The organism is Arenimonas soli (genome assembly GCF_014643775.1).
GTDB classification, from domain to species: Bacteria; Pseudomonadota; Gammaproteobacteria; order Xanthomonadales; family Xanthomonadaceae; genus Arenimonas; species Arenimonas soli.
Genome location: NZ_BMKC01000001.1, coordinates 451,557 through 504,773, shown reverse-complemented (window position 1 = coordinate 504,773; position 53,217 = coordinate 451,557). Strand labels below are relative to the sequence as shown.

58 protein-coding genes, 1 tRNA gene and 1 pseudogene (2 of these 60 running past the window's edge) are annotated in these 53,217 nt (G+C 68.6%); 27 read left to right on the top strand and 33 right to left on the bottom strand.

The genetic code is table 11. The features are described from left to right. Window positions 1-351: the 5' portion of a DUF47 domain-containing protein gene (locus IEX13_RS02355; RefSeq protein ID WP_188660829.1), read on the bottom strand. It extends 279 nt beyond the left edge of the window; only the first 351 of its 630 coding nucleotides appear in the window; the start codon lies at window positions 349-351; the stop codon falls past the left edge of the window. A gap of 180 nt (window positions 352-531) precedes the next feature. Here IEX13_RS02355 and IEX13_RS02350 point away from each other — a divergent pair, with 180 nt between their 5' ends. Both IEX13_RS02350 and IEX13_RS02345 read left to right on the top strand, forming a co-directional pair. After that, a complete protein-coding gene (locus IEX13_RS02350) occupies window positions 532-1,848 on the top strand; it encodes a hemolysin family protein (RefSeq protein ID WP_188660826.1) in 1,317 nt (438 codons plus the stop codon). A 36-nt stretch (window positions 1,849-1,884) separates the two neighbouring features. Next, on the top strand, window positions 1,885-2,499 hold the full coding sequence (locus tag IEX13_RS02345; RefSeq protein ID WP_188660823.1) for an exopolysaccharide biosynthesis protein: 615 nt from the start codon (window positions 1,885-1,887) through the stop codon (window positions 2,497-2,499). A gap of 3 nt (window positions 2,500-2,502) precedes the next feature. On the opposite strand, the gene IEX13_RS02340 is transcribed toward IEX13_RS02345, so the two are convergent. The 3 genes from IEX13_RS02340 to IEX13_RS02330 form a co-directional block, all read right to left on the bottom strand. After that, window positions 2,503-4,635 carry a putative bifunctional diguanylate cyclase/phosphodiesterase gene (locus IEX13_RS02340; protein ID WP_188660820.1) on the bottom strand — a complete coding sequence of 711 codons (2,133 nt, stop codon included), beginning with the start codon at window positions 4,633-4,635 and terminating at the stop codon, window positions 2,503-2,505. Continuing rightward, window positions 4,632-5,525 (bottom strand): phosphate/phosphite/phosphonate ABC transporter substrate-binding protein, encoded by an 894-nt coding sequence (locus tag IEX13_RS02335; protein ID WP_229668422.1) that lies wholly within the window; start codon window positions 5,523-5,525, stop codon window positions 4,632-4,634. The genes IEX13_RS02340 and IEX13_RS02335 overlap by 4 nt, the downstream gene beginning before the upstream one ends. 99 nt (window positions 5,526-5,624) lie before the next feature. Next, complete coding sequence (locus IEX13_RS02330) at window positions 5,625-6,389, bottom strand: RNA methyltransferase (protein ID WP_188660814.1); 765 nt, start codon at window positions 6,387-6,389, stop codon at window positions 5,625-5,627. Between the two features lie 77 nt (window positions 6,390-6,466). Here IEX13_RS02330 and IEX13_RS02325 point away from each other — a divergent pair, with 77 nt between their 5' ends. After that, entirely contained in the window at window positions 6,467-7,273 is an 807-nt protein-coding gene (locus IEX13_RS02325) for an inositol monophosphatase family protein (RefSeq protein ID WP_188660811.1), read from the top strand. Between the two features lie 576 nt (window positions 7,274-7,849). Here IEX13_RS02325 and IEX13_RS02320 read toward each other — a convergent pair. Together IEX13_RS02320 and IEX13_RS02315 are read right to left on the bottom strand one after the other, a co-directional pair. After that, a complete protein-coding gene (locus IEX13_RS02320) occupies window positions 7,850-9,238 on the bottom strand; it encodes an NAD(P)(+) transhydrogenase (Re/Si-specific) subunit beta (protein WP_188660807.1) in 1,389 nt (462 codons plus the stop codon). Then, window positions 9,235-9,528 carry an NAD(P) transhydrogenase subunit alpha part 2 gene (locus IEX13_RS02315; protein ID WP_188660804.1) on the bottom strand — a complete coding sequence of 98 codons (294 nt, stop codon included), beginning with the start codon at window positions 9,526-9,528 and terminating at the stop codon, window positions 9,235-9,237. Before IEX13_RS02315 ends, IEX13_RS02320 begins: the two co-directional genes overlap by 4 nt. Window positions 9,529-9,668: 140 nt before the next feature. Here IEX13_RS02315 and IEX13_RS02310 point away from each other — a divergent pair, with 140 nt between their 5' ends. Genes IEX13_RS02310 through IEX13_RS02300 form a run of 3 tightly spaced genes read left to right on the top strand, consistent with a single transcriptional unit; the run spans window position 9,669 to window position 11,085 of the window. Continuing rightward, window positions 9,669-10,217 (top strand): RNA polymerase sigma factor, encoded by a 549-nt coding sequence (locus IEX13_RS02310; RefSeq protein ID WP_188660800.1) that lies wholly within the window; start codon window positions 9,669-9,671, stop codon window positions 10,215-10,217. After that, the gene (locus IEX13_RS02305) at window positions 10,214-10,558 is read left to right on the top strand and encodes a hypothetical protein (RefSeq protein ID WP_188660797.1); all 345 of its coding nucleotides are present in this window, start codon (window positions 10,214-10,216) and stop codon (window positions 10,556-10,558) included. Before IEX13_RS02310 ends, IEX13_RS02305 begins: the two co-directional genes overlap by 4 nt. After that, window positions 10,555-11,085, top strand: a complete 531-nt coding sequence (locus tag IEX13_RS02300; RefSeq protein ID WP_188660795.1) for a DUF3106 domain-containing protein — start codon at window positions 10,555-10,557, stop codon at window positions 11,083-11,085. Before IEX13_RS02305 ends, IEX13_RS02300 begins: the two co-directional genes overlap by 4 nt. On the opposite strand, the gene IEX13_RS02295 is transcribed toward IEX13_RS02300, so the two are convergent. Next, on the bottom strand, window positions 11,086-12,186 hold the full coding sequence (locus IEX13_RS02295) for an NAD(P) transhydrogenase subunit alpha (protein WP_188660793.1): 1,101 nt from the start codon (window positions 12,184-12,186) through the stop codon (window positions 11,086-11,088). It lies immediately after the preceding gene. A gap of 64 nt (window positions 12,187-12,250) precedes the next feature. Then, the gene (locus tag IEX13_RS02290) at window positions 12,251-14,449 is read right to left on the bottom strand and encodes a DUF1631 family protein (RefSeq protein ID WP_188660791.1); all 2,199 of its coding nucleotides are present in this window, start codon (window positions 14,447-14,449) and stop codon (window positions 12,251-12,253) included. A 203-nt stretch (window positions 14,450-14,652) separates the two neighbouring features. Between IEX13_RS02290 and IEX13_RS02285 the strand changes: the two genes are divergently transcribed. Genes IEX13_RS02285 through IEX13_RS02275 form a run of 3 tightly spaced genes read left to right on the top strand, consistent with a single transcriptional unit; the run spans window position 14,653 to window position 16,667 of the window. Beyond that, the gene (locus tag IEX13_RS02285; protein WP_188660789.1) at window positions 14,653-15,219 is read left to right on the top strand and encodes a nitroreductase family protein; all 567 of its coding nucleotides are present in this window, start codon (window positions 14,653-14,655) and stop codon (window positions 15,217-15,219) included. Next, a complete protein-coding gene (locus IEX13_RS02280; protein ID WP_188660787.1) occupies window positions 15,207-16,097 on the top strand; it encodes a 5'-3' exonuclease in 891 nt (296 codons plus the stop codon). Before IEX13_RS02285 ends, IEX13_RS02280 begins: the two co-directional genes overlap by 13 nt. 33 nt (window positions 16,098-16,130) lie before the next feature. Next, window positions 16,131-16,667: an NUDIX hydrolase gene (locus IEX13_RS02275; protein WP_188660785.1), complete on the top strand. Its 537-nt coding sequence runs from the start codon at window positions 16,131-16,133 to the stop codon at window positions 16,665-16,667. 21 nt (window positions 16,668-16,688) lie between these two features. On the opposite strand, the gene pip is transcribed toward IEX13_RS02275, so the two are convergent. Next, window positions 16,689-17,630, bottom strand: coding sequence for a prolyl aminopeptidase (gene pip / locus IEX13_RS02270; protein WP_188660783.1), 942 nt, complete (start codon window positions 17,628-17,630; stop codon window positions 16,689-16,691). Between the two features lie 128 nt (window positions 17,631-17,758). Here pip and IEX13_RS02265 point away from each other — a divergent pair, with 128 nt between their 5' ends. The 3 genes from IEX13_RS02265 (at window position 17,759) to dxs (ending at window position 21,484) form a co-directional block, all read left to right on the top strand. Then, window positions 17,759-18,406, top strand: a complete 648-nt coding sequence (locus tag IEX13_RS02265) for an HNH endonuclease (RefSeq protein ID WP_188660781.1) — start codon at window positions 17,759-17,761, stop codon at window positions 18,404-18,406. Between the two features lie 86 nt (window positions 18,407-18,492). Next, a complete protein-coding gene (locus tag IEX13_RS02260) occupies window positions 18,493-19,476 on the top strand; it encodes a hypothetical protein (protein WP_188660778.1) in 984 nt (327 codons plus the stop codon). Window positions 19,477-19,582: 106 nt separating this feature from the next. After that, window positions 19,583-21,484: a 1-deoxy-D-xylulose-5-phosphate synthase gene (gene dxs / locus IEX13_RS02255; protein WP_188660775.1), complete on the top strand. Its 1,902-nt coding sequence runs from the start codon at window positions 19,583-19,585 to the stop codon at window positions 21,482-21,484. Window positions 21,485-21,491: 7 nt separating this feature from the next. Here the strand turns inward: dxs and prmC are convergent, their stop codons facing one another. The 4 genes from prmC to ahpC all read right to left on the bottom strand — a co-directional run bounded on the left by prmC (window position 21,492) and on the right by ahpC (window position 25,275). Further along, window positions 21,492-22,325, bottom strand: coding sequence for a peptide chain release factor N(5)-glutamine methyltransferase (prmC, locus tag IEX13_RS02250; protein WP_188660772.1), 834 nt, complete (start codon window positions 22,323-22,325; stop codon window positions 21,492-21,494). A gap of 1 nt (window position 22,326) precedes the next feature. Next, the gene (locus IEX13_RS02245) at window positions 22,327-22,893 is read right to left on the bottom strand and encodes a Pycsar system effector family protein (RefSeq protein ID WP_188660769.1); all 567 of its coding nucleotides are present in this window, start codon (window positions 22,891-22,893) and stop codon (window positions 22,327-22,329) included. A 79-nt stretch (window positions 22,894-22,972) separates the two neighbouring features. Further along, complete coding sequence (gene ahpF, locus IEX13_RS02240) at window positions 22,973-24,574, bottom strand: alkyl hydroperoxide reductase subunit F (protein ID WP_188660766.1); 1,602 nt, start codon at window positions 24,572-24,574, stop codon at window positions 22,973-22,975. Between the two features lie 137 nt (window positions 24,575-24,711). Next, window positions 24,712-25,275 (bottom strand): alkyl hydroperoxide reductase subunit C, encoded by a 564-nt coding sequence (ahpC, locus tag IEX13_RS02235; RefSeq protein WP_188660764.1) that lies wholly within the window; start codon window positions 25,273-25,275, stop codon window positions 24,712-24,714. A gap of 181 nt (window positions 25,276-25,456) precedes the next feature. Between ahpC and IEX13_RS02230 the strand changes: the two genes are divergently transcribed. From IEX13_RS02230 to IEX13_RS02220, 3 genes are all read left to right on the top strand, one after another. Continuing rightward, window positions 25,457-26,398 carry a LysR substrate-binding domain-containing protein gene (locus IEX13_RS02230; protein WP_188660760.1) on the top strand — a complete coding sequence of 314 codons (942 nt, stop codon included), beginning with the start codon at window positions 25,457-25,459 and terminating at the stop codon, window positions 26,396-26,398. Window positions 26,399-26,491: 93 nt separating this feature from the next. Then, window positions 26,492-26,905 carry a nucleoside diphosphate kinase regulator gene (gene rnk, locus IEX13_RS02225; protein WP_188660758.1) on the top strand — a complete coding sequence of 138 codons (414 nt, stop codon included), beginning with the start codon at window positions 26,492-26,494 and terminating at the stop codon, window positions 26,903-26,905. Window positions 26,906-26,915: 10 nt separating this feature from the next. Continuing rightward, on the top strand, window positions 26,916-27,551 hold the full coding sequence (locus IEX13_RS02220) for a hypothetical protein (RefSeq protein WP_188660755.1): 636 nt from the start codon (window positions 26,916-26,918) through the stop codon (window positions 27,549-27,551). 14 nt (window positions 27,552-27,565) lie between these two features. Here the strand turns inward: IEX13_RS02220 and IEX13_RS02215 are convergent, their stop codons facing one another. Both IEX13_RS02215 and IEX13_RS02210 read right to left on the bottom strand, forming a co-directional pair. Next, on the bottom strand, window positions 27,566-28,213 hold the full coding sequence (locus tag IEX13_RS02215) for a glutathione S-transferase family protein (RefSeq protein WP_188660754.1): 648 nt from the start codon (window positions 28,211-28,213) through the stop codon (window positions 27,566-27,568). A 6-nt stretch (window positions 28,214-28,219) separates the two neighbouring features. Further along, a complete protein-coding gene (locus tag IEX13_RS02210) occupies window positions 28,220-30,409 on the bottom strand; it encodes a sensor domain-containing diguanylate cyclase (protein ID WP_188660751.1) in 2,190 nt (729 codons plus the stop codon). Between the two features lie 135 nt (window positions 30,410-30,544). Here IEX13_RS02210 and IEX13_RS02205 point away from each other — a divergent pair, with 135 nt between their 5' ends. From IEX13_RS02205 to IEX13_RS02190, 4 genes are read left to right on the top strand one after another with little or no spacing between them, the layout of a single operon-like run. Further along, window positions 30,545-32,287, top strand: a complete 1,743-nt coding sequence (locus tag IEX13_RS02205; RefSeq protein ID WP_188660748.1) for a glutamine--tRNA ligase/YqeY domain fusion protein — start codon at window positions 30,545-30,547, stop codon at window positions 32,285-32,287. Further along, a complete protein-coding gene (locus IEX13_RS02200; RefSeq protein ID WP_188660745.1) occupies window positions 32,284-32,838 on the top strand; it encodes a nucleoside deaminase in 555 nt (184 codons plus the stop codon). Before IEX13_RS02205 ends, IEX13_RS02200 begins: the two co-directional genes overlap by 4 nt. Continuing rightward, entirely contained in the window at window positions 32,828-33,874 is a 1,047-nt protein-coding gene (gene rlmM, locus IEX13_RS02195) for a 23S rRNA (cytidine(2498)-2'-O)-methyltransferase RlmM (RefSeq protein WP_229668421.1), read from the top strand. The genes IEX13_RS02200 and rlmM overlap by 11 nt, the downstream gene beginning before the upstream one ends. Next, complete coding sequence (locus IEX13_RS02190; RefSeq protein ID WP_188660739.1) at window positions 33,864-34,184, top strand: EF-hand domain-containing protein; 321 nt, start codon at window positions 33,864-33,866, stop codon at window positions 34,182-34,184. Before rlmM ends, IEX13_RS02190 begins: the two co-directional genes overlap by 11 nt. On the opposite strand, the gene IEX13_RS02185 is transcribed toward IEX13_RS02190, so the two are convergent. From IEX13_RS02185 to rsmD, 9 genes are all read right to left on the bottom strand, one after another. Next, entirely contained in the window at window positions 34,181-34,576 is a 396-nt protein-coding gene (locus IEX13_RS02185; protein ID WP_188660736.1) for an MAPEG family protein, read from the bottom strand. The genes IEX13_RS02190 and IEX13_RS02185 overlap by 4 nt on opposite strands. A 10-nt stretch (window positions 34,577-34,586) precedes the next feature. Further along, window positions 34,587-35,993, bottom strand: a complete 1,407-nt coding sequence (locus tag IEX13_RS02180) for an alkaline phosphatase PhoX (RefSeq protein WP_229668420.1) — start codon at window positions 35,991-35,993, stop codon at window positions 34,587-34,589. Window positions 35,994-36,054: 61 nt separating this feature from the next. After that, window positions 36,055-36,471 carry a DUF4920 domain-containing protein gene (locus tag IEX13_RS02175; protein ID WP_188660733.1) on the bottom strand — a complete coding sequence of 139 codons (417 nt, stop codon included), beginning with the start codon at window positions 36,469-36,471 and terminating at the stop codon, window positions 36,055-36,057. 10 nt (window positions 36,472-36,481) lie between these two features. Then, window positions 36,482-37,372 carry an MBL fold metallo-hydrolase gene (locus IEX13_RS02170; protein ID WP_188660730.1) on the bottom strand — a complete coding sequence of 297 codons (891 nt, stop codon included), beginning with the start codon at window positions 37,370-37,372 and terminating at the stop codon, window positions 36,482-36,484. A gap of 9 nt (window positions 37,373-37,381) precedes the next feature. Continuing rightward, window positions 37,382-39,085, bottom strand: coding sequence for a gamma-glutamyltransferase (gene ggt / locus IEX13_RS02165; RefSeq protein ID WP_188660727.1), 1,704 nt, complete (start codon window positions 39,083-39,085; stop codon window positions 37,382-37,384). Next, window positions 39,082-39,342: a YfhL family 4Fe-4S dicluster ferredoxin gene (locus IEX13_RS02160; RefSeq protein WP_188660724.1), complete on the bottom strand. Its 261-nt coding sequence runs from the start codon at window positions 39,340-39,342 to the stop codon at window positions 39,082-39,084. The genes ggt and IEX13_RS02160 overlap by 4 nt, the downstream gene beginning before the upstream one ends. 67 nt (window positions 39,343-39,409) lie before the next feature. Further along, on the bottom strand, window positions 39,410-39,913 hold the full coding sequence (locus IEX13_RS02155; RefSeq protein ID WP_188660721.1) for a hypothetical protein: 504 nt from the start codon (window positions 39,911-39,913) through the stop codon (window positions 39,410-39,412). Window positions 39,914-39,940: 27 nt separating this feature from the next. Next, on the bottom strand, window positions 39,941-40,441 hold the full coding sequence (gene coaD, locus IEX13_RS02150; RefSeq protein WP_188660718.1) for a pantetheine-phosphate adenylyltransferase: 501 nt from the start codon (window positions 40,439-40,441) through the stop codon (window positions 39,941-39,943). Between the two features lie 42 nt (window positions 40,442-40,483). Beyond that, window positions 40,484-41,056: a 16S rRNA (guanine(966)-N(2))-methyltransferase RsmD gene (gene rsmD, locus IEX13_RS02145; RefSeq protein ID WP_188660715.1), complete on the bottom strand. Its 573-nt coding sequence runs from the start codon at window positions 41,054-41,056 to the stop codon at window positions 40,484-40,486. A gap of 258 nt (window positions 41,057-41,314) precedes the next feature. Between rsmD and ftsY the strand changes: the two are divergent. The 4 genes and pseudogenes from ftsY to IEX13_RS02125 all read left to right on the top strand — a co-directional run. After that, a pseudogene (ftsY, locus tag IEX13_RS02140) lies at window positions 41,315-42,199 on the top strand (signal recognition particle-docking protein FtsY); the annotation flags it as partial. Further along, window positions 42,200-43,345, top strand: coding sequence for an AsmA family protein (locus IEX13_RS02135; protein ID WP_188660712.1), 1,146 nt, complete (start codon window positions 42,200-42,202; stop codon window positions 43,343-43,345). Beyond that, a complete protein-coding gene (gene mutY, locus IEX13_RS02130) occupies window positions 43,342-44,382 on the top strand; it encodes an A/G-specific adenine glycosylase (protein WP_188660709.1) in 1,041 nt (346 codons plus the stop codon). The genes IEX13_RS02135 and mutY overlap by 4 nt, the downstream gene beginning before the upstream one ends. After that, on the top strand, window positions 44,379-44,651 hold the full coding sequence (locus tag IEX13_RS02125) for an oxidative damage protection protein (RefSeq protein WP_188660707.1): 273 nt from the start codon (window positions 44,379-44,381) through the stop codon (window positions 44,649-44,651). Before mutY ends, IEX13_RS02125 begins: the two co-directional genes overlap by 4 nt. 9 nt (window positions 44,652-44,660) lie before the next feature. On the opposite strand, the gene IEX13_RS02120 is transcribed toward IEX13_RS02125, so the two are convergent. Beyond that, entirely contained in the window at window positions 44,661-45,095 is a 435-nt protein-coding gene (locus tag IEX13_RS02120) for a DUF6491 family protein (protein WP_188660703.1), read from the bottom strand. 201 nt (window positions 45,096-45,296) lie between these two features. Here IEX13_RS02120 and IEX13_RS02115 point away from each other — a divergent pair. The 3 genes from IEX13_RS02115 to IEX13_RS02105 all read left to right on the top strand — a co-directional run bounded on the left by IEX13_RS02115 (window position 45,297) and on the right by IEX13_RS02105 (window position 46,654). Further along, a tRNA-Phe gene (locus IEX13_RS02115) sits at window positions 45,297-45,372 on the top strand. Between the two features lie 268 nt (window positions 45,373-45,640). After that, window positions 45,641-46,105, top strand: a complete 465-nt coding sequence (locus tag IEX13_RS02110; protein WP_188660700.1) for a hypothetical protein — start codon at window positions 45,641-45,643, stop codon at window positions 46,103-46,105. A gap of 3 nt (window positions 46,106-46,108) precedes the next feature. Further along, complete coding sequence (locus tag IEX13_RS02105; protein ID WP_188660697.1) at window positions 46,109-46,654, top strand: hypothetical protein; 546 nt, start codon at window positions 46,109-46,111, stop codon at window positions 46,652-46,654. Window positions 46,655-46,713: 59 nt separating this feature from the next. On the opposite strand, the gene IEX13_RS02100 is transcribed toward IEX13_RS02105, so the two are convergent. The 8 genes from IEX13_RS02100 to IEX13_RS02065 all read right to left on the bottom strand — a co-directional run bounded on the left by IEX13_RS02100 (window position 46,714) and on the right by IEX13_RS02065 (window position 52,406). Beyond that, the gene (locus tag IEX13_RS02100; RefSeq protein ID WP_188660694.1) at window positions 46,714-46,893 is read right to left on the bottom strand and encodes a hypothetical protein; all 180 of its coding nucleotides are present in this window, start codon (window positions 46,891-46,893) and stop codon (window positions 46,714-46,716) included. Then, window positions 46,893-47,315, bottom strand: a complete 423-nt coding sequence (locus tag IEX13_RS02095; RefSeq protein WP_188660691.1) for a DUF5681 domain-containing protein — start codon at window positions 47,313-47,315, stop codon at window positions 46,893-46,895. Before IEX13_RS02095 ends, IEX13_RS02100 begins: the two co-directional genes overlap by 1 nt. Continuing rightward, window positions 47,305-47,994, bottom strand: a complete 690-nt coding sequence (locus IEX13_RS02090) for a hypothetical protein (protein ID WP_188660688.1) — start codon at window positions 47,992-47,994, stop codon at window positions 47,305-47,307. The genes IEX13_RS02095 and IEX13_RS02090 overlap by 11 nt, the downstream gene beginning before the upstream one ends. A 125-nt stretch (window positions 47,995-48,119) precedes the next feature. Then, on the bottom strand, window positions 48,120-48,797 hold the full coding sequence (locus IEX13_RS02085) for a metal-sensitive transcriptional regulator (protein ID WP_188660685.1): 678 nt from the start codon (window positions 48,795-48,797) through the stop codon (window positions 48,120-48,122). A 147-nt stretch (window positions 48,798-48,944) separates the two neighbouring features. Then, window positions 48,945-50,180, bottom strand: a complete 1,236-nt coding sequence (locus IEX13_RS02080; RefSeq protein WP_188660682.1) for a helicase RepA family protein — start codon at window positions 50,178-50,180, stop codon at window positions 48,945-48,947. Beyond that, entirely contained in the window at window positions 50,170-50,406 is a 237-nt protein-coding gene (locus IEX13_RS02075) for a hypothetical protein (protein WP_188660679.1), read from the bottom strand. The genes IEX13_RS02080 and IEX13_RS02075 overlap by 11 nt, the downstream gene beginning before the upstream one ends. Before the next feature lie 3 nt (window positions 50,407-50,409). Then, window positions 50,410-50,619: a helix-turn-helix domain-containing protein gene (locus IEX13_RS02070; protein ID WP_188660676.1), complete on the bottom strand. Its 210-nt coding sequence runs from the start codon at window positions 50,617-50,619 to the stop codon at window positions 50,410-50,412. Between the two features lie 476 nt (window positions 50,620-51,095). Beyond that, entirely contained in the window at window positions 51,096-52,406 is a 1,311-nt protein-coding gene (locus IEX13_RS02065; RefSeq protein WP_188660673.1) for a tyrosine-type recombinase/integrase, read from the bottom strand. A 373-nt stretch (window positions 52,407-52,779) separates the two neighbouring features. On the opposite strand from IEX13_RS02065, the gene IEX13_RS02060 reads away from it, so the two are divergent. Then, window positions 52,780-53,217, top strand: the 5' portion of a protein-coding gene (locus IEX13_RS02060) for a DUF1993 domain-containing protein (RefSeq protein ID WP_188660670.1). The gene runs 81 nt beyond the window's last position; only the first 438 of its 519 coding nucleotides appear in the window; its start codon is at window positions 52,780-52,782; its stop codon lies off the right edge, out of view.

Sequence of the window (53,217 nt, the reverse complement as noted above, 5' to 3'; positions counted from 1 at the left end):
CGCCGCCCTCGGGATGAAGTCCACGTCGCCCACCCGCTCCGAGGCCAGGGCATAACGCTCGGCGAACTTCTCGACGACCTTGGGGATCTGGTACAGGGCATTGGACAGCGCCTCGATGTCCTCGCGCTCGAGCGCGGTGACGAAGGTGTTCACCAGCTCCTGGCTGATCTGGGCGTGCAGGTCCTTTTCGCGCTGGCGGGCCGCCTTGAAGCGCTCCAGCGAGCGCTCGGCCGGCGGCGTGGCCAGCAGTTCGCCCAGGGCGCGGGCACTTTCGCGGCCGGCGGCGGCGCTGGACTCGAGCAGGCCGTAGAACTTGTCGCCCTTGCCGAAGATGGTCTGGAGGGAAAACATGGGGATTCCTTGGCCTGGCCGGGACCGTCCCGTGCCTCGGATGGCGCGCATGTTACCGCCATGTGACGGGCGGCCCCAGCTTCCTGCACCCCGATGGCCCGGGGCGCCTGTGGCATATTGTCGGCCATATCCGCGCCAAACCCCCTGCAGGAGCCCCGCGCCGGCCCAGTCCGGCAGCCCATGACCTTCGAACTCGCCCTCGTCCTGTTCCTGATCCTTTGCAACGGCTTCTTCGCCCTGTCGGAGATGTCGGTCGTCACCTCCCGCAAGGCGCGCCTGAAGCAGCAGGCCGAACAAAGCCTGCGCGCCAAGGCGGCGCTCGACCTGGCCGAGCACCCGGAACGCTTCCTGTCCACCGTGCAGGTGGGCATCACTTCGATCGGCATCCTCACCGGCATGTTCGGCGGTGCCAGCATCGGCCGCCAGATCGCCGGGTCCCTGGCCCAACTGGGCCTCGACCCCGGACTGGCGGACGATGTCGGCAAGGGCATCGCGGTCGTGCTGATCACCTACTTCAGCATCATCGTCGGCGAACTCGTGCCCAAGCGCATCGCGCTGCTGGCGCCAGAACGCATCGCGGGCATCGTTGCGATGCCGATGAAGTGGATTTCACTTATCGCCACGCCCTTCGTCTGGCTGCTTTCGCACAGCACGCGGCTGCTGATGAAGGTGCTGCGCCTGGACCGCGGCCAGGCCGACCAGGTGACGGAAGAAGAAATCCGCATGCTGGTGGCCGAAAGCCACGAACAGGGCGTCATCGACGTCGGCGAGCGCAACATGATCAACCGCGTGCTGCGCCTGGGCGACCGCAGCAGCGCCGGCCTGATGACCCCGCGCACGCGCATCATCTGGCTGGACGCGTCGGCAAGCTTCGAGGAAAACCTCGAAGTGATGCGCGAAACGCCCTTCGCCCGCTACCCGGTCTACCGCGGCAGCGACACCGAAGTGCTGGGCATCCTGGAAACCAAATCGCTGACCGGCATGATCGGCCGGGTCGGCAGCAATGCCGAACTGTTCCGCGAACTGCGCCCGGCGCTGTTCGTGTCCGAATCCACCCAGGCCATGAAGCTGCTGGAAATCTTCCGCGAGGAACAGCAGACCCTGGCCCTGGTGGTGGACGAATACGGCGACGTGCAGGGCATGGTGTCGGCCAACGACCTGCTGGCGGCGGTGCTGGGCCGCGTGCAGGACACCGAATCGGCGCCCGAGGAAGCCCTGGTGGTGACCCGCGACGACGGTTCCTACCTGGTCGATGGCCGCGTTTCGACCGAAGAACTGCGCGAACTGCTGTCCCTGAGCCGGCTGCCCGACGAAGACGACGGCGACTACCACACCGCGGCCGGCATGGTGATCGCCAGCTTCGGCCGCATCCCGCACTCGGGCGAACACTTCGACTGGGCCGGCTGGCGCTTCGAGGTGGTCGACCTCGACGGCGCGCGCATCGACAAGCTGCTGGTCGCCCGCCTGCCCGAGCCCGAGCGCGAGGACGGGATTTAGCACGGATAAAGGCGCCCCGCCCCAGACTGCCGTGCCATGACCCCCGCCGAAATCAGTACACGCGCCCTGCTTGACGTCCTTGCCGACGGCAATGGCGACGCCAATGCCGAGCCGATGACCATCGGCGGGGTCCTGGACCAGTTCCGGGCCCGCGCGTTCGGCATCTTCCTGCTGATTTCGGTGCTGCCGGCCTTCGTGCCCCTGCCCGTGGGCGCCGGCGCCATCAGCGGGCCGCTGATCTCGCTGGCCGGGCTGCAGATGCTGGTGCTGATGGCCCACCCCTGGGTGCCGAAGTTCATGTCGCGGCGCCCGCTGTCGCGCGAGGGCATGGCGAAGTTCCGCAACCGCACCTCGCGCCTGCTGCGCTGGCTGGAGAAGATCAGCCGTCCGCGCACCGAAATGATCATTGACCATCCCGCCGCCCGGCTGTTCACCGGCCTGCTGCTGGTCGTGTTGGGCGCACTGCTGGCGCTGCCGATTCCCGCCACCAACTATCCCTTCGGCCTGATATTGCTGATCTACGCCATCGCCCTGATCGAGCGCGACGGCCGCATGATGCTGGTGGCCTGGGCCCTGGGCATCGCGGAAATCGTCGTTCTGGCGCTGTTCTCGGGCCAGGTGGCGACCTGGCTGGCCGACCTGTTCGGCTGAGCCCTACTCGCCCGAGGCTTCGCGGAAGGCGCGGCGCATCTCGTTGGCCGGCATCGGCCGGCCCAGCCAGAACCCCTGGCCCTGGTCGCAGCCGCGTTCGCGCAGCACCGCATACTGGCCTTCGGACTCGATGCCCTCGGCCACCACGGTGATGCCCAGCGAATGCGCCATGGCGATGATCGCCGAGGTCAGGGCCAGGTCGTCCGGGTCGCGCAGCACGTCGGCGACGAAGCTTCGGTCGATCTTCACCCCGTCCACGGGCACCCGGCGCAGGTGGCTCAGGCCCGAGAAGCCGGTGCCGAAATCGTCCAGCCAGACCTTGACGCCGGTGGCGCGCAGTCGCGACAGCAGGGCGCTGGCCTGGGCCTCGTCGCCAAGCACGGCGGTTTCGGTCAGTTCCAGGTGCAGCTGCTGCGGCATCACGCCGGTGGACTGCAGCGCGCTGGCCACCACGTCGGGCAGGTCGCCGGTGCGCAGCTGCCGCGGCGAGATGTTCACCGACACGAAGGGCGGCTCCAGGCCCGGCTGCTGCCAGGTGGCGGCGTCCTGGCAGGCCTGCACCAGCACGTGCCGGCCCAGGGCCTCGATGAGCCCGCTCTGTTCGGCGACCTCGATGAACACGGACGGCGGCACCACGCCCAGGCGTGGATGTTCCCAGCGGCACAGCGCCTCGGCGCCCATCGGGCGGCCGTCGGCCAGGCGGTAGATCGGCTGGTAGTGCAGGCTGAGTTCGCCGCGCTCCCAGGCGCCGCGCAGTTCTTCTTCCAGCTGCACCCGGCGTTCCACCGCCTGGTCCATGGCCTTGGAATAGAAGCGGTAGCAGCCCTTGCCGGCCACCTTGGCCTGGTACATGGCGATGTCGGCGTTCTTGAGCAGTTGCACGGCGCTGGAGGCGTCGAAGGGGAACAGGGTGATGCCCACCGAGGCGCCCAGGAACACCTGCCGCCCCTGCAGCACCAGCGGCCGCTGCACTTCCTCGATCAGTTCCTCGGCCAGGCGCCCGGAGCTGGCGCGGATGTCTTCGGCCAGGAACAGCACGATGAATTCGTCGCCGCCGAAGCGGGCGATTTCGGCGCCCTGCCCGCCCAGGCGTTCAACCGTCATGCGGATGCGCACCGACAGCTGGCCCAGCACTTCGTCGCCGGCTTCGTGGCCCAGCGTGTCATTGACCCGCTTGAAGTCGTCGAGGTCCACGAACAGCAAGGCCAGTTCGCCGCTGCTGGCCTGCAGGGTCATCAGGCGGTCGTCGAGCGCCTCGCGGAAGGCCAGCCGGTTGGAAAGGCCGGTCAGCGAGTCGGTGTAGGCCATGCGACGGATGTCGCGGTCGTGCCTTGCCACGGCTTCGGCCATGCGCCCGAAGCCACGCACCAGGTCGCCCAGTTCGTCCTGCCGCTCCGAGCGCAGCTCGATGTCGCCGTAGCGGCCCTTTTCCATGCGTCCGGCCGCCTCGGCCAGCTGGCTGATCGGCTGCACGATGCGCCGCTGCAGCAGCCACATCGCCAGCAGGGCGATGCCGAACTGCGCCGCCAGCAGCGCCGCGATCCAGGCCAGGTGTTCGCGGTTAGCCTGGTCCAGGCTCTTCTCCAGCGGCCCCAGCACCTCGACCTCGCGGCGCAGGGCGTTGTCGCGCGAAAGGCCGACGCGCACGCCACCGATGCGCTCGCCGCCGATGCGGATCGGGCTGGCGACATCGAGCAGCTTGTCGTTCCACTGGCCGTGCGGGCCTTGCGCCTGCAGGGCTTCGAACGCCATCGGGTCGGACATCGGCTGGCCGAAGGCGGGGATGTCGCCGGAGCCGTCGTGCAGCACCTGGCCTTCGGCGTCGTGGATGATGACGTACACCACGTCCGGCTGGCGCAGCGTGGCACGCGCCAGCTCGCCCAGCTTGGCCAGGTCAAGGTAATACATCGGGTTGGTGGCGGCGTCGGCCAGCTGGCTCGACAGCGTGTGGCCGCGCATCAGCAGGCCCTCGCGGGCCAGTTCGCGCACGGCGCCGGCGCTCAGGTCGCGGGCGTCTGCGTTGCTGCGCTTGGTGTGCAGCCACAGCGCGCCGAACAGACCCGCCACCACCAGCATCACCGCCGCCAGCAGCCAGGTCAGTTCACCGCGCAGCCCCAGCCGGAATGGCAGCCTCATTCCAGGGCCTCGCGCACGGCGCGGGCGCCGCGTCGGAGCTCCTCGAGCGCACGCCGGGTTTCCGGGTCGGCCTCGTAGAATCCGGTGGTGCGGAAGAACTGGCGCAGGGCGTCACGCGCCTGCGGGTCCTCGCTGGCGCCCAGCAGCACCTCCTTCAGGCGGGCGGCGACCTTCGGGTCCATGTCCTCGCTGACCAGCTCCATCGCCCGCGGCACCGGGCCGGTGGTGTGGATGATGACCAGGTCGCGGCGGGAGGCTTCGGACACGCGTTGCAGCGACGACCAGTCCTGGTCGCTGAAGCCCCCGGCATCCACCAGGCGCTTGTGCACCCAGGCGCCGAGGTTGGCGTCGGTATTGGCGAAAACGTAGCCGACCGAATCGTCGTCGCCCTGGTCCAGCGGCGAGACCATCAGGGCCATCGGCAGGTCGCGCTCGAGCAGGGCCATGGCCGGCACCAGGTAGGCGCTGGTGGACGACGGCGACTGGAAGGCGATGGTGTGCCCGCGCAGCTGGGAGAGGTCGGTGATGCCGCTGTCGCGGTGGGTGAAGATGACGCTGCGGTATTCGCGCGATCCACTGCGTTCGGTCAGCAGCAGCGGCCGGGCGCCGGCCCGGTCGGCCAGCAGCAGGCCGGTGCCGGGGGTTTCGGTGACCCAGTCGACCTTGCCGCGGCGCAGGTAGCTCATCATCTGCTGGGGGTCGCGGGCCATCAGCACGCGGCCTTCGGTGATGCCGACGTCCTTCATGCGCGGCACGACGTAGTCAATCAGTGGCTTGAGCTGTTCGTAGTGCCGGCGCGGGTCATCGCTGATCCGCCCGAGCACCAGCACTCCGTCGCCGGCGGTCGCCAGGCCGGAAACGGCCAGGAGCAGCAGTAAGGCCAGGCGCACCACACCACCGGGAACTGCACTGTGGGAAGGGGGCGTCACTGGGTTCTCTTCGGACTCGGGTCGGGGCCCGCCTACTGTATTCGCCCGGCCCCGGCGGCGCTAGGCTTGCCCGCCCCGGGCCAGCCGGGCCATGCGCTGGGCCTCGGACAGGATGCCGCGCAGGATCTTCACCTCCCGGGTGTCCAGCCCGGCCCGCAGGTACAGGCGGCGCAGGCGACCCATGACCATCTCCGGCGGGCGTCCCTTGTGGAAGTCGATGTCGTCCAGGGCCTGCTCGAGGTGGCCGAACAGGCGCTCAAGCTCGTCGGCGGTGGCCGCTGGCTCGGTGTCGGGCGGGGGCATGGGCCGACCCACGGGCAACTGGCCCCCGGCGGCCTCCAGGGTCGCCAGGCGCAGTTCGTAGGACAGGACCTGCACGGCCGCGGCCAGGTTGAGCGAGGCGAAGTCCGGGTCGGTGGGGATGCAGACCGACGCGTGGCAGCGCTGCAGCTCCTCGTTTTCCAGGCCGGTGCGCTCGCGGCCGAACAGCAGGGCCACGGGCCCGTCGGCGGCGGCCTGGACCAGCTGCCGGGCGGCCTCGCGCGGGCTCAGCTCCGGCATCGGGATGGTGCGGCGGCGGGCGCTGGTGCCGACGACGAAGCGACAGCCGGCCAGGGCCTGAACCAGGTCGTCGTGGACCGGGGCGGTGGCCAGCAGGTCGTCGGCGCCGGCGGCCAGCATGTTGGCCTCGGGGTCGGGAAATCGCTCGGGCGCGACCAGGCGAAGGGACGCCAGGCCCATGGTCTTCATGGCCCGGGCGGCGGAGCCGATGTTGCCCGGATGCTGCGTGCCGACGAGCACGATGCGGATATTTTCGTTGGCCAACCTGTTATCCTTGCGCGGCGCCGGCACGGACCGGCCCCTTGTTCTTCACACAATCCAGCGGTTCTTCGGACGGGAATATGCAGAAACCTGTCGTCAACGTCATGGTCAAGGCCGCCCGATCGGCCGGTAACCTGATCTTGCGCCACATGGGCAAGCTCGACGCCCTCAATGTCTTCGAGAAATCGAAGCTCGACTACGCCAGCGAGGTCGACTCCGAGGCCGAGGCGGTGATCATACGCGAGCTTCGCCGGGCCTTCCCCGACGCCGCCTTCCTGTGCGAGGAGTCGGGCGCGATGGGCAAGGGCCGCACGACGTTCGTCATCGATCCGCTGGACGGCACCTCGAACTACCTGCGTGGCTGGCCGCATTTCTGCGTGTCGATCGCGCAGGTGGAAAACGGCGAGCCGGTGCACGGCGTCATCTTCGACCCGATGCGCAACGAGCTGTTCACGGCTTCGAAGGGCGCGGGCGCGCTGCTCAACGACAAGAAGATCCGCGTGGCCGAGCGCAAGGACCTCAAGGGCGCGATGCTGGTCACCGGCTTCCCGCCGCGCGAACGCGCGCGCCTGGCGCCGCAGCTGGACTCGATCCGCACCATGCTGTCGGAAGCCGAGGACATCCGCCGCACGGGTTCGGCGGCGCTGGACCTGGCCTACGTGGCCTGCGGCCGCGCCGATGCGTACTTCGAGGCGGGCGTGAAACCCTGGGACATCGCGGCCGGCATCCTGCTGGTGCGCGAAGCCGGCGGCCGGGTCTGCGACTTCCACGGCCGCGGCGACCGCCTGCTCGACTCGGGCCAGATCATCGCCGGCAACCTCAAGATCTCCGAGGTCCTGCAGAAGACCGTGTACTCCACGAACTACGCCGCCGCCTTCGCCGTCTGACCGCTGCGCTCCTTTTGTAGGGGCGCCTCCAGGCGCGAATCTTTTGCTTGTGCCCCTGTGGGAGGGACCTCAGTCCCGAGCTCCTGACTTGCCCTTCGGCAAGCAAGGAGTCGCACTCAACGTCTACGCGGGTGGAGGCGCCGCGCCTTCGCCCCGACCGACACGCCGTGAACCCATCCATGGGGGCTTCTCGTCGACATCCATGTCTCCGAGAGTCGGCCGGGGCGAAGGCGCGACACCTCCTCAACACATCATCGTTGTCGAGGTGAGAGCGGCCTTTTCACGAGACCGAAGTCGCGCCGGGTACCCGTGCTTTCCTGCCGGCCACTGGGCACTTCCGAGGAGGTAGCGTGCGGTCGCCCTGGCCGACCTTCGGAGACATGGATGTCGACGAAGAGGCTACATGGATGTACTTGCGCCGTGTCGGCCAGGGCGACTGCACGCTGCCTCCACCCGCGGGAGCAGCACGTGCCGCCCTGCTTGCCGAAGGGCACGTCAGGAGCTCGGGACTGAGGTCCCTCCCACAGCAGCCCGGAAAAGATTCGCGCCTGAAGGCGCTCCTACAACGGCGTGGGGTTAGTGGCCGCCGTCGACGGATTTTAGTTCGGCGATGAGTTCGGCCACGGCGGCGGCGCCGTCGCCGTAGAGCATGCGGGTGTTGTCGGCGTAGAAGAGCGCGTTTTCGATGCCCGCGAAACCTGTGCCCTTGCCGCGCTTGATCACGATCGTGTTCTTCGACAGCGACACGTCCAGGATCGGCATCCCGTAGATCGGCGAGGCCGGGTCCGTTTTCGCCACCGGGTTGACCACGTCGTTCGCGCCGATCACCAGCGACACGTCCGTGGTCGGGAACTCCGGGTTGATGTCGTCCATGTCCGTGATCAGGTCGTAGGGCACGCCCGCTTCCGCCAGAAGCACGTTCATGTGCCCCGGCATGCGTCCCGCGACCGGATGGATGGCGAACTTCACCTTCACCCCGCGCTTGATCAGCGCCTGGGTCAGTTCCCAGACCTTGTGCTGCGCCTGCGCCACCGCCATGCCGTAGCCCGGCACGATCACCACGCGCTCGGCGTAGGCCATCATCGCCGCCACGTCGCCGGCTTCGATCGGCTTTTGCGCGCCGGCGATCTCCTTCGCTTCGCCCGTCGCGCCGAAGCTGCCGAACAGCACGCTCGCGATCGAACGGTTCATGGCCTTGGCCATCAGCTGCGTCAGCATCGTGCCCGCCGCGCCCACCACCATGCCGGCGATGATCAGCGCTTCGTTCTGCAGCACGTAGCCTTCGAACGCCACCGCCAGGCCGGTCAGGGCGTTGTAGAGCGAAATGACCACCGGCATGTCCGCGCCGCCGATCGGCAGCGTCATCAGGATGCCCACCGCCAGCGCCGCCACGAAGAAGCCGATGATTACCGGCTGCTGCAGCCCCAGCACGGTGAACACGCCCAGCCCCACCGCCACCAGGAACACCAGCGCGTTGAACACCTGCTGGCCCGGGAAGGTGAAACGCTTGTCCAGCCGGCCGTCGAGCTTGGCCCAGGCGATCACCGAGCCGGTGAGCGCGATCGAACCGATCAGCGCACCCGCCACGGCCAGCACCAGCACCGTCTGCGAGGGCGCCACGCCCAGCGCGGAATAACGCAGCAGTTCGACCGCGCCGATCGCCGCCGCCGAACCACCGCCCAGCCCGTTGTACAGGGCCACCATCTGCGGCATGTCGGTCATGGCCACGCGCTTGCCCGACCACCAGGCCACCACCGTGCCCAGCACCACGGCGGCCAGGATAAGCGGGATGTTGTGCATTCCCGGCGTCGCGAACGTGGCTGCCGTGGCCAGCACCATGCCGGCGCCGGCCCAGCGGATGCCGCTGCGCGCGGTCACCGGCGAAGCCATGCGCTTGATGCCCAGGATGAACAGCAGCGCGGCGATGAGGTAGCTGGCCTTGACCAGCATCGGCAGCCAGATCATGCGCCGCCTCCCTTCTTGCTGGACTTGAACATCTCGAGCATGCGTTCGGTCACCACGTAGCCGCCGGCCGCGTTGCCCGCGCCCATCAGCACCGCCAGGAAGCCGATGACCTTCTCCGCCGTGGTGTCGGCGTGGCCCAGCACCACCATGGCGCCCACCAGCACGATGCCGTGCACGAAGTTGGAGCCCGACATCAGCGGCGTGTGCAGGATCACCGGCACCCGGCCGATGATTTCGTAGCCCGTGAAGGCGGCCAGCATGAAGATGTAAAGCGCGACGAAACCGTCCATGTCCCCTCCCCGTGCGATGGCGCTCGCCCTGGCATCATAACCGCTGCTTGAACGTGGGCCAGCGCCGGGTGCCGCGCGGTCAACCCGGCGGCCGGCGATGCGTTATAAGGCCACATGACCGGCCAGACCGCCCGCCCGTGATGCCCTTCGACGCCGCCCCCGCCGCCGAACCGACCAGCCTCGACGCCTTCCTGGCGTCGGTCGAGCGCCGCGGCTTCCGCATGGCCGAGCTGGCCTTGGGGCACCGGGAAGACGCCCTGGACGCCGTGCAGGAGGCCATGATCAAGCTGGTCGGTTATCGCGACCGGCCGCCGGCCGAATGGAAGCCGCTGTTCTGGGCGATCCTGCGCCGGCAGGTCACCGACCGGCACCGTCGCAACGCCGTGCGCCGCAAGGTGATGGCCGTGCTGGGCCGGGACGGGGACAGCCGCGACGACCCGCTGGAAATGTTGCCCGACCCGAACGAAGACCCGGCCCGGCGCCACGCCGACGGCGCCGCCTGGGCCGCGCTGGGAAAGGCCGTGCGGCGCCTGCCCGGGCGCCAGCGTGAAGCTTATTTGCTGCGCGAGCTGCAGGGCCTGGACGTCGCCGAAACCGCGGCCGCCATGGGCTGTTCCGAAGGCTCCGTGAAAACCCACCTGTCGCGGGCGATGTCCGCCCTGCGCATCCACCTGGAGCAATGGCGATGAGCCGCCCCGACCCCACCCTCGACCGGGCCCGCGACCTGTTCGATCGAGCCAGCAACCGCCTGGACCAGGGCACGGCCTTCCGGCTGCGCCGGGCCCGCGAGGCCGCGCTCGCGCCGGAATCCCGCGCCCCGGGCCGTCGCATGTGGCCGGCCGGCGCCGTGGCGGCCAGCGTCATGGCCCTGGGCCTGGCCTGGTGGATTCCCTCGCGCATTGGCCCGGAAGCCCCCGGCGCGCTGCCCCTGGCCAATGAAGAAATCGAATCGCTGGTGATGGCCGAAGACGCCGAACTTTATGCCTGGCTGGCCGACGCGCCGGTGGCTTCGCCGGGAGAACCGCGATGAAGTCCCGCTTGCCTGGGCCGCGCCGCCTTCCCTGGCTGCTTGCCCTCTTGCTGGCGGTCTCGCTGCCGGCCCTGGCCCACGAACGCGGTGACCGTGGCAGGCAGCACGGCCATGAGCCGACCGGCCACGGGCCCGTCGCCGTGCCTGCCGGCGTGACGGTGCCAAGCTGGGACGAACTGAGCCCGGAACAGCGCAAGTATCTCGGTCGCCACGAGGCCGAATGGGACACCCTGCCTGCTTCCCGGCGGGTGCACGCGCTCGAGCGCGCAGAGCGGCGGGCCCGCTGGGAGGCCATGCCGCCGGAGCAGCGCGAACGCATCCGCCAGGGCATGCGCAATTACCGGGACATGACGCCCGCCCAGCGGGAAAAGGCGCGCGAGGCGATGCGCGTCATGCGCTCACTGCCCGAAGACCAGCGCGAACGCCTGAAGAAACAATGGCGGGCGATGAGCCCTGAGCAGCGCCGGGCCTGGCTGGAAACCGGCGGCCCCGGGATTTCCCCGCCGCCGGACGGCGGCGGCGACTGATCAGCCGTCGCGGCGCACGCCGTCGTGGGCCAGGCAGGTCCTGGCCAGCAGTTCGTCGTCCCAGTCCATGGCCAGCGCGCCGTCCTTGAGCGACAGCGCCAGGAAGTTGTAGACGTTGCGCGCGTACATCTCGCTGGCGTGCATGGCGCCCTGGCTGGCCAGGTTGAGCGGGCCGGCGAAGGTGACGCCGCCCTGTTCGAAGGTTTCACCGGGCCGGGTGAGTTCGCAGTTGCCGCCGGTTTCCGCGGCCAGGTCCACCACCACGCTGCCCGGCTTCATGCCCGACACCATCGCGGCGCTGATGATCTTCGGCGCCGGCCGGCCGGGCACGGCGGCGGTGGTGACCACCACGTCCACGGTCTTGAGGTGTTCGCCCAGGCGCCGCTGCTGCTCGGCGCGCTCTTCGGCGGTGAGCTCGCGCGCGTAGCCACCCTCGCCGGCGGCGCTGACGCCGAGGTCGAGGAACTTGCCGCCGAGTGATTCGATCTGCTCGCGGGTTTCCGGGCGCACGTCGAAGCCTTCCACCTGCGCGCCCAGGCGGCGGGCGGTGGCGATGGCCTGCAGGCCGGCGACGCCGGCGCCGACCACCAGCACCTTCGACGGCCGGATGGTGCCGGCCGCCGTGGTGAGCATCGGGAAATAGCGCGGCGCCAGCTGCGCGGCCAGCAGCACCGCCTTGTAGCCGGCCATGCCGGCCTGCGAGGACAGCACGTCCATGGCCTGGGCACGGGTGGTGCGCGGCAGTTTTTCCAGGGGGAAAGCGGTCAGCCTGCCGTCGATGAAGGCCTGGACCCGGGCCGGGTCGGCGTGCGGCGCCAGCAGGCCGACCACCACCGTGCCGGGATTGAGCCTGGCCAGGCGCTGATTGGCAGGGGGCTGCACGCAGACCAGTACGTCGGCCTGCGCCAGCGCCGCGTCGGCGTCGTCGGAAAATTCGGCGCCCGCGTAGGCGGCGTCGGGGAAAAAGGCCGGTTCGCCGGCCCCCCGTTCGATCAGCACCCGTGCGCCCAGGCCGGTGAGCTTGCGCGTGGTTTCCGGCGTCAGCGCGACGCGCCGTTCGCCAGGCGCGGTTTCACGAATGAAGACGATGCAGGCCGCCATGCGCGCCACTCCCCGGTTTGTCCGGCCTTGATGCTACCGGAAACCGCGGCGCACGCGGCGGGGGTCAGGCCAGGTCTTCGCGCAGCTTGCCCATGACGCGGTGCAGGACCTGGTCGAAGACCTGTTCCTGTTCGCGCACCAGCAGGTTGCCCGCCTGCTTCATGGCCGCCAGTTCCTCGACCGAGGCGACCAGCACGCGCACGCCGCGGCGGTTGACGAACATCAGGCGCGAGGAAATCGGGCTGATCCAGGACAGCTTCACCGGATGGTGCTTGCCGTCTTCGCCGGCGATATGGATCCAGGTGCCGATCTTGATCTGGCGCATCTGCTCGACGTCGCTGTCGCTGACCTCGATCCCGGCCTTGCCGCCCACGACTTCGAGCCGGGGCTTGAGGTCGGCGATCGCGGCCGCCGCGGGCGAACGCCGGTCGGGCATCTGCACGACGTTGTCGTCGTGCGCTTCGGCCGACACTTCGGCCTGGGCCGGCGCTTGGCCACGGGCCCGGCGCTGGAGGCTCTCGGCCAGGCCGTGCATCACGTCCTGGGCCGCCTCGCCGATGATGCCGGAGCTGGCGAGTACGGTTTCGATCGGTTCGCGCATGGCCTGCACGGCCGGCTCGATGGCTTCGGCGGGGTCGCCGGGCTTGGGCAGCAGGGCCAGCAGGCGGTCGGCCACGGTCAGCGCCGTCTGCCAGGAGCCGCTTTCGGGGCCCTCGCGCAGCGCGATCATGGAAAGGTGGTGGGTCCAGTTGCGCTCGAGGAAATCGCGCATCGCCGGCGTCGGCTCCAGGCCGCGGGTACGCTGCTGGAGTTCGATCTTGGCCAGGTCGCGGGCCTGTTCCAGTCGTTCCTGGCCGCGCTGGGCCTCGGCCGCGCGGCGTTCTGCCAGTTCGACCCGGCGGCGGTGCTGTTCAAGGAACTGGCGCAGTTCCTGTTCCAGGGTCTCGAAGATCGCCAGGTCCTCGTTGAACTCGGCGATCAGGCGGTCGACGGTGTTTTCGGCCTTCTGCAGCAGTTCGCGCTCCTGCGGGCCTTCGCCCCGGTTGCCTTCGACGGCTTCGGCCAGGGAGTTGAGCAGGCGACGGGCCGGGTGGGTCTTGTAGAGGAACAGGCGACGGTCCAGGACCGCGGCCTTGACGAAGGGCACGACCAGGCGGGAAATCATGGTGCGGGCGGACTGTTCGAAGTCGCGCTCGTCGAACATCACGTCGAAGAGCATGCCGACCAGGTCGACGGCGTCTTCATCGGCCTGGCTGATGCTGACGTCTTCCGGCGGCAGGCCGATGCGGCTGGCGCCGCGCAGTACTTCGTTCTTGAGCAGCGCGGCCAGGGAGACTTCGGGGCGATCGAGCGCCTCGTGCACGGCCTGCGGCACGGTCGCCTGCATGAGCGAGAGCAGGGACATCATTTCGTTGGCCTGCAGCGGCCGCTGGCCGCCACCGCCGGTCTGGCGACCGCCCTGCTGGCCGCCGCCCTGGTGGGCCGGGCGCCAGGCGTGCAGGAGCTGCTGGAGCGCGTCGAAGACCGCGCGGTCTTCCGCGCCGCCGTCGGCGGACGCGCCGGCCGCCCCGGAGGGCATGTAGTCCGATGCCGCGGGGGCATAACCATCGGCCGTGGCCGGCGGCACGTAGTCGGACTGCGGCCTGGGCTTCTGGGCCGGCTTCGGGGCAACCTTGTCCGACCGGAAACCGGCTGCTTCCAGACGGGTATTGAGGTCGGTCAGCAGGTCACGCAGGTCGTGGATGAGCTCGCGTTCGTAATACTTGAACAGCACCATGCGCACGTCGTCGGGCAGGTCGATGCCCTCGTGCGCGGCACCGATCGCACCGGCCAGGGCGTAGGCACTGAGTGGGTTTCCATCGGCCTCGAGGTTGGCGACGCCGACCATGCGCGCCAGGCGGCCGGACAGCTCGTCGAGCTGGTTGCCGTGGATGCGGGTGATCGCTTCGGCGGTGAGGTTGGTGGCCAGCTGCTGTTCGAGTTCGGCCTCGGGCAGCAGGCTCAGCTCGGGCAGCTCGGATTCGACTTCGTCGGGCCGGCGCGGCGCCGTGCGGTTCTCGAAGGACGAAAAACCCTTGTCCAGGTAGTCGCGGAACCCGCGCTCGAGCGGCGCACGCGACGCGCGCAGGGCGCGCATCGCGAACAGGTAGGGCGAACCATCGGGCACGCCGTCCTTCTTGGCCAGGTCGAAGAGCCAGTCGTCGGCACGCGCGAACACGCGGGCCAGCACGGCCTGCAGGTGTTCGGTGCTGCGGCGACGCATTGCCGTCACCAGGTCCCGCGCGGAGGTTGGGGCGCTGGCTGGGGCGTTGCCGGAGTAGGGATTTTCGTTCATGGGCCTCTGCACGCCGGGGGGGGACTACGCGCTGTGGAGGAATTCTGGGCAATCGTGCCACAGATAACTGTGAACTCCTTCCCAAAACCGCCTGCCGGGAGCCCCGACGGACGAATGGTAATCTCGCCGGGATGAACGCTCTCAAATTCCTGCGCGAGCGCCGCTCGGTGCCTTCCCGCCTGCTCGGCGAGCCCGGCCCGGACCCGGCCCAGCTGCGGGCCATGCTGGCCGAGGCCGTGCGCGTGCCCGACCACGGCAAGCTTACGCCCTGGCGCTTCCTGGCCATTCGCGGCGAGGCCCGGCATGCCCTGGGCGAACGCCTGGCGGACCGCGCCCTGGAAAAGGACCCGGCGGCCGCGCCGGCCGTGGTGGACAAGGACCGGCGGCGTTTCTCACAGGCCCCGCTGGTGCTGGTGGTGGTGGCCTGCCCGGTGCCCGGGCACAAGGTGCCGGTGCAGGAACAACTGCTGTCCGGCGGCGCGGTCTGCTTCGCCCTGCTCCAGGCCGCCCAGGCCCTGGGCTTCGGGGCCCAGTGGCTCACCGGCTGGGCCGCGTACGACATCGAAATCCAGCGCCACCTCGGCCTTCGCGAGGGTGAACAGGTGCTGGGCTTCATCCACGTCGGCACGCCGGCCGAAGCCGCGCCCGAACGGCAGCGCCCGGACCCCGACGCGCTGCTGCGCGAATGGTCGCCATGACCCGGCCCGTGCACCTGGTGGATGCCAGCCTGTACGTGTTCCGGGCCTGGCACTCGATGCCCGACGAATTCCACGACGTCGAGGGCTGGCCGGTCAATGCCGTGCAGGGATTCGCCCGTTTCCTGCTTGACCTGCTGGAACGGCAGAAGCCCGAACGCATCGCCGTGGCCTTCGACGAGTCGCTGGAATCGAACTTCCGCAACGCGCTCTACCCGGCCTACAAGGCCAACCGCGAGCCGGCGCCGGAAGAACTCAAGCGCCAGTTCGGCCACTGCCAGTCCCTGTGCCGGGCGCTGGGCCTGGCGGTGCTGTCGGACGGCCGCTACGAGGCCGACGACCTGATCGGGGCCAGCCTGGCCCGGGTGCGCGCCGCCGGCCACGCCGGACTGATCATTTCGGCCGACAAGGACCTGTCCCAGCTGCTGGCCGGCGACGACCAGCAATGGGATTTCGCCCGCAACGAGCGCTGGGGCGCCGACGGGGTGAAGGCGCGCTACGGCGTGCACGCGCACCAGGTGGCCGATTACCTGGGCCTGACCGGCGACGCGATCGACAACATCCCCGGCGTGCCGGGCATCGGCCCGAAGACCGCCGCCATCCTGCTGGCGCACTTCGGCAGCCTCGACGGAATCTACGAACGCCTGGACGAAGTGCCGTTCCTGCGCATGCGCGGCAGCAGCCAGCACGCAGGACGCCTGCGCGAACACCGCGAGATCGCCCTGCTTTCGCGCCGCCTGGCGACCATCGCCGTGGACGCGCCGCTGCCCGACGACCTGGGCCTGTGCGAACGCCGCGCCCCGGACGCGGCGGCGCTGGAAGCGCTTTGCGAACAGCTTCGCTTCGGCCCGCTCACGCGCCGCCGGCTGCTGGCGACCTGACGCCACCGGGCGGGCCGCGATACGATCCGCGGCATGAGCAATGAACCGGTGGTGATGTGCGAAGGCAAGTACCTGCGGCTGGTAAGACGCGGGCACTGGGAGTACGCCGAGCGCACGAACGCGGGCAGCGCGGTGATCGTGATCGCGGTAACGCCGGAGCGCAAGCTGCTGTTCGTCGAACAGTTCCGCATCCCGATGGGCGCCCCGACGATCGAGATGCCCGCGGGCCTGGTCGGCGACCTCGATGAAGCCGACACCATGGAAGAAGCCGCCAGGCGCGAGCTGCTGGAAGAAACCGGCTGGCACGCAGACGAGGTGAAGGTGCTGATGGTCGGCCCCACCAGCTCGGGCATGAGCAACGAACTGATCGCCTTCGTGCGCGCCCGCGGCCTGACCCGCGTCAACGCCGGCGGCGGCGACGCCACCGAAGACATCACCGTGCACGAAGTCCCGGTCGACGAAGCCCCGCGCTGGCTGGCCGGCAAGATGGCCGCTGGCTATTCCATGGACCCAAAGCTCTGGGCCGGCCTGTGGCTCCTGGACCACGAGCCCGACGGCACCCCGGCCTGAGCCCTCCCACAGGGCACTGCGCTAGCGGAAACCGTCCGTCGCGCGCACCAGGATGTCCACGAGCTCAGGCTCGAACGCCGAGTGGCCGGAAGTCGGCGCGATCTCGAGCTTGGCGCCGGGCCAGGCCTGCTTGAGGTCCCAGGCGTTTTGCACCGGGCACACCACGTCGTAGCGGCCGTGCGCGATCACGCCGGGGATGTCCTTCAGCCGGTGGGCGTCGCGCAGCAGCTGGTCGTCCACGTCGAAGAAGCCGCCGTTGACGAAATAGTGGCACTCGATGCGGGCGAAGCTGAGCGCGAAGTGTGCGTCTTCATGGCTGTGCACGAAGGCCTCGTCCGCCTGCAGGAAACTCGTGCTGGCCTCCCAGACCGACCAGCTGCGCGCCGCCGCCAGCTGCGTCGCTTCGTCGTCCGAGGTGAGGCGGCGGTGGTAGGCGCTCATCAGGTCGTGGCGTTCGACCACGGGGATCGGTTCCAGGTAGCGCTGCCAGGCCTCCGGGAACAGGCGCGAGGCGCCCTGCTGGTAGAACCACTCCAGTTCCCAGCGCCGGAGCATGAAGATGCCGCGCAGCACCAGTTCGCTCACCTGGCCCGGGTGGGCCTGGGCATAGGCCAGCGCCAGGGTCGACCCCCAGCTGCCGCCGAACACCTGCCAACGATCCACGCCCAGGTGGCGGCGAAGCTTTTCGATGTCGGCCACCAGGTCCCAGGTCGTGTTGTCCACCAGGTCGGCGTGCGGCGTCGAGCGACCCGCGCCGCGCTGGTCGAACAGGATGATCCGGTAGGCCTTGGGGTCGTGGAAGCGCCGCATCTTGGCGCCGCAGCCCGCGCCCGGCCCGCCGTGCAGCAGGACCACCGGCTTGCCCCCGGGGTTGCCGCACTGTTCGTAGAACAGCCGGTGGCGGCCGTCCACTTGCAGGTAGCCGCTGTCGTAGGGTTCAAGGTCGGGGTACAGGCCGCGCATGCCGTTCTCGCCGCTGGAGGGGGAACCGGGATTCTAGCCCGCCCCCACCGCGGCACCCAGCGCACGAACGGCAGCGCGTGGACGGCGGTGCTTGAACTGCAACACGAGGGGCGTATGCTCAAGCCCTGATGGGCATACCGCCGACCCGCTTGAGTCTGGTGGGTTCCGGGAGCAGCCCCCACCCGGCCGGGGCCCCGTCTTTTCTCGAAACCGCCCTGCCCCGCGTTCTTTCCCTCGACGCGCACGGCCGGATCCTCGACTGGATGCACTGGCAGGATGCCGTCTGCCTGTACGTGCGCGGCGCCGTCGCCTGGACCCTGGGCGATCCCTGCCTGGTCGTGCGCGGCGGCACCAACCGGGCCAGCGGCCTGCAGAGTTTCGTCGAACTGCACCCGATCGTGGCCGGGCGCAGCCATGCCCAGGCCAAGGCCCTGGATCCCTCGCCTTCGCTCAGCAATACCGCGCTGTTCGCGCGCGACCGCAACCTTTGCATGTACTGCGGCAAGGAATACGGCCGCCATTCGCTTACCCGCGACCACGTCGTGCCGGTGTCCCGCGGCGGCCGCGACGTCTGGGAGAACGTGGTCTGCGCCTGCTTCCACTGCAACTCGCGCAAGGGCGGACGCACGCCGCAGCAGGCCGGCATGCCGCTTCTGGCCGTGCCCTACCGGCCCAGTTGGGTCGAGCACCTGATCCTCTCGAACCGCCACATCCTTGCCGACCAGATGGCCTTCCTGAAGAGCCACCTGCCGCGCCGGCCCGCGCGTCCGGCCTGAGCCGATTTGACGCGGTCCCCGCCAGCACCGACACTTCCGGCCTTCGCGCCGTCTCTTGCCGGCGTGGCCAGGGGGAACATCAGCAAATGACGACTCGAAGCATCTGTTTCGCGGGTCTTTCCCGCGACGAGCAGGCAGCGGTGGAAGCCGCGTTCAAACAAGCCAATGCCGCCCATCGCTGGGCGCTTGCCAACGAAAACGACGCCGAGGCCGTGGTCGTGGACATGGATTCCATGTACGGCCAGATGAGCCTGATGAAGGCCATGAGCGGCGGCAAGGTCGTGGTGGCCCTGACCGCCGGTGGCCGCACCGACACCGACTACACCCTGTCCCGCCCGGTCACGGCCGAGGGCATCGCCACCCTGCTGGCACAGCTCGAATCCCAGGCCCCGCCGGTCGCGGAAGAGCCGGCCCCGGTGCAGGCGCCTGCCGCCAGCGCCCCGGCGCCCGAACCCGCCCCTGAGCCCGAACCCGAACCGGCACCTGAGCCGGAGCCCGCGCCGGCCCCGCCGGCGGATCCGCACTTGGCCGACTACCTGCGGCCGGGCGCGCTCAAGGGCCCCGTGCGCCTGCAGATGGGCGACGCGCCGGCCATCGTGCTCGACCCGGCCCAGGGCGTTTACCTGGGCGGCGCCACGCTCAAGCCCCTGCTGCCCTACGCCACCGCCATCGTGCACGAGTCCGACCTCGAACCCGTGGACCCGGCGCAACTGCCGGCCCTGGCCACCGAACTCGGCGGCAGCCATCCCCTCAGCCGCCTGGCCTGGATCCTGGGCCTGGGTGGCCACAACGGGGGCCTGGCGCCGGGTTACAACCCGAACGACCGCTACAAGCTGCTCAAGTGGCCGCAGACCGAACGCGAGTTCCCGCGCCACTTCCGCATCGCCACGGTGATGATGAAAGGCCCGGCGCTGCTGACCGACATCGCCGAACTCAGCGGCGCCAGCCTGGCCGAGGTCACCGACTACGTGAATGCCAGTCTTGCCGTCGGCGTCGCCGAGCCCGACCTCATGGTGCCCAGCGACCCCGAGCCGGCCAAGGGCGGCCTGCTGGGTCGCTTCCGCCGCTAAACCGGCTCGACATGCCAGGGGGCCGCCTGAACCGCGGCCCCGGTTCGCCTTGCCCCCATCGGCGGGGTGCCGGACAATTCAGCCCTGTCCCCACGCCAGATATCCGATGGATCCCCAGCGCTACCCGCGCCTTTCGCGCATTGCCGTTCCCGCCGACCTGCGCCAGTTCCCGGAAGCCGAACTGCCGGCGATCGCCGATGAACTGCGCGCCTACCTGATCGAACAGGTCAGCCAGTCGGGCGGTCACTTCGGCGCCGGCCTGGGCGTGATCGAACTGACCGTGGCCCTGCATTTCCTGTTCGAGACCCCGTCCGACCGCCTGGTCTGGGACGTCGGCCACCAGTGCTACCCGCACAAGATCCTCACCGGGCGGCGCGACAGCATCCACACGGTCAAACAAAAGGACGGCGTCGCGCCCTTCCCAAAGCGCGAGGAAAGCGAGTTCGACACCTTCGGCGTCGGCCACAGCTCGACCTCCATCTCCGCGGCCCTGGGCATGGCCGTGGCCGCGCGCGCGCGCGGCGAAGACCGCAAGGTCGTCGCCGTCATCGGTGACGGCGCGATGACCGCGGGCATGGCCTACGAGGCCCTGAACCACGCCGGCGGCATGGACCCCGAGCCCGACCTGCTGGTCATCCTCAACGACAACCGGATGTCGATTTCCGAAAACGTCGGCGGGCTGACCAAGATGCTTGGACGCGCCTCGGGCAGCCGCACGCTCAACGCGCTGCGCGAAGGCGGCAAGAAGCTGCTTGGCGACAAGAAGAAGCCCGCCGCGCGTTTCATGCGCCGCTGGGAAGAACACTGGAAGGGCATGTTCGTGCCGTCCACGCTGTTCGAGGAAATGGGCTTCCACTACACCGGCCCCATCGACGGCCACGACGTGCCGGCGCTGGTGGCCACCCTGCGCACCCTGCGCGGTCTCAAGGGCCCGCAGCTCCTGCACGTGATCACCACCAAGGGTAAGGGCTACGAACGCGCCGAAGGCGACCAGATCGAATACCACGCCGTCGGCCCCTTCGACCCGGACGTGGGCGTGGTCAAGAAGCCGGGCCCGGCCAAGCCCACCTACACCCAGGTCTTTTCCGACTGGCTGTGCGACATGGCCGCCGCCGACCCGCTGCTGATGGGCATCACCCCGGCGATGCGCGAAGGCTCCGGCCTGGTGCGCTTCAGCAAGGAATACCCGGATCGTTATTTCGACGTCGCCATTGCCGAACAGCATGCGGTCACGCTGGCCGCGGGCATGGCCTGCGAGGGCGTGAAGCCGGTGGTGGCGATCTATTCGACCTTCCTGCAGCGTGGTTATGACCAGCTGATCCACGACGTCGCGCTGCAGAAGCTCGACGTGCTGTTCGCGATCGACCGCGGCGGCGTGGTCGGCCCCGACGGCGCCACCCATTCGGGCAGCTTCGACCTGAGCTTCCTGCGCTGCGTGCCCGACATGGTGGTGATGGCGCCGGCCGACGAAAACGAATGCCGGCTGATGCTCAGCACCGGCTTCCGCCACGACGGCCCGGCCGCCGTGCGTTACCCGCGCGGCACCGGCCCGGGCGTTGCCCTGCAGCCCGGCCTGGACACGCTGCCGGTCGGCAAGGCCGAACTGCGCCAGCGCGGCGCCGGCCTGGCCCTGCTGGCCTTCGGCGCGATGGTGCCGGTCGCCGGCGCGGTGGCCGCCGAGTTCGGGCTGACGCTGGTGAACATGCGCTTCGTCAAACCGCTCGACCGGGCGCTGCTGCTGGACCTGGCGGCGAGCCACGAGGGTTTCGTGACCCTCGAGGACAACGTCGTCGCCGGCGGCGCCGGCAGCGGCGTCGCCGAACTGCTGGCCGCCGAAGGCATCAGCCTGCCCGTGCTGCACCTGGGCTTGCCCGACGGCTGGCAGGAACACGCCAGCCGCGAACAGCTGCTGGCCGAAGCGGGCCTGGACGCCGAAGGCATCCGCCGCGCCCTGCTGGCCCGCTGGCCGGGTTTGGCCAAAATCCGCCGCAGCGCCGTCGGCGGCTGAAGCCGCCTCAGCCCAGCCACTGCCCCCGCGTCACCCGCTCGCGGCGCTCGAGGTCGCGGGCGGTGGCGACCTGGGCGAAGCCCTGCGACTGGAACAGCGAACGCACCGCCGCGCCCTGGTCGTGGCCGTGTTCGACCAGCAGCCAGCCGCCCGGCAGCAGGTGCGTGGGCGCACGCGAGACGATCAGGCGGATCGCATCCAGGCCATCGGCCCCGGACGCCAGCGCCGAACGCGGCTCGAAGCGCAGGTCGCCCTGGCCCAGGTGCGGGTCGGCTTCGGGGATGTAGGGCGGGTTGGAAACGATCATGCGGTAAACGTCGCCGGCCACCGGCTCGAACCAGTCGCCCTGCAGCAGGCGCAGCGGCAGGCCGGCGTCGGCGGCGTTGGCGCGGGCAACCGCCAGGGCGGCTTCGCTCACGTCCACGGCGCTGACGTCGACCAGGGGTCTTTCGCTGGCGATCGCCAGGGCGATGGCGCCGGTGCCGGTGCCCAGGTCGAGCACCTGGCCCATTTCCGAAAGCGGCAGGCGTTCAAGCGCCAGTTCGACCAGCAGTTCGGTTTCCGGCCGCGGGATCAGCGTGTCGGGGGTTACCGCCAGTTCCAGCGACCAGAAGCCACGATGGCCGGTGATCTGCGCCACCGGTTCGCCGCCTTCGCGCCTGCGCAGCAGGGCGTCGAACGCGCGGGCGTCGCTGCCTTCGAGCACGTCGCCGGAGTGGGCGTAAAACCAGCTGCGTGGCCGCTGGATCGCATGGGCCAGCAGCAGCTCGGCCTCCAGGCGGGCCTCGTCGCCGGGCAGGCGCGCGGCGGCTTCGCGGATGGCATTGGCGAGCGTCGTCACTTCAGCCGGCCACCAGCTGCCAGCCCTGGACCAGGCACGCCAGGATGAAGCCGCCCAGGAAAAACAGGTAGGACAGGCGCAGGTACCGGTACTTGTGGTGCGCCAGGTAATAACCCAGGGCGTAGGTGTCGCGCGCCATGGTTTCGTAGACCGAACCGTCGGACTTGAGCGCACCGGCGATTTCGGTGAGGAAACGTTCGCGCGGCAGTTCGGCGAAATGGCCGAAGAACATCAGGTTGAACTGCGGCGGGATGGTGTCGTCCGTCAGTTTCAGCGGCCGGTACTTGGGCAGCACCGCCAGCACCGCCAGCAGCAGCGCCAGCATCGTGAAGGCGGCCAGGGTGATCGAGGCGCTGCGCAGCAGCGGGTCGCCGAGCCGGCCCAGCACCAGGGTCAGCACGATCGAGGACATGGTGATGATGATGTTGGCCTTGGTGTCGGCCATGGTCGACAGCTGCACGTGGTGCTGCTGCATCGTTCGCAGCAGGCAGTCGCCGGTATTGCGTTCGGGGATGGCCGCGTACAGGCGATCGATGTCGCCGGCGGCACCGGGCTGTACTGGGGGCATGGCGCGTTCCTCCGGGGGCCCGGGCATGATAACGCGCCGGCCGGGGCCGCTGCGGGAGGGTCCCTCCCACGGGGCCGGGTCAGACGGCTTCGGCCGCCTCGCCCGGGGCTTTCACGCCGGTGGGCAGCGGATGCCGGATCAGGTGGTCGAAGGCCGCCAGGCTGGCGGTGGCGCCGGCGCCCAGGGCCACCACGATCTGCTTGTAGGGCACGGTGGTGGCGTCGCCGGCGGCGAACACGCCATGCGCCGAGGTGCGGCCATGGGCATCGACCACGATCTCGCCGCGCGGGCTCAGTTCAACGGCATCGGCCAGCCATTCGGTGTTGGGCAGCAGGCCGATCTGCACGAAGATGCCGTCCAGCTCCAGCTGGCGGTGCTCGCCGCTGGCGCGGTCGCGGTACCCCAGCCCCGTCACCTTGCGGCCGTCGCCCAGTACTTCGGTGCTCTGGCCGTTGAGCACCACGTCCACGTTCGGCAGGCTGCGCAGCTTGCGCTGCAGCACTTCGTCGGCGCGCAGCTTGTCGGCGAATTCGATCACGGTGACGTGGGCGACGATGCCGGCCAGGTCGATGGCGGCCTCGATGCCGGAATTGCCGCCGCCGATCACGGCCACGCGCTTGCCCTTGAACAGCGGGCCGTCGCAGTGCGGGCAATAGGCGACGCCCTTGTTGCGGTACTGCTCTTCGCCGGGCACGCCCATCTGCCGCCAGCGCGCGCCGGTGGAAAGGATGACGGTGCGGGCGAACAGGCTGGCGCCGTTGGCCAGCTGCACTTCGGCCAGGCCGCCAATCTCGTCCGCGGGCACCAGGCGCGTGGCGCGCTGCAGGTTCATCACGTCCACGTCGTTGGCGCGCACGTTGGCGTCCAGCGCCGCCGCCAGCTTCGGGCCTTGGGTGTGATCAACGGCGATGAGGTTCTCGATGCCCATGGTGTCGAGCACCTGGCCGCCGAAGCGTTCGGCCGCCACGCCGGTGCGGATGCCCTTGCGCGCCGCGTAAATGGCAGCGGCCGCGCCCGCGGGGCCGCCGCCCACCACCAGCACGTCGTAGGGTGCCTTGGCGCGGATGCGGTCGGCATCGCGGGAGCCGGCATTGGCATCGAGCCTGGCGATGATCTGCGCCAGGTCCATGCGGCCCTGGTCGAAGACTTCGCCGTTGAGGAACACGGTGGGCACCGCCATCACCTCGCGGCCTTCGACCTCGTCCTGGAACAGGGCGCCGTCGATGGCCACGTGTTTGATGCGCGGGTTGAGCACCGCCATCAGGTTCAGCGCCTGCACGACGTCCGGGCAGTTCTGGCAGGACAGCGAATAATAGGTTTCGAAGCTGAAGTCGCCGTCCAGCGCCGCCGCCTGTTCGAGCAGCTCCTGCGATTCCTTCGAGGGGTGGCCGCCGACCTGCAGCAGGGCCAGCACCAGCGAGGTGAACTCGTGGCCCAGCGGAATGCCGGCGAAGCGCACGGCGATGTCGCTGCCGCTGCGCGCGATCGCGAAGGACGGCTTGCGGGCGTCGTCGCCGTCCAGGCGCAGGGCGATCCGGTCCGACAGCGAAGCGATTTCGCCGAGCAGGGCCTCGAGTTCGCGCGACTTTTCGCCCTCGTCCAGGGACGCGACCAGTTCGATCGGCATGCGCAGCTTTTCGAGGTAGGCAGCGAGCTGGGTCTTGAGGTTCTGGTCAAGCATTTCCTGGCTCCTGGGGCAGGGGTTTGCGCCTGGGGCCGGAACCGGCCGCAGGCGGAAACCTCCGGGTTGGGCGCGATGCGCGCCGGGAAACACCCGGGCGGCCTGGCCGCCCGGGCGGGACTTGCGCGACGCAGGACTCAGATCTTGCCGACCAGGTCCAGCGACGGGGCGAGGGTCTTCTCGCCTTCCTTCCACTTGGCCGGGCACACCTGGCCCGGGTGGGCGGCGACGTACTGGGCGGCCTTGAGCTTGCGCACGGTTTCCTTCATGTCACGCGCGATGGCGTTGTCATGGATTTCCAGGGTCTTGATGACGCCCTTGGGATTGATGATGAAGGTGCCGCGCAGGGCCAGGCCCTCTTCGTCGATGTGCACGCCGAAGGCGCGGGTCAGCTGGTGGGTCGGGTCGCCGACCAGCGGGAACTTCGCCTTGCCCACGGCCGGCGAGGTTTCATGCCAGACCTTGTGCGAGAAGTGGGTGTCGGTGGTGACGATGTAGACCTCGGCACCCATCTTCTGGAACTCGGCGTAGTTGTCGGCCGCGTCCTCGACCTCGGTCGGGCAGTTGAAGGTGAAGGCGGCCGGCATGAAGACGATGACCGACCACTTGCCCTTCAGGGTTTCCTGGGTGATTTCGACGAACTTGCCGTCGTGGAAGGCCTGGGCCTTGAACGGCTGGATTTCGGTGTTGATCAGGGACATGTTGGCTCCTGTGGGGTTTGAGGAAGGGTGAATCGAAACTTGGCGCTATGGTAGGCAATAGCTATTGATATGTGAAAGTGATAGTTCCTATCGCTCCGATAGGTTTTATCTATCGCTTGCACACCTTGCCTTCACGCTCCGACGATTGTCATCGACATTTCCATAGGCTATAGCAATCGCCATGAACCTCCGCGATCTGCGCTACCTCGTTGCCCTGGCCGACCTGCGGCATTTCGGCCGGGCCGCGGAATCGTGCCATGTCAGCCAGCCCACGCTCTCGACCCAGGTCAGGAAGCTCGAGGAAGAGCTGGGCGTGTCCCTGGTCGAACGCGCGCCCCGGCACGTCATGCTGACCGCCGCCGGCCAGGACATCGCCATGCGCGCGCGCCGCGTGCTGGCCGAGGTCGAGCAGATGCGCGAAACCGCCCGCCGCACCGCCGACCCCGAGGCCGGCAGCGTGCGCCTGGGCCTGTTCCCCACGCTGGGCCCCTACCTGTTGCCGCACGTGGTGCCGCGCATCCGCAAGCGGTTCCCGCGCCTGGAGCTGCTGCTGGTCGAGGAAAAAACCGAAGTCATCCTGCACATGCTGCGCGAGGGCAGGCTCGACGCCGCGGTGCTGGCGATGCCGCTGCACGAGGAATGGGCCGAGTCCGAATTCCTGTTCGAAGAACCCTTCATGCTGGCGGTGCCCGACGGCCATCCGCTGGCGGGCCGCCGCAACCTGCGCCTGGGCGAACTGGGCGACCAGCACCTGCTGCTGCTCGAGGAAGGCCACTGCCTGCGCGACCACGCGCTGGAGGTCTGCGGCCTGGCCGGCGCCGGCGAAAAAGAAGGTTTCCGGGCCACCAGCCTGGAAACCCTGCGGCAGATGGTTGCCGCGGGCGTGGGCGTCACCCTGCTGCCCGTGCTGGCGGTGAAACCGCCGGTGCCGGCCTCGGAAGACATCCGCCTGCTCTCGTTCCGCGACCCGCCACCGAGTCGCCGGCTGGCCCTGGTCTGGCGCCGCAGTTCGGCCATGGGTGTGTTCCTCAAGGACCTGGCCGGCGTGCTGCGCGACTTGCCCGCCGGCCTGCTGGACCTGCCCGCCGACGACCCGCCCGGGAAGCGCCCCGCCAAGCCTTGAAGCCCGCGGGGCCAGGGGCTATCGTGGCCAGACATGTTTGATTACCCCGGGCGGCGCGTGCAACGCGGCGCCCCTTTTGCTTTTGGAGCCGCCATGGCCACCCCGCCGCCGATCACCGTTTCCAGCCGCGACCTCGACCGGCTCGAACGCCTGCTTGACTCCCCCGCCGTCGCCGCCCTGCCGGCCGCGGCGGCCCTGGGCCGCGAACTCGAGCGTGCGAACGTCGTCGCGCCGGCCGAGATGCCGGCCGACGTCGTCACCATGAATTCCGAAGTGACCTGCGTGGACGAAGTCGGCGGTGAAACCCATCGCCTGACCCTGGTCTATCCGCCCGACGCCGACGTCGACAAGCACAAGATCTCGGTGCTGGCACCGGTCGGCACCGCCCTGCTGGGCCTGTCGGTGGGCCAGAGCATCGACTGGAACGCACCGGGCGGGCGCTCGCTGCGCCTGCGGGTCACGTCCATCGCCTACCAGCCCGAAGCCTCGGGCGATTTTTCGCGCTGAGCCGGCCGCCATGCCGCGCTGGCTCTGGATCACGCTGGCCGTCGCCACGCTCGCCCTGTTCTGGGTCGCGGGGCGCGATCCCGCCGCGGTGCCGGCAACGGGCGCCGGCGGGTCCCTGGCCTGCCCGCAGATGGCATCGCCGGCCGGCCTGGCCGAACCCCTGCAGGTCCTGGTTGCCGACGCCCCCGTGGCCACGATCGACGGGCACCGCCTGCGCCCGCTGGCGGCCTTCGCCCTCGAGGCCCGCGTGCTGGGCCGCGAGGACTACCGCTTCGACCGCAATGCCGCGCTGTCGCCCACCGACCTGGCCCTGGGCTGGCAGCGCATGGCCGACCCCGCGGTCTACAAGCAGCTCGACATTTCCCAGCGCGGCCGCTGGTACCACTACCGCTGGGGTGCCGAAGGCCCGCCCCTGCCGGTGCAGGAAATCGTGCGTTCAAGCGCGAACATGCACCTGGTGCCGGCCAACGACCGCGTCGCCGCCGCCATTGACCGCGTGAAAAAAGACCAGACCGTGCGCCTGCAGGGCTGGCTGGTCGAGATCCGCAGCGACGACGGCTGGCTGTGGCGCAGTTCGCTCACCCGCGAAGACAGCGGCGACGGTGCCTGCGAACTGATCTACGTCTGCGAGCTTGAGTCGTTCTAAGGCGGCGCCGGGGCTCAGGCCTCGTCGTGCGCCACCCGCTCGGATTCGGCGCGCCCGGCCATCAGCCATTCGGACATCGCCGGCAGCGCGTAGATGGCTTCGACGTAATCGGCCGCCGCCCCGGCCAGCGGCACGCCGTAGCCGCGGAAACGGACGCAGACCGGCGCGAACATCGCATCGGCGATGCCGAAGCGCCCGAACAGGAAGTCGCCGCCGCCGGCCTGCCCGCGCAATTCGGACCACAGCGACTGCACGCGGTCGATGTCCCGCTGCGCGGCCTGGTCCCAGTGCCGTTCGCGCGGCTCGCGCCGGCAGTTCATCGGCAGCTGGGCACGCAGGGCGGGAAAACCCGAGTGCATTTCGCAGGCCACCGAACGCGCCAGCGCGCGGCGCCCCGGGTCGCCCGGCCAGCCGCTGCCGCGCAACCAGCGTTCGTTGGCGTATTCGCAGATGGCCAGGGAATCCCAGACCACCTGGCCGTGGTCGTGCAGCACCGGTACCCGGCCGGTCGGCGACCAGTCGCCGATGCGGGCCTGGAACTCGGGCGTGTCCAGCGGCAGCCGGACTTCCTCGAAGGCCACGCCGGCCTGGCGCAGCAGCAGCCAGGGCCGCAGCGACCAGGACGAGTAGTTCTTGTTGCCGATGACCAGGGTCGTGGACATGGCCGGTCAGCTGAAGATCTGGTCGCCGCCGTTCCGGCTGGCCACGCGCGCCGCGTTGCCCGCGCGCTCGGCCAGGTCGGGGGCCTTGCGCTCGTCGGAGCCGGCCTGGGCGATGCCGATGCTGATGCTCAGGCTGGGCGCGATGCGCGGGTCCACCGCCATGTGCGACACCGCCTCGCGCAGGCGGTCGGCATATTCGCGCGCCTGCAGCAGCTTCTTGCCCGGCGCCAGCACCAGGAAACCACCGCTGGCGCTGCGGCCGATCAGGTCGCCGTGGCTCAACTCTTCGCGCAGCAGCGCGGCCACCGGCCGCAGGGCCGACACCACGGCGACTTCGCCGCCGGCCTCGCGCAGCGACGGCAGCTGGTCGAGTTCGATCCACAGCAGGCTGAAGGGCGTCTGGCGCAGCCGGGCCGCGTCGATCATCTGCTGAAGGCGGCTGCGGATGGCCTCTTCGCGGAATACGCCGGTGGCCGGGTCGGTTTCGGCCTGTCGCTGGGCGCTGACCGTGCCCGAGGCCTCTTCGCCGGCGACCACGGCCATCGCCGCGAACTCGGCGCACAGCGCCAGTTCGGCATCGGAATAGCTGACGTCGGCAGGCCGCTCGACCAGCAGCGCGCCCCAGCCCGGCTTGGGAATGGGCAGCGGGATGACCGCCAGCTGCACCTTCTCCAGCGGGCCTTCCGGCCCGTCGAAGTCGAAGCCGACCTGCTGGGCCGCCTTGAGCTTGCTGAGGTTGCGCAGCAGCGTGGCGCGCTCGCGCAGCAGGTTGCGGTAGCGCGACTCGGCCGACTTGGGCTCGACCTGCAGCAGTTCTTCGCCGTCGGCGTGTTCGCCGACCACCGCCGAGCTGTTCTGGTCGAGCACCGACTTGAGGCCATCGAGCAGGCGCCGGTAGGCGATCCAGGCCACGTCGTCGTCGTCGGCGTGGTTCAGGCCGTGCTGAAGGCTGGCCATCAGCTTGCCGCGGGCGGCCTCGATCTTCTCTACGGCGCTGGGCGGCGGCGGCTCGGCCCGCTTGCGCATGGCCCAGCGCTGCATCCGCGCCCGCGCCCAGGGCAGGCCCAGGTACTGGGCCATCACCAGCGCCAGCAGCAGCTGCCAGCCGTACAGCGTCCACCAGTTCGCCTCGACCACCTGGTGGTCGGCCAGGACCCGCAGCAGCACCGCGACGCCCATCAAGAGCAGGGTAAGCAGCGGCGCCCAGCGATAGCTGCGGGAATCGAGCAACAGCATCACCACGCAAGCCAGCAAGGCCACCGGGTAGCTGACCCAGGCCACCCACTGCAGGGCGATGCTGGCGTTGTTGGGCAGGGTCAGCGCGAACAGGGCGCCGGCCACGAGCACCCAGCCCAGGCCGCGCATCCAGCCCACCAACTGCGGCGCCGACTTGTCCAGGCCGCTGTAGTGGCGCGTGGCCAGCACCACCGGCCCGGCGCCAAGCAGGAACAGGGCCTGGGGCACCACGGCGCCCAGCCCGGAAAGCAGGGCGACTTCGGGCAACGAATACAGGTGGCCATTGATGCCCAGGCAGGCCAGCCAGGAGCAGAAGGCCGCGGCGCCCACCGCCAGCGCGCCGGCCCGGGAGTCCTCGGCGTGGCGCACCAGCGACAGCACCGCCACCAGCAGCATCAGCGCGTACACCACGCGGAACCAGAACCGGGCCTGCTCTTCCTGCCCTGCGGCAACGGCGGCATCGCGCAGGCTCAGGTGCAGTCCCCCCATCACCTGGCCTTCCAGCTCCAGGTAGAGCTCGGTCGGGCCGGACAGGCCCGCCGGCAGCGGCAGGTCGAAATGACTGGGCCAGGGCTGCTGGTCGTCGCCGCGGATGAAGAAGCTGTCCCGCGCGACCACGCTGCCGGGGGGATGCACGCGCAGGCGCAGGTGTTCCAGCGGCACCCGGACCACGCCCAGGCGCCAGTCGTGGCTGCCGGCCGGCAGGTCGGTGCGCACGCGAACCCACAGCACCCGCTCATCGCGGGCGGTGAAGGCGAAGCCCGGGGTCAGCACGGGGGTGAAGCCGGGCTGGGCCCGGCCGGTGAGGATGTCGTCGAGGGTGGTGCCGACCGGCGTTTCCATGACGGCCAGGTCCAGCGCCGGCTGCGGCGCCTGGGCGCGGGCGCCGGGAACCACCAGGACCGCGGCGGCCAGCAAGGCGGCGGCGGTAAAGCCAATCAGGGCCCATGCGTTTCGCAAGCGCCGTCTCCCCTACTTGTGATTGCAGCCCCCTGCCCGGCGATTCTAGCCCGAGGCCGGGCCCGGGCGCAGTAAAGGCCGCGGGATGCGGCCAAGCCGTTAGACTAGACGCCTTTCCACGCTGTTTGCGGACGCATGACCCCGACCCCCGACCCCACCGACGCCGCCACGGCGCCGGAAAAGAACGACTTCATCCGCCAGATCGTCCGCGAGGACCTGGCCAGCGGCAAGCACGCGGCCGTGCGCACGCGCTTCCCGCCCGAGCCCAATGGCTACCTGCACATCGGCCACGCCAAGTCGATCTGCCTGAACTTCGGCATCGGCCGCGAGTTCGGCGGCCTGGTGAACCTGCGCTTCGACGACACCAACCCGGCCAAGGAAGACCCTGAATACGTCGAGGCGATCAAGGAAGACGTGCATTGGCTGGGCTTTGAATGGGCCGAGCTGCGCCACGCGTCGGACTATTTCGAGGTCTTCTACCGCGGCGCGGTCAAACTGGTCGAACAGGGCCTGGCCTATGTCTGCGACCTCAGCGCCGAGCAGGTGCGCGAATACCGCGGCACGCTCACCGAACCGGGCCGCAACTCGCCCTTCCGCGACCGCAGCGTCGAAGAAAACCTCGATCTGTTCCGGCGCATGCGCGCGGGCGAGTTCGCCGACGGCAGCCGCACGCTGCGCGCGAAGATCGACATGGCCAGCGGCAACATCAACCTGCGCGACCCGGCCATCTACCGCATCAAGAAGGTGGCGCACCAGAACACCGGCGACGCCTGGCCGATCTACCCGATGTACGACTACGCGCACTGCCTGTCCGATGCGCTCGAAGGCATCACGCATTCGCTGTGCACCCTGGAGTTCGAGGACCACCGGCCGCTGTACGACTGGTTCGTGGACAAGGTGGACCTGGCCGGCGACCCGCCGCTTTACCAGCCGCTGGTGGATGCCGGCTTCGCCGTGCCCGCGGCCAAGCCCCGCCAGATCGAGTTCTCGCGCCTGAACATCAACTACACGGTGATGAGCAAGCGCAAGCTGCTGGCGCTGGTCCAGGAAGGCCTGGTGGCCGGCTGGGACGACCCGCGCATGCCCACCCTGCAGGGCCTGCGCCGCCGCGGCACGCCGGCGGCGGCGCTGCGCCTGTTCTCCGACCGCGTCGGCATCAGCAAGCAGAACTCGCTGATCGACTATTCAGTGCTCGAAGGCTGCATCCGCGAAGTGATGGACGCGGCGGCGCCGCGTCGCCTGGCCGTGATCAACCCGGTGAAGCTGGTGCTGGGCAACTTGCCCGAAGGCCACGCCGAAACCCTGCGCTTCCCCAACCACCCGAAGGACACGTCCTTCGGCGACCGCGAGGTGCCGTTCTCGCGCGAACTGTGGATCGAGCGCGAAGACTTCATGGAAGTTCCGCCCAAGGGTTTCCACCGCCTGGTGCCCGGCGGCGAAGTGCGCCTGCGCGGCGTCGGCATCGTGCGCTGCGAGGAAGTGATCAAGTCGGGCGATGAAGTCACCGAACTGCGCTGCACGCTCGACCCGCTGACCCGCACCGGCATGGAAGGCGCCGACCGCAAGGTCAAGGGCACGATCCACTGGGTCAGCGCCGCGCACGCGGTGCCGGCCGAGGTGCGCCTGTACGACCGCCTGTTCAACGTACCCGACCCGGACCGCGACGAAGACGGCAAGACCTATCGCGACCACCTCAACCCCGAATCGGTGAAGGTGGTGCAGGCCTACGTCGAACCCTCGGCGGCACGGCTGCCGGCCGAGGCCGGCGTGCAGTTCGAACGCCTGGGCTTCTTCACCGCCGACCGCCGCGACCATGCGCCGGGCCGGCCGGTGTTCAACCGCACCGTCACCCTGCGCGACACCTGGGCGAAAAAATGATCTACGCCCAGCTTCACCTCACCCTGCCGGCCTGGGTCCACGAAGAAGTGGACGCCCAGCGCGCCTATCCCTCGGCGCAGGACAAGGTGGCGCTGGCGATCCAGCTTTCGCGCCGCAACGTCGACCACCGCAGCGGTGGCCCGTTCGGCGCGGCGGTGTTCAGCGGCGACCGCCTGGTCGGCGTCGGCGTGAACCGCGTGGTTCCGCACAACTGCTCGGCGGCCCATGCCGAAATCATGGCGCTGGCGACCAGCCAGCAGCGCATGCAGAGCTTCCGGCTCAACCAGGCCGGCGGGCCGATCACCCTGGCCACCTCGGCCCAGCCGTGTTCGATGTGTTACGGCGCCGTGGTCTGGGCCGGCATCGACGAACTGCTGGTCGGCGCGCGCGCCGACGACGTGCAGGACCTGGCCGGCTTCGACGAAGGTCCGCTGCCTGCGGACTGGCGCGGCGAGCTGGAAAAACGCGGCATCCGCGTCAGCACCGACCTGCTGCGCGACCATGCCCGCGACATCTTGCGTGATTACGGGGAGTCCGGACTTGTCTACTGATGGCCTGCTGGCCTACTGCCGCCCCGGTTTCGAGCCCGAACTGGCGGCCGAACTGGGCGAACGTGCTGCGCTCGCCGGCTTCCCCGGTTACGCCAAGGCCGAACGCAACACCGGCTTCGTGCAGTTCCTGGGCGTCGAGGACGGCGCCGCGCTGGCCTCGGCCCTGCCCTGGTCGACGCTGATCTTCGCGCGCCAGAAGCTGCGCCTGCTGGCCGACCTGCCCGGCCTGGATCCCAAGGACCGCGTCGGCCCGATCATGGAAGCCCTGGGTGGCCGCGGCCGCCACGGCGACCTCTGGGTCGAACACACCGATTCCGAAGAAGGGCGCCAGCTTTCCGGGCTGGCGCGCGCGCTGGGCAATGCCCTGCGCCCGGCGCTGCGGCAGCGCGGCCTGATCACCGAAAAGGAAGACCCGCGGCTGCCCCGCCTGCACGTGCTGATGCTGGCCGGCAACCATGCCCTGCTGGCCAGCGCCGATCCGAAGGACGCCTCGCCCTGGCCGCTGGGCGTGCCGCGCCTGCGCGCGCATGCCGATGCGCCCAGCCGGTCCTCGCTCAAGCTCGAGGAGGCGCTGATGTGCCTGCTCACCGACAAGGAACGCGACGCCTTCCTGCAGCCGGGCATGAACGCCGCCGACCTCGGCGCCGCGCCCGGCGGCTGGAGCTGGGTGCTTGCGCGCCGGCACATCCGCGTCGCCGCGATCGACAACGGGCCGATGGCCGACAGCGCCATGGACACCGGCATCATCGAACACATCCGCGCCGACGGCTTCCGCTGGCAGCCGCCCAAGCCGCTGGACTGGATGGTCTGCGACATGGTCGAGTCGCCGGCGAAGGTGGCCGACCGCATGGGCACCTGGTTCCGCGAAGGCTGGTGCAAGCGCTCGATCTTCAACCTCAAGCTGCCGATGAAGAAGCGCTGGGATGAAACCCGCGACTGCCTGCAGCACTTCGTCGACAAGGCCGGCCGGCCGCTGACCGTCCGCGCCAAGCAGCTCTACCACGACCGCGAGGAAATCACGGTCTATGCGGGCTAGCCTGCTGGCGCTGCTGTTGCTGGCCGCGCCCGCGTTCGGGCAGGCGGACGACTATTTCGATCGCGTCGATCTCGACGGCGACGGCCGGGTTTCGCTCGACGAGTTCCTCGAACGCATGGGCTTTGCCTTCCGGCAGATGGACGTGGACGGCAACGGCGTGCTCGAGCCGCACGAACAGCACGTGCCCGACGCCCCGCGCATCACCCTCGAACAGCACGAAGCCCGTTTTGGCGCCCAGTTCCGTCGCCAGGACGCCGACGGCGACGGCTACCTGAGCCGCCAGGAACTGCTGGCGCCGCCGCGCCGTTAGAACTCGGAATAGCCGGCGGCGAATCCGACGATCGCCATCACGCACATCGCGACCATCAGCAGCAGCGTAAGCAGCGTGCCCCAGAAGCGGCCGGCGCTGCGGCCCTCGCTGACCGCCAGGCCCCAGGCGTGCAACAGCCGGGAAACCACCAGCGTGGCGCCGAAGGTGTGCACCAGCCAGTCGGGGTAGCCGTTCAATTCCATGCCGCCGAGCAGGATAAGCGCCAGCGGCACGTATTCGACCGCATTGGAGTGCGCGCGCACGCGCCGGTTGAGTTCACCGTGCCCGCCATCGCCCAGGCCCACTTTCAGGCGACCGCGGGCAAGCATGACGCGGATGGCCAGGCCCAGGATGAAAAGGGTGCACAAGGCGGCGTAAAGCAGGGTGATCATGGGTCGCTCCTCAGATCAGGCCGGGCCTCCAGGGGCCGGTGATGGCGACCGTGAAGCCGGGCTCGTAGACATTGGCGAACAGCCAGCGGCCATCCGGGGAAAAACAGGCGCCCGCCCATTCCTCTTCCCGGAAGTCTCCGCTGAAGCCCCGGTGGCCGTCCAGCACCACGTTGTTGCGGCAGAACTCGAACAGGCCGCCGGCGCGGTCCAGGCCGTACAGGCGCTGCACCGGCTGGACGGAGTCCTCGCAGATCACCAGGCCGCCGCGCGGGCTGGCGACGATGTTGTCCGGGTAGTCCAGCACCTCGCGCGAGGGCGATTCGAACACCAGCTCCAGCAGGCCTTCGGCTGGACGGTAGGCCCACATCTGGCCGCAGCCGGCGTCGCCGCCGCTGGTGGAGATGAAAAAGACCCGGCCCTGTTCGACGATGACGCCCTCGAGCCGGATGAAGGCGGTGCCGCCGTTGGCCAGGCCCTGGCGCACCAGGCCGCCCGGGCCGCCGTCGCTGTCGGTTCCGCGCGTGGGTTCGTCGATGTCGACCCAGCGAACCTTCATGACGTCGCCGACGCGGCAGCCGGTGCGCAGGTCCGGCGCCCCTTCGGCGCGCAGCATCTGCAGGCGGCCACCGCGGTGCAGTTCACCGGGCGTGCGCGGAATGAAGCGGTAGAAGCCGGCGTGCGGCTTGTGGTCCTCGGTCAGGTAAACAATGCCGTCCCGCGGATCCACCGCGGCGGCTTCGTGTTTCATCTGGCCCATGGCCAGCAGCGGCTCGGCGTTGGACAGGCCCTTGCCCGGCACTTCGAATATGAAGCCGTGGCTGCGCTTCATCTCATGCACGGCGCCATCGCCCATGCGCACCTTTTGCCCGGCCTGGACCACGACTTCTTCGCAGGACAGCCAGCTGCCCCAGGGCGTGACGCCGCCGGCGCAGTTCACCTGCGTGCCCGAAAGCGAAGGCAGCGCGTCGACGAATTCGCCGCGCGCGGTGTCGAAGCGCAGGGTGACGGTGCCGCCGCGGACGTCGGGATTGTAGGTGGCCGAGGCCGGCGCGAAGCTGCCGCCGGGCTCCTTCGTCAGTTCGTGGTTGCGCACCAGGGTGACGATGTCGCCTTCGGCCCCGACCACGCCCATGCCGTCGTGCTTGCCCGGGCAGGCCTGGCCGGGCGCGATTTCCTCGCCGGCCCAGCCGAAGCTGGTGTATTCGAAACCCGCCGGCAGTCGCAGCAAGGGCAGTCCGGTGGCGCGGTCGCGAACCGGCGCCAGCGGGCCGTAGCCGGGCGAGACGCCCAGGCCACTGCCGGCCTTGGCCAGCAGTTTGCCCACCGGTCCCAGGCCAAGGGCCGCGACGCCAAGGCCCAGGCTTGACTGCAGCATGCGTCGCCGCGAGAAACGCGGCGTTTGATCGTGGCTGTTCAATTCGATTCCCGCGGGTGGATCCCGGATTCAGACCCAGCATGCTGCGGGCCCCGCATGACAATTAGGCGTCGGGCAGGCTGATGGCGGTGGCGATGATGCGCAGCTCCTGCTTCGCCGGCGCCCTGGCGCCGTCGTCCTCGACCAGGTGGCGGGCGTGTTCGTCACTGATCGGTTCGACCTGCAGCACGCCGTAGGCCACGGCCGGGCCGCTGGCGTCCCTGGGCACTTCGAAGCCGTGGTCCTTGGCCATGACGCGGGCGCTGTGACCGTCCTGTTCCATCACCACCCAGCAGCCCTTCTTCTGGCAGACCTCGGTAATCCGGCCGGTGAACTTGCCCGGCTTGCCCTGGTAGGCCTGCGGATCGGCGGCGGCTTCGGCAATGGCGGTCGCTTCGCCCTCGGGCATGGGTTCGCCGTAGTCGGCGGCCAGAGCGACGGGGGACAGGCACAGCAGCAGCGGCAACAGCAGTCGGTTCATCGGAGGATCCTCAGGCAGCGAGCGAACGGGCATGGAGGGCGGACACCTCGTGGGTGGTGCCGAACTTGCCCTTTTCGTCCCGGGTGACCTGCGCCAGCGCACAGCCGGGATCGTGGGTGAAATACAGGTGCACGTTGCGTTCAAGCTTGTCTTCCAGGAACGCACGCTTTTCGTCGATAAGCATTTCCGGGAAACGGTCGTAGCCCATCGTGATGGGCACGTGCACCCAGGGCCGGCCAGGCACCAGGTCGGCGCAGAACACCAGGCCACCGTGCGGCCTGCCGTCGCCGCCTTCTTGGCCGCACAGTTCGGCCAGCATCAGGCCCGGCGTGTGGCCCTGGCTGAAGTGGAAACGCACGGCGTCGCCCAGGGCCTTGCAGCGCTCGCCTTCGACCAGTTCGAGCCGGCCGCTGGCTTCAAGCAGGTCCATCAGTTCGGGGATGAAGCTGGCGCGGTCGCGCGGGTGCGGGTTGCGTGCGCGCCGCCAGTGTTCGGCGCCGACCACGAAGGTGGCCCCGGGAAACAGCAGGCGCGCCGGCTTGCCCTCCTCCCACGCCGCCAGCAGCCCGCCGGCGTGGTCGAAGTGCAGGTGGCTGAGCACCACCACGTCCACGTCTTCGTGGGAAAAGCCGGCTTCGGCAAGGGAGTCGAGCAGCACGTGCCGGTCCTCGACCACGCCGTAACGATCGCGCAGCTTGGGTTCGAAGAAAGCGCCGATGCCGGCTTCGAACAGCACCGTCTTGCCGTTGACCGGCGTCGCCAGCAGCGCCCGGCAGGCCAGCTCGATGCGGTTGAGGTCGTCGGGCGGCGACCACTTCTTCCACATCGCCCGAGGCGCGTTGCCGAACATGGCGCCGCCGTCCAGGCGCTGCGAGTTGCCAAGGATGGACCAGAGTTTCATGCCTGCCTCCTAGCGGTAGACCGAGGCTTCGGTGGACGTGCCCTTGCCCACGCCCTTCCAGCGCGGGTCGGTGCCGGTCTCGACGCCGCCGTCGTGATGGTTCCACAGCACCACCTGCATGTTGCCCCAGGTGCGTTCGCCGGCTTGCACGTCGTGGCCCATGGCTTCGAGCGCGGCGATTTGCTCCGGCGTGAAGGCATCGGCCTCCGCCTGAACGACGTCGGGCAGGTACTGGTGGTGGAAACGCGGGGCCGCGGCGGTGGCCTGGGCGCCTTCGCCCTGCATCAGCTCGACCAGGCCCAGCAGCACCATGGTGATGATGCGGCTGCCACCCGGCGTGCCCAGCACGGCGGTGCGCTCGGGGCCGACCAGGAAGCTGGGGGTCATCGAGGACAGCGGGCGCTTGCCCGGCGCGATGGCGTTGGCGTCGTCGCCGACCAGGCCGAAGGCGTTGGGCACGCCCGGCTTCACCGAAAAATCGTCCATCTCGTTGTTGAGCAGGAAGCCGGTGCCCGGCACCATCAGCGCGCTGCCGTAGGGCAGGTTCACGGTCTGGGTGACGGCGACCAGGTTGCCTTCGGTGTCGATGATCGAGAAGTGGCTGGTGTCCGGGCGCAGCGGCGCGGCGTCGACGCCCGGCAGCAGGTCGCTGGGCGTGGCCCGGGCCGGGTGGATGGAAGCGCGCAGGCCGGCGGCGTAGGCGTCGGAAACCAGCATGTCCACCGGCGCCTGCACGAAGTCCGGGTCGCCCAGGTACAGCGCGCGATCGCGGTAGGCGCGGCGCATGGCTTCGATGAAGAGATGGCTGCGTTCGGCCTTGCCCAGGCGCGGGTAGTCGTAGCCTTCCAGCACCTTGAGCATGGTGGCCAGCGCCACGCCACCCGACGACGGCGGCGGCGCGGTGACGATGTCGAAACCACGGTGCCGGATGCGCAGGGGCTCGCGTTCGACCACCGTGTATTGGGCCAGGTCCTGTTCGGTCCAGATGCCGCCGGCCTCGCGCACGCCGCGCGCCAGGCGGCGGGCGAAGTCGCCCTTGTAGAAACCGTCGGCGCCCTGGGCGGCCAGGATTTCAAGCGTGCGTGCGTATTCCTTGTTGCGCATCAGCGTGCCTTCGGCCGGCACCTCGCCGCCCCGCAGGAACAGCTTCGCGGCCGCGGGACTGCGCCTGAGCACGTCGCGGCGGTAGCCCAGGAACGCCGCGTTCTTCGGCCCGAAGCGCCAGCCCTCGTGGGCCAGGCGGATGGCCGGCGCCAGCGACTGCGACAGCGGCAGGCGGCCATACTTCTTCGCCAGGTGGTCCAGGCCCGCGGGCAGGCCGGGAATGCCTGCCGCCAGCGCGCCATTGACCGACAGCTCGCGGTTGGCCTTGCCGTCGGCGTCCAGGAACATGTCGCGGCTGGCCGCCAGCGGCGCGCGTTCGCGGGCGTCGATGAACACCTCGCGGTCTTCGCCGGCGACCCGCAGCAGCATGAAAGCGCCCCCGCCCAGGCCCGAACTTTCCGGTTCCACCAGGCCCAGGGTCGCGCTGACCGCGATCGCCGCGTCGAAGGCGTTGCCGCCCTTGGCCAGCACTTCCATGCCGGCGTCGGTGGCGTAGGCGTTGGCGCTGGCGATGCCGGCTTGCGCGGGATCCGCCGGCGACCGCGCGGGATCGTCGGCCAGGGTCAGCGGCGAAAGCGCCAGCAGGACGGGCAGCAGGAAACGAATCATGCGGCGGACTTTCCTTTGGTGAGGGCGTGGTACTTGCCCAGAAGCTGCTCCCGGGTTTCGGGATGCCCGGGGTCGAGGTCGATGCACTCGACCGGGCAGACGACCACGCACTGTGGTTCGTCGAAGTGGCCCACGCATTCGGTGCACAGGGCCGGGTTGATCTCGTAGATCACCTCGCCCTGCGAGATCGCCGTGTTCGGGCAGGCCGGCGCACAGACGTCGCAGTTGATGCAGATATCGCTGATGAGCAGGGACATGGGGGTCGTCCCGTCAAATGCCCGGGGCCCGCCGGCAAGCGGCGGGCCCGCATGGGCAAGACGAGGCTTATTTGGCCTCGACGAACACGTACTTGGCGCCGGCGACCTCGACCGCGGCCTTCACCCGGTCGCTGTCCTCGGGCTTGCCGATGAACAGCACCTGCGAACCCGCCAGGGCGCTCGGGTCGGCGTCGGTGAAGGACATCACCACCAGGTCGGCCATCTTGGCGCTGTCGGGCGAACCGAAGGCCAGCATGTTGCCCGGCAGCACGGTGCGCTGCACGACCATGGTGACGTTCTCGAGCTGGCGGTCGAACATGGTCTTGCCGTCCTGGTCGCCCTCGGCCGGCGTGTCGCTGCCCACCGGCAGGTAGTAGGAGAACACGCGGTCGGTCACGCCTTCCTGGTTGCGGCCGATCACCTGGCCCAGGTAGGCCTTCCACTCGGCGTCGTCGGTGCTGGCCGGGGCGGTGAGTTCAACCGGCGCGGCGGCGGCTTCCTCTTCCTTCTTGCAGCCCGACAGCACCAGGGCGGAAAGCAGCATGGCGACGGGAATCAGAGCACGGGTCATGGCGATACCTCTTGTGTGGATTGTGTACTACTGCGACTGCTTCCACCGGGCGGCCAGGGCGGTCGCGACGGCCGGGTGCACGAACCCGGAAACGTCACCGCCGAGACGCGCGACCTCGCGCACCAGGCTGGAAGAAATGAAGCTGTGTTGTTCGGCCGGGGTCAGGAACAGGGTCTCGACGTCCGGGATCAGGTGGCGGTTCATGCTGGCCATCTGGAATTCGTATTCGAAGTCCGACACCGCACGCAGGCCGCGCAGCAGCACGCCGGCGCCGATCTCGTGCACGAAATGGGCCAGCAGGGAATGGAAACCGACGACTTCGACGTTGTCGTGGCCGGCCAGGGCGATTCGGGCCAGGTCGACCCGCTGGGCCAGCGGCAGCGCGGGGCTCTTGCCCGGACTTTCGGCGATGCCCACCACCACCTTGTCGAACAGCGGGGCCGCGCGGGCGACCAGGTCGATGTGTCCGTTGGTGATGGGATCGAACGTGCCGGGATAGACCGCGACGCGGGTTCGGGCCTGGCTCATGCCGATCAGTCGCCCTGCGGGTGTGGATACGCCTGAAGTGTATCAGTCTCCGACGCGATGGAGCGCGAAGTGCACGTCGCGGGTATGGCCCTCACGATGCAGGGTCCAGCCCGATGGCAGCGAAGGCGTCACGTTGCGCGGGCATTCGACGTAGATCAGCGCCCCCGGTGCCAGCCAGGGGGCCAGGGCCGCGGCGGCCGGTTCCCACAGCCCGGCCGCGAACGGCGGGTCCAGGAACACCAGGTCGAAACCCGGGCCCGGACTGCGCGCCAGCCAGGCCAGGGCGTCTTCGGCCAGCACCTTCACCTGCTCCACCTTCAGGCGCGTGGCCTGTTCGCGCAGCGACCGGGCCAGGTCGGGGTCGCGTTCGACCAGCACCACCTCGCCGGCCCCGCGCGATGCCGCCTCGAAACCCAGCGCCCCGGTGCCGGCGAACAGGTCCAGGACACGGGCGCCGTGCAGGTAGGGCTGCAGCCAGTTGAACAGGGTCTCGCGCACCCGCTCGGCGCTGGGCCGCAGGCCGGGGCGGTCGGGCACCGGCAGCTTCGAACCGCGCAGCTGGCCGGCAATGATGCGCACGCTGCCCGGGGGGCCATTCTTGGGGCGCTGGTTCATCGGGGAGGCAGGGGGCCGGGTGGTAACATTCCGGCCATTGTCCGCGAAAGCAGCGCGATGTTCGATTTCCTGAAGAAAAAGTCCGAAAAGACCCCCGAACCGGCCAGGCCAGCCACCAAGCCGGCCGCGCCGGCGCGCGGCGGTTTCAGCCCCGACGACCTGGCCCGCGCCTTCACGGTGCACCAGGAAGAAAAGGCCGCGCGCCTGGAAGCCGAGCGCGCCGAGGGGCGCGAGGCCATGAAGGGCGTGCTGGGCGGCAGCCTGCTGGCGCGCAGCCTGGGCGGCCTGTTCCAGCGCAACCCGCAGCTGGACGAAGACCTGCTCGACGAAATCGAAACGGCGCTGATCACCGCCGACATGGGCGTGCCCGCCACCACCGAAGTGGTGAACCGCCTGCGCAAGCGCATGAAGGACCGCGATTTCGCCGACGTGCCGGCCCTGTTCCGCGCCCTGCGCAACGACCTGCTGGCGATGCTGCGGCCGGTGGCCAAGCCGCTGGAAATCGACCCGGCCGCCAAACCCTTCGTCATCCTTACCGTCGGCGTCAACGGCGTCGGCAAGACCACCACGATCGGCAAGCTGGCGCGCCGCTTCCAGCTGGACGGCCACTCGCTGATGCTCGCCGCCGGCGACACCTTCCGCGCCGCCGCGGTCGAACAGCTCAAGATCTGGGGCGAACGCAACGACGTGCCGGTGATCGCCCAGGGCCAGGACGCCGACCCGGCCTCGGTGGCCTTCGACGGCCTGCAGGCGGCGAAGTCCCGGGGCATCGACGTGCTGATCGCCGACACCGCTGGCCGCCTGCACACCCAGCAGGGCCTGATGGCCGAACTGGGCAAGATCCGCCGCGTGCTGGCCAAGCTCGACGATCGCGCGCCGCACGAAGTGCTGATGGTCATCGACGGCACCACCGGCCAGAACGCCCTGAACCAGCTGCGCCAGTTCCACGCCGCGGTGAAGGTGACCGGCCTGGTGGTGACCAAGCTCGACGGCACCGCCAAGGGTGGCGTGGTGTTCGCGCTGGCCCGCGAATTCGGCCTGCCGATCCGTTTCATCGGCCTGGGGGAAAAACCCGAGGACCTGCGCGTCTTCGACCCCGAAGGTTTCGTCGACGCGCTGCTGCCGGCCCCGCCCGCCGCCTGAATGGCCGACGCCCCGCGCAAGCGCCGCTGGCCCTTGTACCTCGCCGTCGTGCTGGCCTTGCTGGCGATGGCCGGCCTGTGGGTCAACCACCAGCTGGAGCCGCACCGCCTTGCGCGCACCGTGCTGGACGCGCTGGGGGAATCGCAGGGCCTGGAGATCGACTTTCAAGGCGAGCCCAGCTACGTGCTGCGCCCCGAGCCGCGCCTCGTTCTGCCCAATGTCGTCGCACGCCAGCCCGGCGCCGCCGCGCCGCTGCTTACGGCCAAACGCGTCGAAGTCTCCCTGCCCTGGGACACCGTCTGGGGCGGCGACGACAAGGTGGTGATCACCCGCATTCAACTCGACCAGCCGGCGCTCGACCTCGCCGCGCTGTCGGACTGGCGCGCATCGCGCCCCCAGGCGCCGTTTGAACTGCCGACGCTGACGCAGGGCGTACTGGTCACCAGCGGCCGCGTGGTGGGCGGCGACTGGCGTATCCACGCACTGGACCTGTCGTTCGACGAGCTGCGGCCCGACCAGCCGCTGGACGTGAAAGCGAAGGGGCGCTTCGAGCGCGACGCGTTGTCCATCCACTTCGAAGGTGACGTGTCGCTGCTGCGTGCCGCGCTGGCTTCGCCTTTCATGTTTCGTGCCACGGGGCGCCTGCAGCAGGCCGAGCTGGATTCACCTTGGACGCTGGTATTCGCAGGCGACTTCGACGCCACCGGCGATTACACCCGGCTGGAATTCGCCAACCTGAGCTTTGAAAGCGAATCCCCGGTGCCGACCCTGCAGGCCGACGGCAGTGCAAGCTTCGGCGAAACCGTGCAGTTCAAGCTGGAGGGCACGATGCCCGATTGGCCCGCGGACTGGCCGGTCCTGCCCGAACCACGGGCCGCCGTGGCGCTGCCCGTCGACTTCGACGTGGCCTACGCCGGTGCCGCCGATCTTTCCGACCCCGTGTCGCTGAAGCTGGCGCGCGGCGAAACCCGGCTCGACGCTACGCTGGTGGTCGCGGACGCGCAAGCCTGGCTGGCGAACGAAGAACGCACGCCGCTGCCGCCCATGCTCGGCCGCTTCACCGCGCCTTCGCTGGAAATCGAAGGTTTCACCCTGGAAAACGTCCAGGCCGACATCGTCGAACCGGCCCCGGCCAGCGAAGAATGAGCGGCTTCGCGCAGCACCTGCTGGCCTGGTTCGACCGCGACGGCCGCCACGACCTGCCCTGGCAGCATCCGCGTTCGCCCTACCGGGTGTGGCTGTCGGAAATCATGCTGCAGCAGACCCAGGTGCAGACGGTCATTCCGTACTTCACCCGCTTCCTCGACGCCCTGCCCACCCTGCCCGACCTGGCCGCCGCCGACACCGACCGGGTGATGGCGCTGTGGGCCGGCCTGGGTTATTACGCCCGCGCCCGCAACCTGCACCGCGCGGCGCAGGTATGCGTGCAGGAACACGGCGGCGAGCTGCCCGCGGATTTCCAGGCCCTGTCCGCCCTGCCCGGCATCGGCCGCAGCACCGCCGGCGCCATCCTGGCGCAGGCGCATGGCCAGCGGATCGCCATCCTCGACGGCAACGTCAAGCGCACCCTGGCGCGTTACCACGGCGTCGAAGGCTGGCCGGGCAGTTCACCGGTGGAAAAGAAACTCTGGCAGATCGCCGAATCGCACCTGCCGGAAAGCCGCATGGCCGACTACACCCAGGCGATCATGGATTTCGGCGCCACGCTGTGCACGCGCCACGACCCGGCCTGCGTGCTGTGCCCGCTGCAGCACGATTGTGTCGCGCGGCGCGAAGGCCGCGTCGAACAACTGCCGGAATCAAAACCCGGAAAGCCGCTGCCCGAACGCCGCACGCTGATGCTGTGGGTGGAGGATTCGCAGGGGCGCGTGCTGCTGACGCGGCGGCCGCCCAAGGGCGTGTGGGCCGGCCTGTGGTCGCTGCCCGAAACCCAAGGCCATGACCAAGCCCGCGACTGGCTGGCCACGAACGTCGGCGCCGACTTCGACGCCGGCGAGGACCTGCCGGTATTCGAACACGTCTTCAGCCATTACCGGCTGCACATCGGGCCGCGCCGCTGGCGCCTGGCCGACGCGGAGTCGCGCAAGGGGGATAATGCCGACCTGCGCTGGCAGCCCCGGCAGCAACTTCACGAACTGGGCCTGCCGGCACCCGTCAAGAAACTGTTGGGAAACCCGCCATGAGCCGCACCGTGTTCTGCCAAAAGACCCAGACTGAAACCGAAGGCCTGGGCTTCGTGCCCTGGCCCGGCCCGCTGGGAAAGCGCGTCTTCGACAACATCGGCCGCGAGGCCTGGCAGCAGTGGCTGGCGCACCAGACCATGCTGATCAACGAAAACCGGCTCTCGCCCCTGGACCCGAAACACCGGGCCTTCCTGGAAACGGAAATGGAAAAGTTCTTCTTCGGCGATGGCGCCGAGAAGCCCGCCGGCTACGTGCCGCCGGCGGACTGAGGCAGCCGCTTAGCTGCGGATGCCGGCCTCGCGTTCGGCCTGCTTCCAGGCCTTTACGTCGATCTCGCGGATACCTTCGATCCGGCAACGCAGGCCATGGTCGCCGACCACGTAGCCGTTGCTGGTGTTGATGGTGTCGTAAAGCGCTTCGATGCCGACCGAAATCTCGCGCTTGAGGCCATTGCAGGCCGCGCTTTCGCGCAGGTCGAGCAGCCAGGCCTTGTGCGGGGTTTCCCACACCAGGACGTGCTGGGCGCCGACGACTTCGTAGCCGTGCATCGGGCGAAGGAACTTCACCGTGTCCCTGGCTTCGCCGGCATTGGCCTGCAGCAGCTCCAGGCGCTTGGCGTCCTTGGCGGGGTTGTCGGAGCCGGCCGCGACCGGCAGCGCCAGTCCGAAGGCCAGAGCGGTGGTGAGGGAGATCAGGGCAATACGGGCTTTCATGGTGCTTCTCCTTGTGCACAGGCTGTGCTGAGCCTTGGAACCACCCTACTCCCGGCCGGGTGCAGCGCACAGTGATCGCCGGACAGGCGTTCAGATTCCATTTACACGTGTTTTAGTTCAGCCCGGGCCAATCCGGCTTGCCTCGTGCTCCGCCGCTCGGCTAGAATCGCCAGCTCGCCCGGCCCCGCCGGTGCGACGGATGGCCGGGTAGCTCAGTTGGTAGAGCAGGGGATTGAAAATCCCCGTGTCGGGGGTTCGATTCCCTCCCCGGCCACCATCCTATAAGCCACGCCCCGCATGGGTTTCAGCCCTGCGGGGCGTTTCGCTTTCTGGGGATGAACTGCCTTCGGGGTAGCACCGGGGTAGCAGTCGTTGGCTGGTATCAAACGCTGAGCCCGATCCCTCCGCCCGTCCAGAAAAGCCAGTCTATTGGGCGAAAATGAGCAGACACACACGTTGGTCGGTGCACACCACGTGGCAATCGAGCCGAGGCTTGGGGCGCCTGCTAGAGTCGAACGCCGAGCGGGCCGCGAACGGGGACGAGGATGGCACCCAGCAATCGAGAAGTGTTCGACATTGTGGCAACGCAGGTATTCGCGCAGCTACTTGCCCAGTTTCCGATGCCTTGCGATATAGACGCCGATAGCTTCGCTGGTCCCATCATTCAGAATGGGGGAGACATCGCGACTGCGGATCACGGTCGCATCCATCGGTGCGCTAGAACAACTATTACTTTTCTCCAGGGCGCAGGACTGCTGGAGGTCGGCAGAGTCGATAATTCGCTCATCAGAAACAGTTCAAAATTTCTTGATGTCCGCTTGACGATGGAAAGCCTGACCCTGCTCCGGGCGATTCCTGCCAGTTTGAGCGAGTCACTTGGCGAACAGCTAAGCAGCGCGGCGAAGCAAGGCGCAAGTTCGGCAGCGACCAGCGTGGTTCAATCAGTCTTTGAACGCGCAATAGAAATGGGAATCCGGACTACATTTAATGCCTTTTCAAACGGGGGATGACTCGTGGCCATAGCTTGCGAAATTGACTGGGCAGCCTTGGGCACGTGGGCGGCAGTCGTAATTGCTCTTGGGCTTGCGCTTAGGGACAAGGTTGAAGCGCGTGCGCGACGAAAAGCGGAGGCGGCAATACTCGCCGTGCTAATCGAGCCTGAGTTGCAACTCATGGCTGTGAGAATTGAAAAAATCAAGGAAGCTGTTGGCTTAGACGATGAAGCTAGAGAATGGTTAGAGGCAAATCTAGCCAACAGTCGCGCAGCACGGAGATCTCTCGGATCACTTGGCGAGAGGCTTGAAACTCCGACACTAAATCGAAGCGTAGATCGCCTGTTTGCACTTCCATCGGACTTCTCAAATTCAATTGCACAAGCTATCACTGCAATTGAATGCTTGAGAGACGACCTGTTGACCATACGTGACGAAGAAAGCGACGAGGTTGCGGGAGCGCATTACGGCGAATACGTGCCGATGGTGCTTGAGCATATCGACAATGCGGAAAGGTTCACGAAATCTGCGCTAGAAAGCTGTGACCGACTTATCCCAGTGAATTAAGCAGGGCAAAGGCGCGATCTGAAACCGCAGCCCCTACTGAGTAGCCGGGCCTTCAACGTCTAGCCAAACCGCTTAATCACTACCACCATCCCCGCCCGCAACTCCGCCGGCGTCTCCTCGTAGTACCTCGCCACCACCTCGGCCTCCTGTCCTTCGAGAGCCGTCAACACCACCATCTTCGGATTGGGGGGATTCTTCGCCTCCAGCGCCCCGAGGCGGCGTGATTTCCAGCCAGCCATCAGTCACTCCTCAGGAACATGGCACGACGCTCCAGCGCGTCCAGGCGCTTCTCGAAGTCCACTGTCTCCTTGATCCGGGCCACCGACGCCAGCGCCGCGAGCATCTGCCCGGCGTCAGCCACCGGGATCATGCCGGCCGCCATCTCACGGACCACAGTCTCGGCCTGATCGGCCAGATCGCCGTCGGGGAGCGGCACCGCCAGCGCCGGAGCCTGAGACTTCAGTTTGGGCCACAGCCGATCCATCAGGATCGACGCCGCCTGCGTGTCGCCCGCCTTTGCCGATTCGACCAGTTTGGCGACTACTTCCCGCGCCTCGGTTGCCGTCACCAGCGAATCACGCAGCACCGACAGCCGGTTGCGCGACCCTTTGGGCCGGCCAGCCGGGTTGCCAGACTTTCCCGGGACGAACTTACCGCCCACGGTTCGTGCCTCCCTTGCGTCGGCCGGCGTGCATCAGCAGTTCAAGCTGCACCATCGGATCGACAAGCACCTCGGCATGGTCATCCAGGAAGTCACTCAGCTTGCCGCCGGACTTGCCGTTGAGTTCATCAAACAGTTTCCCAAGCGCGGATCGGCATCGGGTGTATTCCTGTTCGCCCAACTGCCGCTTGAGCATCGCCTCGCACTCGCCGGCCTTGAGTTGGAACGTCACGTCGTCCATTTCGCCGGGCGATCGCGTCGCCGCCGCCATCACCGACTCCAGCAGCGCCTTGCCTGCCGGGGCCGGCATACCGGCGTGCCAGAGCAAGGACTGCAACGCTTGTCCGTGGCTGAGACTCTGCTCGTTCGGCTCCCCGAGAAAGCCTGCCGGGAGCCGGTACTCGCTGGGCGAATGCGCCCGCTCATCGAGAGCGGCGGCCAGTTCGGCATTGTTCGGCTCGCGTCCCTCGGCGCGCCATGCCGGCGTCGGTAGGTCCGTGGGCAGGGCCGGTGCCCACTCCGGCCAGTGGGGGTCTGCCTGGACTTGCTCCGGAGTTCTGGTGCCGCGAAAATCGGGGGCATGATGCACAGCGGTCTCGCCGCTTTGGGGTCCCACTCCCCCTTGTGTGGCAGAAGGCGCGAGGCCCGGGTGGAGGGTCGAATCATTGAGGTCAGACATGACGATTCCTTTGGTTGATTGCCTGCATTTCTGGAACGATCACCGCTAGCGCCAGGGCTGCGAATCCCTTGACATAACGCCCGTTACGCGTAGCCGGCGCTTTCAGCGTCCCGCCAGCGAAACACTCACGCCGCTTCCGGCGGCGTCGGCGGCTCGCCCCGAAGCGCCAGCCAATCCTTCGCTTGCTGGTCAGCCCTCTCGACCAAGCCGACCTCGCGCCGCAGCGTCCAGAGCATCGAGCCAACAAAGCCGCCAACACGTCCATCCGTGGCCAGCGCCAGCAAGCGCGGTATCTCACCGCCGAGGCTCGTGAACTGCGGCGGGATGCGGTGACTACCCACGTTGCCCACCGGCACCTCTTTCACAGGCAAGGCTTGCCACGCCTCGCGCGCCGCTTGCTCCGCCGCCAGCAGGGCCGCACCGAACACCTTGGACGCCGCCTCAAGCTGCACCAGCGCCTCCCTACGGGCATTGAGCGCCTTCTCTGCCGCCTGCCATTGCTGGGCGAGGTCGGCGGCCTCAGTGGCCGCCTGAGCAGCCTGGATGCGGCTCTCGACCTCCGCCTTCGCCCGCTCCAGGCGCGACAGGCGCTTTTCCTTTGCTACCAGATCCGCCTCGACTACCTCGGGCGATCCGTTGGCGATCGCCTCCAGCAGCCGCCGGCCGAAATCGAGACTCGCCGCGCTCACTTCAGCTTTTGCGGCCGAGATTTCTGCATGAATCTCCGCTAGCGCCTTCTCAGCCTCGGCAACACCGCTTCGGGAGCGGCCCGTCACTTTCTTGAGCATCTCAACAACAGACATCGGTCTCTCTCCTCTGGTTCTGAAAAAAACAGTTGTCCGGAACGTCCGTCCGTCCGATGCCTATAGGCATTTCGGACATTTCGGACACGGACCATTCCGGCAAATCGGAAGCAATTCGGACGCTTTCCGGACATCGAATCGGCAGGCTCATCCATCCCCCAATGGCCGGACGTAGCCGTGATCCAGGTGAATACGGCCTGCCCTGGCCAGCGACTCCCGAACCTCTGGGAACCGACGACGGTCCAAGCCCTCGTCAGCGCAGGCATCGCGCCAGTCGGCCACGGTCACGCGCGCGCCTTCGGGGTCGTGCCCGCTGGCCGTCAGCCGTTCGCGCTGGCGGCTCAGCAGGTCGCGCAGGGTCTGGAGCGCCGTGGTCTGGTGTTTGCCCCTGCCCGCTTTGCCTCGTGATGCTGGCGGCTCGTAAGTGACCGGGTGCAGGACCGCGGATCGGATCGGCTCGCCCTCGGCGTCAGCGCCCAATTCGACTGAAGCCAGCTTGAAGGCCATTGGCGGCGGCGATTCGTGGTCTTTGACCTTGGTGGCCTCTACGCGGATGACGCCGGACTCGTCACGCTGGAAGCGGTATTCGAAGTCCAGCGCGCCTTTGAGGGCCATCGCCCCGCGCGCGCGCGTTTTGTCCCCGTGGCCACTGTGATGGACCAACAGCACGCAGCAGCCGAGGGACTGGCGAATTTCATCGCAGCCCCGGATGAAGTCGGTCATGTCGGCCGTGCTGTTCTCGTCACCGGGGCCGAAGTTGCGGGCCACCGTGTCCACGATGACCAGGACCGGCGGTCGGCCGAGCAGTTGCTTGACCTCACCAGCAGCCGCCATCAGGGATTCGACGGCAGGCCAGTCCGTCAACGCCGTCGCACCCGGCGAAAGGTAAATCTCGGCCTTCTCCAGCGATACGCCTGCCACTATCTCCCAGGCGCGGAACCGACGGGCAAGGCCATTGCGACCTTCGCCAGCGATGAACAGCACCGGACCCTCCGTGACACGATGGCCGTGCCAGTCGCGGCCGGTGGCCACGGCAGCAGCCAGGTCCACCGCGCCGAAGCTCTTTCCGCTCCCCGGGTCGCCAAAGAACATGGCTAGCGCATCGCGCTCCAGCACGCCGCGCACGAGCCAAGCTGGCGGGCTGTTCTCAGCCATTGCGCCCGAGATATGGGTAAAGCGAAACCGCGACAGGTTCCCCGGGGTCGCATTGCGCTGTTTCGCCTCCAGGCTCACATCGAAACCTGCCGCGCGCGCTTCCTTGGTGGCGTCGAGCAGCAGGCGGCCACTCGTGTCACCCATAACCTGCGCGCTGTCATCGGGATGCGGGTAGCCACCCGAAATGAGCCGAAGCCCGTTGGACGCTTGGAAGGTCTCAGCTCTCAAGGGAGTTCTCGTAGGCATCCCGCACGGTTTCAAGGCCATCAATGGCAACTCGAAGCGCACGGATGGCACGAGCGAGCCGGGCGCGATCGCAGCGAGTAGCAAGAAGCTCGCGCTCGATCGCATCGATCCGACTCCGGGAAAATCCCGCCAGCATCTCGATCACAGAGATGGCGTCCCATGTGGAGAGGACTCGCGGAAATTCGCCTCCACCCTTGGGCGCGCTCATGGATCAGGCCGCCTTCGGTTCGACGCGGCCGGCGGCCCAGTAATCGTCTAGATCGGCCACGGAGTACAGGACGCGGCGCCCCAACTTGGCATAGGCCGGACCTACGCCCCGCTGTCGCCAGTCTTGCAGGGTTCGCTCACTGCGGACACCAAGGTAGGCGGCGGCTTCGCGCTCACTGAGTCGGCGGGAAATTGCAACGGTTTCCTGGCTCATGCTGGCTGCTCTCTGGAGTCGCTGTGCGCGACGGCAGGGCCAGTCTTGGACAGGGCGCTTCCTGAACCGGGGTAATTAATTCCCCGGCCTATTGCGAATCCTTACTCGCGGACCCGGGAGCGCAGGACCATCGTCGCGCCGGACCAGACCTCGTTCACGACATCGCTTGAGGTAGGCGGTCCTGTCGCGCAACCGCCTTGCGATATCCCCCTCGCCAATGAATTCGTCTTTACCAGCCTTAAAAATCCTCTCTATCGACCCAAGGCTCAAACGGATTCCATCAAACTTCCACAACTCTTCGCGTGCGATCTTGTACGCAGATGCGGCGGGTTGCTTGCGTAGGCGTCCACCAACCTCGGCCCGGTCACGGAGCGCGACATTCACGCCACGTCGATCAAAGATCGCCTTCACAACCCGAAAGACGACCGCGCGATCCCGCTCCTTGTTGTCCGCTTTCGGACGGCCCCGCTTCGCCATTACGCTCTACTCGCCCGAAATTGGACCACGCCGCCCGCGCCGCCAAAGACTGCGCGCTCCAACCGCTCCATCGGTCCACGCAGCCGCTCAACGTCATCGGCCAGATAGCCGGCGGTCACGTCACCCCTCTCGCTGTGCGCGGCGATACGCTTGAGCGCGTAGGCGCTAACGTCCATCGCCTCCAGCATGGTCAGCACGGTTCGGCGTAGGTCATGCGGCGACCACACGAAAGGCTTGCCGGCGGAGTCCTTTAGCCGCGCCACGAATCGAGCCGAGAGCCGGCCTAGCGGAATGTCCGGCATCGCGCCGGGGAACACGAATTCAGAATCGGCGCCTCGGGGGTCGGCCCGGCGCTGGTGGAGCATGGCCATCATTCCAGGGCCGAGGGGAAGGGAATGATCCCGCTTGCCCTTCATGCGTGCGGCCGGAACGGTCAGGATCGCGGCGTCCAGATCCACCTCGCCCCATCGCAGCCCGGCCGCTGCGCTGATTCGCAATCCCGTCGCCAGGATCAGCTTGACCAGATCGCGCTGGGTTCCCGAAAGGTCCGGCGGCAGATCATCCGGAGTTGCCTCCAGGGCGACCACGAACTCGGTCAGCGGCTTTCCCAGCAAGGCACGCTTGCGGCGCGCCACGTTGCCCCAACTCTTGTCCGCCGTGATCTTGCGGGCCACGTCGGGCAAATCCATGTCCCGCTCTGCCCGCAAGTAGTTCATCACGGCACGCAATGCCCGCACGGCACCGTCGGCGCGGCTGGGGCTGGCAGTGATGCGCTTGCGGTCGCGGGCGTGGGCGACCCGGGCCGATGCCCGCGCCCCCGTGGTCATGCGAAGCCGATGACGCTCTCGCACTCGCTCCGGGGTCAGGTCAGCCAGTGGGCGGTCCAGGTAGTCCCCGAACGTGGTCCGAATGTCCCGCTCGTAGGTTGTCCGGGTCGCCGGCCGCAGCGAGTCGCGGTTTTCCAGATAGATGGCCAACCCTTGCGCCAGCGTCAGGCTCTCGCGCTTTGCCGCCGCCTTGCGGGCGCGCTTCTCGGCGGAGGGGTCGCGGCCATCAATCAGCTTGGCGATGGCCTTGATCGCTTCCTTGCGGGCCTTCTCGACGCTCAGATCGTCAGCCGACCCCAGCAGCAGGCGCCGCATGGGGCCACCAGGAATCCGCTTGAACAGATACCAGCTAGCCGACGTGGCACTCACCCGCAGGCGTAGCGCCTTGAGTTCCGCGTCCTGGAACTCCACGCGCTCGCCCGGCTTGGCAGCAGCGCGCAGGGTGCGAACACGGGCCTCGGTGAACGGTACAGACTTGACCACGGCGACTCCTTAGGAGCGACCGGGGTAGCACCGGGGTAGCACCCGGGTAGCAAAATGGACCGCAGTTGACCGCCGCTCACCGCAGATAATGCGCCCTGATAGGCTCATTTATCAAGGGGTAGCAGTAAATCCCCGTATCCCACCGCACACCAATTGGAAGGATTGAAAATCCCCGTGTCGGGGGTTCGATTCCCTCCCCGGCCACCATCTTTTACCAAGAACGCACGTCAAACCGCACCCTGTGCGGTTTTTCTTTTTCCGGTGCCCACGTACCGCGCTGGACGTTCGGTCCAGTCTTTCCCGATTCCGGTACTGGCAGCATGCGCGCTGTGGCGCGATGCTTCGTTCCACCTCCCCTGCCGGAACCCACGCCATGCCCCATTCATCGCTGACGCTGCCCGCGTTCCTGATTCCCGCCATCGACCGGGTCCTGGCCAATCTTTCCCACGTGCTCGCCAAGGGCGAAGCGTTCGCGAAGGAGACGGGCATGGATCCGGCGCAGCTGGTCCAGGCGCGGCTCGCTCCGGACATGATGACCCTGGCCGGCCAGGTCCAGCGCGCCAGCGATACCGCCAAGGCCGCGGCGGCCCGTCTCGCGGGAACCGACGCCCCGTCCTTCACCGACGACGAGCAGGATTTCGACCAGCTGCAGGACCGGATCCGCCGCACCCGGGACTTCATCGCGTCGGTGGACCTCGCGAAGATGGAAGGCTGCGAAGGGCGGATCATCAGTTTCAAGGCCGGGCCCTACCCGCTGACGTTCACGGGCACCAGCTATGCCCAGGACTTCGTCCTGCCCAACCTGCACTTC

Excerpts from the sequence above, each read along its gene's own strand:
- IEX13_RS02350 (WP_188660826.1), top strand. The coding sequence starts at position 532 with ATGACCTTCGAACTCGCCCTCGTCCTGTTCCTGATCCTTTGCAACGGC.
- IEX13_RS02345 (WP_188660823.1), top strand. The coding sequence starts at position 1,885 with ATGACCCCCGCCGAAATCAGTACACGCGCCCTGCTTGACGTCCTTGCC.
- IEX13_RS02340 (WP_188660820.1), bottom strand. The coding sequence starts at position 4,635 with ATGAGGCTGCCATTCCGGCTGGGGCTGCGCGGTGAACTGACCTGGCTG.
- IEX13_RS02325 (WP_188660811.1), top strand. The coding sequence starts at position 6,467 with ATGCAGAAACCTGTCGTCAACGTCATGGTCAAGGCCGCCCGATCGGCC.
- IEX13_RS02320 (WP_188660807.1), bottom strand. The coding sequence starts at position 9,238 with ATGATCTGGCTGCCGATGCTGGTCAAGGCCAGCTACCTCATCGCCGCG.
- IEX13_RS02315 (WP_188660804.1), bottom strand. The coding sequence starts at position 9,528 with ATGGACGGTTTCGTCGCGCTTTACATCTTCATGCTGGCCGCCTTCACG.
- IEX13_RS02310 (WP_188660800.1), top strand. The coding sequence starts at position 9,669 with ATGCCCTTCGACGCCGCCCCCGCCGCCGAACCGACCAGCCTCGACGCC.
- IEX13_RS02305 (WP_188660797.1), top strand. The coding sequence starts at position 10,214 with ATGAGCCGCCCCGACCCCACCCTCGACCGGGCCCGCGACCTGTTCGAT.
- IEX13_RS02300 (WP_188660795.1), top strand. The coding sequence starts at position 10,555 with ATGAAGTCCCGCTTGCCTGGGCCGCGCCGCCTTCCCTGGCTGCTTGCC.
- IEX13_RS02295 (WP_188660793.1), bottom strand. The coding sequence starts at position 12,186 with ATGGCGGCCTGCATCGTCTTCATTCGTGAAACCGCGCCTGGCGAACGG.
- IEX13_RS02290 (WP_188660791.1), bottom strand. The coding sequence starts at position 14,449 with ATGCGTCGCCGCAGCACCGAACACCTGCAGGCCGTGCTGGCCCGCGTG.
- IEX13_RS02285 (WP_188660789.1), top strand. The coding sequence starts at position 14,653 with ATGAACGCTCTCAAATTCCTGCGCGAGCGCCGCTCGGTGCCTTCCCGC.
- IEX13_RS02280 (WP_188660787.1), top strand. The coding sequence starts at position 15,207 with ATGGTCGCCATGACCCGGCCCGTGCACCTGGTGGATGCCAGCCTGTAC.
- IEX13_RS02275 (WP_188660785.1), top strand. The coding sequence starts at position 16,131 with ATGAGCAATGAACCGGTGGTGATGTGCGAAGGCAAGTACCTGCGGCTG.
- pip (WP_188660783.1), bottom strand. The coding sequence starts at position 17,630 with ATGCGCGGCCTGTACCCCGACCTTGAACCCTACGACAGCGGCTACCTG.
- IEX13_RS02265 (WP_188660781.1), top strand. The coding sequence starts at position 17,759 with ATGGGCATACCGCCGACCCGCTTGAGTCTGGTGGGTTCCGGGAGCAGC.
- IEX13_RS02260 (WP_188660778.1), top strand. The coding sequence starts at position 18,493 with ATGACGACTCGAAGCATCTGTTTCGCGGGTCTTTCCCGCGACGAGCAG.
- dxs (WP_188660775.1), top strand. The coding sequence starts at position 19,583 with ATGGATCCCCAGCGCTACCCGCGCCTTTCGCGCATTGCCGTTCCCGCC.
- IEX13_RS02245 (WP_188660769.1), bottom strand. The coding sequence starts at position 22,893 with ATGCCCCCAGTACAGCCCGGTGCCGCCGGCGACATCGATCGCCTGTAC.
- ahpF (WP_188660766.1), bottom strand. The coding sequence starts at position 24,574 with ATGCTTGACCAGAACCTCAAGACCCAGCTCGCTGCCTACCTCGAAAAG.
- ahpC (WP_188660764.1), bottom strand. The coding sequence starts at position 25,275 with ATGTCCCTGATCAACACCGAAATCCAGCCGTTCAAGGCCCAGGCCTTC.
- IEX13_RS02230 (WP_188660760.1), top strand. The coding sequence starts at position 25,457 with ATGAACCTCCGCGATCTGCGCTACCTCGTTGCCCTGGCCGACCTGCGG.
- rnk (WP_188660758.1), top strand. The coding sequence starts at position 26,492 with ATGGCCACCCCGCCGCCGATCACCGTTTCCAGCCGCGACCTCGACCGG.
- IEX13_RS02220 (WP_188660755.1), top strand. The coding sequence starts at position 26,916 with ATGCCGCGCTGGCTCTGGATCACGCTGGCCGTCGCCACGCTCGCCCTG.
- IEX13_RS02215 (WP_188660754.1), bottom strand. The coding sequence starts at position 28,213 with ATGTCCACGACCCTGGTCATCGGCAACAAGAACTACTCGTCCTGGTCG.
- IEX13_RS02205 (WP_188660748.1), top strand. The coding sequence starts at position 30,545 with ATGACCCCGACCCCCGACCCCACCGACGCCGCCACGGCGCCGGAAAAG.
- IEX13_RS02200 (WP_188660745.1), top strand. The coding sequence starts at position 32,284 with ATGATCTACGCCCAGCTTCACCTCACCCTGCCGGCCTGGGTCCACGAA.
- IEX13_RS02190 (WP_188660739.1), top strand. The coding sequence starts at position 33,864 with ATGCGGGCTAGCCTGCTGGCGCTGCTGTTGCTGGCCGCGCCCGCGTTC.
- IEX13_RS02185 (WP_188660736.1), bottom strand. The coding sequence starts at position 34,576 with ATGATCACCCTGCTTTACGCCGCCTTGTGCACCCTTTTCATCCTGGGC.
- IEX13_RS02175 (WP_188660733.1), bottom strand. The coding sequence starts at position 36,471 with ATGAACCGACTGCTGTTGCCGCTGCTGCTGTGCCTGTCCCCCGTCGCT.
- IEX13_RS02170 (WP_188660730.1), bottom strand. The coding sequence starts at position 37,372 with ATGAAACTCTGGTCCATCCTTGGCAACTCGCAGCGCCTGGACGGCGGC.
- ggt (WP_188660727.1), bottom strand. The coding sequence starts at position 39,085 with ATGATTCGTTTCCTGCTGCCCGTCCTGCTGGCGCTTTCGCCGCTGACC.
- IEX13_RS02160 (WP_188660724.1), bottom strand. The coding sequence starts at position 39,342 with ATGTCCCTGCTCATCAGCGATATCTGCATCAACTGCGACGTCTGTGCG.
- IEX13_RS02155 (WP_188660721.1), bottom strand. The coding sequence starts at position 39,913 with ATGACCCGTGCTCTGATTCCCGTCGCCATGCTGCTTTCCGCCCTGGTG.
- coaD (WP_188660718.1), bottom strand. The coding sequence starts at position 40,441 with ATGAGCCAGGCCCGAACCCGCGTCGCGGTCTATCCCGGCACGTTCGAT.
- rsmD (WP_188660715.1), bottom strand. The coding sequence starts at position 41,056 with ATGAACCAGCGCCCCAAGAATGGCCCCCCGGGCAGCGTGCGCATCATT.
- IEX13_RS02135 (WP_188660712.1), top strand. The coding sequence starts at position 42,200 with ATGGCCGACGCCCCGCGCAAGCGCCGCTGGCCCTTGTACCTCGCCGTC.
- mutY (WP_188660709.1), top strand. The coding sequence starts at position 43,342 with ATGAGCGGCTTCGCGCAGCACCTGCTGGCCTGGTTCGACCGCGACGGC.
- IEX13_RS02125 (WP_188660707.1), top strand. The coding sequence starts at position 44,379 with ATGAGCCGCACCGTGTTCTGCCAAAAGACCCAGACTGAAACCGAAGGC.
- IEX13_RS02120 (WP_188660703.1), bottom strand. The coding sequence starts at position 45,095 with ATGAAAGCCCGTATTGCCCTGATCTCCCTCACCACCGCTCTGGCCTTC.
- IEX13_RS02110 (WP_188660700.1), top strand. The coding sequence starts at position 45,641 with ATGGCACCCAGCAATCGAGAAGTGTTCGACATTGTGGCAACGCAGGTA.
- IEX13_RS02100 (WP_188660694.1), bottom strand. The coding sequence starts at position 46,893 with ATGGCTGGCTGGAAATCACGCCGCCTCGGGGCGCTGGAGGCGAAGAAT.
- IEX13_RS02090 (WP_188660688.1), bottom strand. The coding sequence starts at position 47,994 with ATGTCTGACCTCAATGATTCGACCCTCCACCCGGGCCTCGCGCCTTCT.
- IEX13_RS02085 (WP_188660685.1), bottom strand. The coding sequence starts at position 48,797 with ATGTCTGTTGTTGAGATGCTCAAGAAAGTGACGGGCCGCTCCCGAAGC.
- IEX13_RS02075 (WP_188660679.1), bottom strand. The coding sequence starts at position 50,406 with ATGAGCGCGCCCAAGGGTGGAGGCGAATTTCCGCGAGTCCTCTCCACA.
- IEX13_RS02070 (WP_188660676.1), bottom strand. The coding sequence starts at position 50,619 with ATGAGCCAGGAAACCGTTGCAATTTCCCGCCGACTCAGTGAGCGCGAA.